The organism is Wandonia haliotis (assembly GCF_039523435.1).
In the GTDB taxonomy this organism is placed as follows: domain Bacteria; phylum Bacteroidota; class Bacteroidia; order Flavobacteriales_D; family Crocinitomicaceae; genus Wandonia; species Wandonia haliotis.
The window spans coordinates 674,185-731,475 of the sequence record NZ_BAAAFH010000003.1; the positions used below are offsets into that span (position 1 = coordinate 674,185).

Below are 57,291 nucleotides of genomic sequence, written 5' to 3' on the forward strand. Positions count from 1 at the left end.
GATTGCAGGTGCACAGGATCCTGAACAGGAATTACAGAACAAAGAAAAAGAATATGCAGCGGCATTTGCGAACCCGTATCGTGCCGCAGAGAAAGGTTTTGTGGATGATGTTATTTTTCCTGAAGAGACACGGGAACGAATAATAAAGGCGCTATTATCGCTAAAGTCGAAGAAAGAAGTGCTTCCACAAAAGAAACACGGAAATATTCCGCTGTAAACGGATAAAATAACCTGGTAAATACAACGTTTTTATACTTCTATAGGACTTGTGTGTATTATAAAAGGATGAGAATACCATTTTTTGTCATAGCTTTTTTGATTCTTATTGTGGGTTCCGCTTACGGTCAGACCCGGCGTAGTTTTGCTTCTCGCTCCGAATTAGGAATTATGCTGGGAGGAAGTTACTACACAGGAGAATTGAACCGGATGGGACATTTTCAGCAAATAGAACCTGCCGGAGGGCTTATATTCAGGTACAATGCCCACTCACGACTAGCTCTCAGACTTACGGCTTTTTATGGAAATGTAAGAGGGGATGATAGCCGTTCTCCCTATGATTTTCAACGAAACAGGAATTTGAGTTTTCGGTCACCAATTATAGAAGTAGCTGCCGGTTTTGAGTTTAACTATTTTCAATACGAAGTTGGAAATAAGAAGTATTGGATTACTTCCTATATGTTTGGAGGGATTGGTGGTTTTTATATGAATCCCAAAGCAAACCTGAATGGGGAATGGGTAGAACTGCGCCCGCTTGGTACAGAGGGACAGGGAACAGCGCTTTCTTCTAAGAAACCATATCCGTTGACACAGCTGGCTGTTCCAATGGGGCTGGGACTGAAAATGAGTATCGGAAAAAGAGTATCTATAGGAATTGAATACGGTTTACGTTGGACATTTACCGATTATATTGATGACGTGAGCGGAAGCTATGTTGACCCGGTGGCACTTGCAGAAATTAACGGACCTATGGCTGCTGCTCTTTCCGACAGAAGTATAACACCTTTGGGGTATGAAGGAGTGAATACAGGCTACAGAAGAGGTGATCCCAATAATAAAGATTGGTATAGTTTCTTCGGACTGATGCTCACTGTTACTTTGGGAGACCCTTCAACCTGCTGGACAGGGCGCTGATAATTTTCTTCATTTTTAATCTGTACGTATAATATTACGGACAATACTCTATTTTTGTGACATGATTAATCAAGACCATATTAAGGAGCTGGGACAGCGAATAGATAAAATGAAAGCTTACCTTTCGATCGATCAAAAGCGACTTGAAGTAAGCGAAGACGAGATTCGTACACAAGATCCTTCGTTTTGGGATGATCCGAAAGAAGCGGAAATTCTGTTGAAAAAAATCAGAGGAAAGAAATACTGGGTAGAAACATTTGATGAAGTCAGTTCACAATTGGATGACCTGAGTGTTTTACTGGAGTTTTTCAAAGAAGGAGAAGCGACAGAAGAAGAAGTAAGTTCGTACTATGATCGACTTCTTGAAAAAGTAGAAGAGCTGGAGCTGAAAAATATGTTATCCAGTGAAGAGGATAGCCTGAATGCTGTTTTGCAAATTACAGCCGGAGCCGGAGGAACAGAGAGTTGTGACTGGGCGTCTATGTTGATGCGTATGTACATGATGTGGGGAGAGAAAAATGGGTATAAGGTCAAAGAGATTAACTACCAGGAAGGGGAAGTTGCCGGGATAAAGACGGTAACTCTTGAGTTTGAGGGTGAATTTGCGTTTGGTTACCTGAAGGGAGAAAACGGAGTTCATCGTCTTGTTAGAATATCTCCTTTTGATTCCAACGCAAAACGGCATACTTCATTTGCTTCCGTATATGTGTATCCGTTGGTCGATGATTCGATTGAAATTCAAATCAATCCTGCTGACATTACGTTTGAAACCTTCCGTTCCGGAGGAAAAGGTGGGCAGAACGTAAATAAGGTTGAAACGGCTGTTCGTTTACGACATGCTCCTTCCGGGATTATTATAGAGAACTCTGAGTCCAGATCTCAGTTGGGGAATAAAGAAAAAGCGATGCAACTTCTGAAATCACAGTTGTATGAATTGGAGTTGAGAGCACGCATGGAAAAGCGGAATGAAATTGAAGCCGGGAAGAAAAAGATTGAGTGGGGTTCGCAGATCCGGAATTACGTAATGCACCCGTATAAACTGGTTAAAGATGTGCGGACTGCTCATGAGACAGGAAATGTCGAAGCTGTAATGGACGGAGATATTAACGATTTTCTAAAAGCCTATCTAATGATGTTCGGAGAAAAGATATAGGAAAGAATCAACTACCTTTTTGTATTGTAAACAAGACGGGGCGTGAAGGCGCAGCGTCATTATCAAAAGCAGCAACCTGAAGGTTGAGCATGTATATTCCATCATTTACTGTTTCGGGAACATAAATTAACTCGGTGATCGTTGCGTCGAAACGGGGAGTATTTGGGTAGCACCAGAAACGATGATGAAAATCAAGAACACCTGCATCAACTTCTCTGTCCACACTGGGAAGGTCTACAAGAAGATGCTTGACTCCCCTGGATACAAGGTAATCAGCAATCTCTGCATCGAAATAAGGCGGATTCGTTCCTGAGTAGATAGCAGATTTCTTACTTTCAGGATTAGGAAGAGTACGGATAATAATTGCTTCTGCGTGTATTTCTGCCGATTTTTGGATTTGATCAAGTGTGATGACATTATCTTCAACCCCTTCATCCGGGTGGTGTCTTTTTCTCGGAGTTACAGTGATCACTTGTGCTGTAAACCAGAATTCTTTCAGATGAGTGTTAATACTTTCGACTTCCCTGCTTATATGCCCGAGACATTCTGTATGTGTACCATGTCCGTGAGGGTTAAAAGCAATATTCCGGAAGTTGACGGATCCTCCTTCTGCTACGGAACCGGTAAAACCATTTGCCCGTACAGGTTCAAATTCAGGAAGATCAACATACCAGGCTCTGGGGTTGTGAGTCTTGTTTGTAAGTTCTATAGATAAATCTATCCCTTCAGAAGTTTCAATATATTCATTGTGACTGATCCGGAGCCGCATAATTGGTTTTTTCCTAAAAATAATCAATTTTTTGAAGTGGAAACAGCTTTGTACGAGATAAGAAAAAGAGCTTTGATTTCTATTTTTTCCATTCGGTAGACTCCATCAGATGAATAAGGTCTTCGCGAACATATTGGAGTACCGGATAAATTGAATCGTAATTTGGTTTGGCATTGAAATAAACAGCACCGCGGATGAAGTGATCAGTACTGTCTGTGAAATAAAACTGGAACGGAGAAGCCGCATTCCCCTGTATTTCAAAAAACGTTCCGAAGATTCTTTGATCGGAATTAATAATAGTTGTGTCTTCTATGGCAGCAGCCTTCACGATATGATCCTGTACTTTTTGGATAGAATAATTAATATAAGCCGATAAGGCGGTATCAACGGGAAGGTAACTGAGATGGATAACACCATTGAATCGTGTAAGATCTATATCCTTGTGACAGGAACCTTCCGAAGCCGGTTTACTGTCCATATAGGTTGCCAGTTCCATCGAATAAGGACAGTCATCTGCAACACGCGTATAGGCTCTTTCCGGAAACTCCATACGAAGAGGAGCAGTTGGCTTGGGGATATAAAATTCCTCTTCTGAACAGGCGGTTACTAAACCTGCAATCATCATGTATATTACAAATCTTTTCATCTGTTTTCCTCCTGCGTTTTTTCCGGTTGGCGAATGACTTTCACCATTTTTACTCTTCTTTTATCTGAAGCCTCAACAACAAAGGTCAACCCGTTGAAATGCAAACGTTCATTTTTTCGCAATATTTTTCCGGCCTGCTCAATCATAAACCCGGCAATAGAATCAGAGTCTCCTTTAACATCTTCAAATTCTCTTCCGTCAATATTCAGTACTTTGTACATATCCAAAAGAGGGGTCTTGCCTTCAAATATATAGGTCGTATCGTTGATTTTGCTGTAGACAAGATCGTCATCATCAAATTCATCAGTTATCTCTCCGACAATTTCTTCTAAAACATCTTCCAGTGTAACAATACCATTGGTCCCGCCGTATTCGTCAACAACAACAGCCATGTGCATCTTTCTGTTCTGAAAATCTTTAAGTAAATCGTCGATCTTTTTATTTTCAGGCACAAAGAAAGGAGTTCGAATCAGACTTTGCCAGACAAAGGAAACCTCCTCGCTTAGGTGTGCCAACAGGTCCTTAACATAAAGGATTCCGATAACATTGTCAAACGACTCCCGGTAAACAGGAATGCGTGAAAATCCACTTTCAAGGATCGTTTCGAGAACTTCGTTATAATCGGAGTCTTCATCAATAGCTATAGTATCCACTCGGGAACACATAATTTGTTTCACATCTGTGTTTCCGAATTTCACAATTCCTTCCAGGATTTTATGCTCTTCTTCATCACTATCTTCTTCCTTGGTCAATGCTAGTGCCTGTTCCAGGTCATCTGTAGATAGTTTTAACTCTCTTTTTTTAGCCTTTTTGTTTATGATTTCAGTTCCGTATACCAATCCATACATTAACCAGGAGAAAGGAGGTACTTTTGAGGTTACCCGTAGGGGATACCCCATAAACCGTGCAAGAGCTAAACCATTTTTTGTGGCAAAAACCTTGGGGATTACTTCTCCTATAAGAAGAATAACAAATGTAATCCCTACAACCTGAGCGAAGAAGGCAAGAGTAGGGTGAGCAACCCAAAAAGCCTGTCTGAACAAGTCTTCTGTCATAAAACCTGAAAGAACAACTATTCCTACGTTGACAAAATTATTTGTGATCAGGATTGTCGCCAGAAGTTCTTTGGGTTTGGAAAGTAAATCCAGAACAAGATCGTTACGTTTGGATTTTTCTGATTTTAGTTCTTCAATGTCCTTAGGTTCTAAGGAGAAAAAAGCTACTTCCGAACCCGAAATAAGTGCGGAGAGGAAAAGAAGTACTACTAAAATTAATGAATTGACTACAAAAAGTAAGTCAAATTGAATGGCCCCAATTAAGGGGAAAAGACTGGACGGTTCAATATCAGACATACAAGCTATTATTGATTAAAATGGCAAATCATCATCATCTTCCATAAAATCATTACTCATCGGAGTGTGAGGTCTGTTTTCTTCACGAGTCGGAGGGTAAGACGGTTTCGCATCATTAGTACCACCACCTTGTTGATTTTGTGTCATTTCTTCCCGTGGTGAGAGCATGGTCATGTTATCAGCAATAATTTCCGTTGTATAACGCATATTACCGTCTTTATCATTCCAGGAACGGGTACGTAATTTCCCTTCAATATACACTTTCTGACCTTTTTTAAGGTACTTTTCTGCCACTTCGGCTAATCCTCTCCAAAGGACAATATTGTGCCATTCGGTTTGATTTCTACGTTCACCGGTAGTTCTGTCAGTATAAGTTTCCGAAGTAGCAAGCGAAAAACCTGCTACGGGAACACCTGATTCCAGATAACGAACTTCCGGGTCACGTCCCAGATTTCCGATTAATATAACTTTATTTACGCTTCCTGCCATTTTGCTGAATCTTGTAACAAACGTACGTATTTTTTTTGATTTTCGCTTACAATTTAATGGTGGTCTGTTAAGGAAATCAGCTAGCTGTCTTGTTCCTGTTCTTCGAAGAAACGGTCAATTAATCTGGGAAGCGGCAAATCGTTTAGTTCTTCCTTTTCTATCCAACGACAACGAGAGACGTCAACTTCTTTGGGGATTTCGGGAGTCTTATAAAACAGAGCATGTATTTTTTGGTGGCTAAGTTGGTGCGAATAGCTGGCCATTGGTTCGCTGAAACTGCTTTTTTCAATGTTGAGTTCAGGAGAGGGTGTTTCAATAAGTGGAAGCTGATACATATTTTCCCAGATATCCTTTCCCTTGCGCTGTTGTATTACCAGTTTATTCTTTTCTTCTATTAATAAGAAGTGAAAATACCGGTTTCTGACTTTCGTTTTCTTTTCTTTAACCGGAAAGTTCTCCTGATTTCCGCTTGCTCTTGCTGAACAAATCTCTTCTATCGGACAGGAACTGCAATCAGGACTTTTGGGAGAGCATACAAGTGCTCCAAGTTCCATAATTGCCTGATTGTGTCTTCCGGGGTGTGTTTTATCAAGAAGATTGTCGGCGAGTTCAGAAAATTCTTTCTTGCCTTTCGTTGAATCAATAGGAGTGTCGACAGAGAACACTCTACTTAATACACGGAAAACATTCCCGTCAACAACTGCATGTGGAAGATTATAGGCAAAAGAGGCAATAGCAGCTGCAGTATAAGGACCTACGCCCGGAAGAGATAAGAGCTCTTTATACGAGTCAGGAAAAACTCCGTTGTATTGTTGGTCAACGTGTTTGGCTGTTTTGTGAAGATTTCTGGCTCTGCTGTAATATCCTAGACCTTGCCATGTATTAAGGATTTCTTGTTCTGATGCATTTGCGAGATCATGAACCGTAGGGAAAAGCCGGGTAAATTTATGATAGTAATCCAACCCTTGAACAACCCGGGTTTGTTGCAGAATAACCTCCGATAGCCAGATAAAATAAGGGGAATCAGTGTTTCTCCAGGGTAAATCACGGTGATTTTCAATGTACCAATTCTGAATTAATAGTGAAAAAGCGCTAGTTTGAACCATGTTTTTATATGTCTGTCTAAAAAACAAAGTTACAACGAATATGTGACTTAAATTTGCAGTGATAAACATTTCGTTTTTAGACAATTAAAATAGTTAAATTATGACAAAGGCAGATATCGTTGCTGAGATTTCGGAAGGAACAGGATTGGAGAAGATGGAAACACAAAAGGTTGTTGAGGCGTTTATGGATTCGATTAAATCCTCACTTTCTAAAGGAGAGAACGTATATTTACGTGGTTTCGGGAGCTTCATCGTGAAGGAGAGAGCTGAGAAGACAGGAAGAAACATTTCGAAGAACACGACTATTATTATTCCTGCGCATAATATCCCAGCATTCAAGCCTGCAAAAACTTTTGTTGAAGAAGTAAAGAACAACGTAAAAGTTAAGTAATTGCGACTTTTTTTCACATTAATTTGTGAATTAAAACGTATTCATTATCTTTGCACTCCTGTTTTTTAAGCAGGAGTGTTTTATTTTATCGTAAAACAGGTTTGTTTTAAGAAGTTTAATATTTAAAATTATATAGTATGCCAAGCGGAAAAAAAAGAAAAAGACACAAGATGGCTACGCACAAGCGTAAGAAAAGACTAAGAAAAAACCGTCACAAGAAGAAGAAGTAATCTTCACATTCTGTGACAGATTTTTTACTGAAATGCTTAGTAGAATGTTCTGCTAAGTTTTTCTTTTTTCGTTACGTGGTGTTTCCGGGTAGGAAACGCGTGATGACGTGTCCAGTTCGTTCTGGTGCGTTTGTGTTTAACCAAATAGAGCTTCCGTGAGTTTAGAATTAGTTGTTGATGCCCGTCCTCAAGGGATTTGGCTGGCGTTACTTCGTGAGGGGAAGCTGATTGAATTACACGAGGAAAAAGGTAACAACGACTTTATGGTCGGTGATTTATACCTTGGGAAGGTGCGAAAAGTTGTGCCCTCTCTTAATGCGTCGTTTGTTGATGTTGGGTATGAAAAGGACGCTTTTCTTCATTATCTGGATTTAGGTCCTCAGTACAATTCCCTCAATAAGTTCGTCCGACAGACACTGGACGGTAAACAAAGTGTCCCCGACTTATTGTATTTTAAGTCGGAGATTGATATTCCTAAAGATGGTAAAATTGATGACGTTGTAGCTACTGCTCAACCTATTCTGGTACAGGTCGCAAAAGAACCCATTTCAAGCAAAGGTCCTCGTCTGTGTTCAGAGATTACTCTGGCAGGACGTTACATTGTTCTTGTTCCGTTTTCGAATAAAATTTCAATTTCCCAAAAAATTAAAGATCCTGAAGAGCGTGATCGTTTGAAGGGAATTCTGGAGAGTATTAAACCGAAGAATTTCGGGGTGATTATTCGTACGGTAGCTGAGAACAAAAAAGTGGAACAGCTGGACAGGGATTTGAAAAACCTGATGGAGAAGTGGAAGAAGATGTTTGCTAATTTGAAAACAGCAACTCCTCCTTCCAGAGTTTTAGGTGAGCTGAATAAAGCATCTTCTTTGTTGCGTGACATGTTGAATAGTGATTTTACCGCTATTCATGTGAATGATGTCGGTCTGTTGGAAGAAATGAAGGAATATGTTACTTCAATCGCTCCGGGCAGAGAGAAGATATTAAAGCATTACGACGGAAAGATTTCTGCTTTTGAACGCTTTGGGATCAATAAACAGATCAAAGCACTTTTCGGGAAGAAAGTTCCATTAGCCTCAGGGGGATACCTGATAATAGAACATACTGAGGCTATGCACGTTATTGACGTGAACAGTGGAAACCGAAAAGGAGCTGAAGGGCAGGAAGATAATGCGCTTGCTACAAATGTCGAAGCGGCAGAAGAGATTGCCCGTGTTCTGCGTTTGCGTGATATGGGTGGAATTATCGCTATCGATTTTATTGATATGCACGACAAGGAGAATAATAAAGCCTTGTATGAGCATTTGAAAGAGTTTATGAAGCCGGACAGGGCAAAGCATAATATTTTGCCTCCTTCCAAGTTCGGTGTTGTTGAGATAACACGCCAGCGTGTTCGTCCGGAGACGGATATTAACACGAACGAAAGTTGTCCGACGTGTAATGGAACAGGAGAGATCCAGGCGTCTATCCTGTTTGCGGAAGAAATTGAAAATAATCTGCACTACCTACTTGAAGACCGGAAAATGAAAGATGTTACGTTATGGGTACATCCGTATCTTGAATCGCATTTCAAGAGAGGTTTGTTATCTCGTCAGGTAAAATGGTTCTTTAAGTATAAGAAGTGGATTCCTGTAAGAGGAATTGCTGCTCACCATCTTATGCAATACACATTTGTTGATAAAGATAAAAAAGAGATTGCGCTCTGACAATGAAGTCAGAGCGTAAATACTCTTTATTGGAGGCTAAATCCAAAATTGAAGCATGGTGTGCCTATCAGGACCGTTGCTTTTCTGAAGTAGAAAGAAAACTCCGCAGTTACGGACTTGATGGTGAGGATGTGGACCGTCTGGTAGCTGAGTTAATCCGTTTTGATTTTTTGAATGAAGAGAGGTTTGCCAGATCGTATTGTTCGGGTAAATTTAGAATGAAGGGATGGGGAAGGATTAAAATTCGTCAGTATCTCAAACAGAAACAGGTAAATGACCGCTGTATCAAATATGGTATGGAAGAAATAGACCCTGACGAATATTACAAGCGGGCTTTACATTTAGCAGAAAGAAAATGGGATGATCTCAGGTCTGAGAAGAATAGTTGGAATAAAAAAGCAAAAGTACTCAGGTATCTGACACAGAGAGGGTACGAAAGTGATATTGCGAACGAAATTCTGAATGAATTAGTTAGTTCTACAGAAAGTTAACTTCCGGTAGATATTACATAACAAGCGTTGAGAACAGGTCAAAAAGATTAGGGAACTCCCATGACGTTTCCGACATGGTTGCTGTTGCTTTTTCACTTTTCTTTACCTCTTCGGTATTGACTTCGCTTGTTTTAGTTTCAGAAGTTTTTTCCAATTGATTGATTTCAATCGCTCCTACTGTAAACTGACCATCGTTTAATCCTTCAATGATTTTTTTGATATCAGCGTCAGTAAGGTCTGCATCATCAAATTCAATACGGGCAATGTTAGTCTCGTTGTCAGCGTCAAAGTCTACGAACTTAGTCGAAGCTACAGCACCAGAAGACTTTAGTCCTTTACGTATTTCGCTTCCGCAACCCATTTCACAAGACATTCCCTGAACTTCTACTAAAGCAACAGAATTGGGTTCTACAGCAAAAACTTCATCCGAAGTTACTTCTTTCGATGTGTTTTCAGCTACGTTTTCGTTTTCGCTTTGCTCACAAGCAGTTATAGTTCCGAATAACAGAGCGCTGAAGCCTAAAATTTTCCAGTTCATGTCAATGTGTTTTAAACAAAAATACGAAAAACAAATTAGGAATGTAGTAATCTGTTCAGAAAAGTGTATGCATACCAATTCAAATTGAAGTAGTTTCAGGAGGAAATAGATTACTTTTGCAGGATGAATCAGGATAGGTGGAAAGACTGGGGTTTGTTTTTTATACTGGCCTGTATTTGGGGGAGTTCTTTCTTTCTCATGAAACACAGTATGTTCACCTGGGAGGGAGTCCCTGTTTTTTCAAGTACACAGGTTGCCTCGATCAGGATGTTAGTGGCGAGTACTGTTTTACTTCCAGTAGCATTGCGGAATTTAAAAGTAATTAATTCGTATCGTGTTTTTATCACATTGTTGGTGGTGGGGTTTTGCGGTAATTTCTTTCCTGCCTTTCTATTTACCTATGCACAGAAACATTTGGACGCCGGGTATGTGGGGATGTTGAATTCTGCAACCCCTGTTTTTACTGTGTTAATTAGTTTTTTCATTTTTGGTCAGCGGTTAACTATTCGTCAGATAACGGGTTTGATCATTGGAAATGCTGGAGTTGTTTTGTTGGTGTTGGCGGGTGAAGGAGTGACTTTTGAAGGAAGTTTGATCAATGTTTTGGCAGTTGTTTTGGCTACAATTTGCTACGCAACCAGTTTGAATTTCATTAAATACAGACTGGCAGGTATTCCGGCACTGAAAATTACTTCATTGGCTTTTTCACTAACATTTATTCCGGCGTTGACGCTTTTTATCTTTCTGGACACACCGCTTGTTTTTTCAGAAAATGAGTATGCAGCGGAAGGGTTTTTCTATGCCACGATTCTGGCCCTGATGGGAACTGTCCTGGGAGTCTATTTATACAATGTTTTAATAGCAAGAACAACGACTTTGTTTGCATCAAGTGTTACCTATGCAATTCCTGGAGTTGCTATGTTAATTGGTATAGCAGACAATGAACGGTTTACTTTCTTTCAGATTTTCGCACTTAGTGTCATACTCACAGGTATATTTGTAGCTAACTGGAAGAAAAAATAAACAATTAGTTGTTAACTAAGAAATTTTCTCTATCTTTGTCCTCCAAAAATTTGGGTAAGAATTAATTTAAAACAAGCTATATGTACGCAATTGTAGAGATAGCAGGGCAACAGTTTAAAGTTCAGAAAGATCAGCGAGTATTCGTTCACCGTCTGGATGCTACTGAAGGAGACAAACTTACGTTTGATCGTGTTCTTTTGGTGGATAATGATGGTAAGGTAAACGTTGGCGCCCCGGCTATAGAAGGAGCAGCAGTTACTGCTTCAGTAAATCGTCACGTGAAAGGTGACAAAGTGATTGTATTTAAAAAGAAAAGACGTAAAGGGTACCGTGTGAAGAATGGTCACCGTCAGTCTTTTACTGAGATTACAATTAACGATATTAAAGCGTAACGAATTATCAGGTTCGCCTGAGTAAAATTATATAGAAATGGCACACAAGAAAGGAGTCGGTAGTTCGAAAAACGGACGTGAATCGGAAAGTAAACGTCTTGGAGTTAAGATTTTTGGTGGACAGCCTGCTATCGCAGGAAACATCATCGTGCGTCAGCGTGGAACTCAGCACCATCCCGGAGAAAACGTAGGGATTGGTAAAGATCATACGCTTTACGCTCTTACTGATGGAGTCGTTGAATTCAGAAAAAAAGCAAATAATCGTTCGTTTGTTTCAGTTGTTCCTTTTGAAACTGAAGCATAATTAACCGACGTTAAACAGAATTAGAAAAGGTGGTTGATTATTCAGCCACCTTTTTTGTTGGGTAAAATTTAAGGTATTTTTGTTGAAAACCGCCCATATTCATTGCATAAAATGTATTTTTACAATAGAAAATAAACAAGTATCATGCTCGAAATACAACGTATTCGTAACGAAAAAGACGCTATTGCAGCGGGACTAAAGAAGAGAAATCTGGATGCACTTCCTGTTTTAGATGAAATTCTGGAAGTAGATGCACAGTGGAGATCGTTAAAAGGAGAATTGGATCAGCTGGGAGCTGAGTCAAATAAGTTGGCAAAAGAGATCGGAGGCCTTTTTAAGGAAGGAAAAGTAGAAGAGGCAAATGCTGCGAAATCAAAAACAGCAGAGATTAAATCACGCGAGCAGGAGGTAAAGCAAAAAGTAGCGGATTTGGAGCAACAAATTACGGAGTTGTTATATACCTTACCCAACGTGCCTAAGGAGATTGTTCCGGCTGGGTCCAGCGAAAATGATAATGAAGTTGTAGAGGAAGTTGGATCAAAGGCTGATATAGCAGAAAATGCGCTTCCACATTGGGAGTTAACAGAGAAGTATGGCTTGATAGATTTTGAGCTGGGAGTAAAAGTTACCGGATCCGGATTCCCAATTTATAAAGGTAAAGGGGCGAAACTGCAGAGAGCGTTGATCAATTTCTTCCTTGCAGAGGCCGAGAGAGGTGGATACGAAGAATTCATCCCGCCATTGGTGGTAAATGAGGCTAGCGGATACGGGACAGGGCAGTTGCCGGATAAAGAAGGACAGATGTACCATGTTGGAGTGGACGATTTGTATTTGATTCCTACGGCAGAAGTGCCATTGACGAATATGTACAGAGATGTTATTCTTCCGACAGAAGATTTTTCAGTTAAGATAACCGGATATACACCTTGTTTTCGACGTGAAGCCGGATCTTATGGTAAAGATGTAAGGGGGCTTAACCGATTGCATCAGTTTGATAAAGTAGAATTGGTACGAATTGAACATCCGGATCGTTCAGATGCAGCATTGACAGATATGGTTAATCATGTAAAAGGATTGCTTGAAAAACTGGGATTACATTATCGTATTCTAAGGTTATGCGGTGGAGATTTAGGTTTTACTTCAGCAATTACTTATGATTTTGAAGTGTATTCTGCGGCACAGGGACGTTGGTTGGAGGTTTCTTCTGTATCCAATTTTGAAACATTCCAGGCCAATCGATTGAAATTACGTTATAAGTCAGCTGACAAGAAAACACAGTTGTGCCATACCCTGAACGGTAGTGCTCTGGCTTTGCCACGTATCATGGCAGCACTTCTCGAAAATAATCAAACGGAGAACGGAATAATAATTCCGGAAGTACTGCACTCGTTTACCGGATTTGACAGAATAGATTAACCCAACTCCGGGCAAGTATATACGCTCTGAGTAAATAAAACGTTTATAGAATATGTGGAGATTTGTAATAGTTGTTGCCGCAGGTGTGCTTTTGACAGCATGTCTTGATGCGGAGCGAAAAGGATATATTTCGGAAATTGACGGGATGACTGAAAAGTTAGACAGTCTTGAAAATTTGTACTATGCGATGCCACTGGATAGTTTTACGGTAGTAAGAGAAATTGCACAAAACAATGAACACAGTGTCAAACAGTTTTATGATAATGATACAATTGATGCAGAGTTTGCACGTGCAATGAATCGCTATAAGGCAATCCGTAAGGGATCCGGATTTATCACGCAGAAGAGAAACTTTCTGGATACTGTTTTTGCTTTTCAGAAAACTCAGTTAGGTAAATTGAGAACAGACATTCTCAATGGATCGGGGAAGCGGGATAAGTATGAAGCATTCATTAATTCTGAAAGGGAGAATGTCGCGCTTATTACCACCTCTTTCGTGGATTTTGAATCCCGTTTTGAACATCTTTTGGAGGAGTTTTATGAAACGAACCCGAAAGTGGAGGAAATGATAGAAAACTTGAAGGAAGATTAATCAATGCTAGGAAGAATTCTTTTTGTGTTGTTAGTAGTGGTTGCCATCTCCCCGGCAATGAGCCAGGGAAATGACCATGAACTGGCTAATATGTACTATACGCAGGGAGAATTTGATAAGGCATTAGGGTATTATGAAAACCTTGTAAAACGCTCAAACAATCCATTCTATATTGAAAGATATGTGGAGTGTCTTGTGAAAACGGGAGACATAAATGAGGCAGAGAAGCAGCTGAAAAAAATCGTTCGGAGAGAGCCGATGAATTATCAGATGGGAGTTCTGCTGGGGAGTGTCCTTGAGGAAGCTGATCGAAAAGAAGAAGCAGACAAAGTGTACAGGGAGATGATAGATAATCTACCTTCCAGTAGTTCCGCTGTGATTGATCTTAGTAATCGGTTTAAGTCCAGATCTAAATTTGATTGGTCATTGGAAACCCTGTTAAAAGGGAGAAAACTACTGAAAGATAGATATCCGCTTAATATACAACTAGCTGAAGCGTACGGTGCACTGGGTAAAACAGAGGAGATGATCAATGAGTATATTGGTTTGATTGATTATAGCGTAGCTTACAAGTCTTCGGTTCAGAATATCATGGCTCGTTATTTGAGTTTTGAAGAAGGAGAATCAGAAGAATACGAAATGATGCGGCGGAAACTGTTGGAACGTATTCAAAAGAGTCCGGACGAAAAAGTATATTCTGAGTTGTTGATTTGGTTGTATTTACACAGAGGAAATTTTGCCGGCGCATTGATCCAGGCGAAAGCACTTGACAGAAGATATAAGGAAGAAGGAAGGAATGTTCTTGAGTTGGGAGTTATTGCTAAACACTCGGGAGATTATAAAACAGCGCGAAAGGCATTTCAGTATGTAAAAGAGCTGGGGGAAGATAAGGTCTACTTTTACAGGGCAGAGAAAGAATTATTGAATACTTCTTTCATTGAGGTAACGCAGAACAGATCCTTCAATAAGGAGGAGATCAGCCAGACAGTTCTGGAATATGAAACTGTTTTGGATAGAGTAGGGAAGAGTGCAAATTCGTTTAATTTGATACTGGAATTAGCAGAAATAAAAGCATTTTATGCTGGAGAACCGACTTCTGCAAGGTCATTATTAACAACTGGACTAACTATTCCCGGTGTTGCTAAAATGGAAATTGCCCGGGCAAAATTGCTGTTGGGAGACATTGAAGTGTTATTGGATAATATCTGGGAGGCATCTCTTTTTTATATGCAGGTAGATAAGGATTTCAAATACGATGCAATTGGTGCAGAAGCGAAATTGAAAAATGCCCGTATTTTTTATTATGACGGAGAGTTTGTGTTTGCCCAGTCACAACTTGATGTGTTAAAAGGATCGACGAGCAAACTAATAGCAAACGATGCAATGAAGCTTTCCCTTCTGATTACAGATAACCTGGGATTGGATAGTAATTATACAGCAATGCGGCAGTTTGCCCAGGCCGATTTGCTGTTAGAACAACATCAGTATGAGAGAGCCTTCGCCATTTATGATTCAGTGTTGACATATTATCCCTTTCACGGACTGGCAGATGAAGTGTTGATGCGAAAAGCAAGTGCCATGCAGTACCAGGGGCGTTGGAAAGAGGCAATACCCTATCTGGAAAAAGTTTATAATTTACATGGTCAGGACATTCTAGCAGATGATGCGATTATGCAATTGGCTGTAATCTATGATTATCATGTAAAGGATAAAGAAAAAGCAAAAGAGTGGTATAGAAAGATCCTTTTTGATTATAAGGGAAGTTTACATGTTATTGAAGCAAGAAAGCGTTTCAGGGAATTAACCAGTGAAAGTAGTAGTGTTGACAACACGAATGAAACACCGTAAAATTTGAAAGAAAAATATGATATTGTATAATGTTACTGTTAGTATAGATGAGGCTGTTCATGATGATTGGTTGAAATGGATGAAGGAAGTGCACATTCCGGATGTGATGGCTACTGGATTATTTTTAGAAAGCCGTATTGCAAGAATTCATGCAGAGGAAGAAGGGGGATTGTCTTACGCGATTTCATACCTGTGTGAGAGTAAAGCTGTTTTAGAGCAGTACAATACGTTATTTGCTCCTAAATTACAACGTGAGCACGCGCTTCGTTACAATGGGCAGTTTGCAGCATTTCGTACTATTCTGGAAGTAGTAGGAGAATTTAAAAAGTAAAAGAGAGAGACGACACGAAAGAATACAAAAATAGCCCCGGTTTACCGGGGCTATTTTATTTATATACGATAGCTGTTTTCTTATAAACCTAGCAAGACCTCATAAGGGTCTTTCGAACCGAACAACATGCGTTCAGGGTTTTCAAGCATTTCCTTAACTTTAACAAGGAAGCTCACAGATTCTTTTCCATCAATAATTCGGTGATCGTACGACAACGCAAGATACATCATAGGACGAATCTCCACTTTTCCGTCAATAGCAACCGGACGCTCAACAATATTGTGCATTCCCAGAATTGCCGACTGAGGAGGGTTAATAATTGGAGTTGACATCATTGAACCGAATACACCTCCGTTAGTAATCGTAAATGTACCTCCTGTCATTTCGTCCGGAGTAATTTTTCCGTCACGGGCACGAATAGCAAGACGTTTTATTTCTCTTTCGATTTCTGCCAATGACATTTGCTCCGCATTACGAATAACAGGTACCATAAGTCCTTTTGGAGAACTTACAGCAATTCCTACGTCAGCGTAATCATGGAAAATCATTTCTTTCCCATCGATCTGTGCATTAACCGCAGGGTATAGATTTAACGCTTCTGTTACCGCTTTGGTAAAGAAGGACATAAACCCAAGGTTAACATCGTGTGTTTCCGCAAATTTCTTTTTGTATGCATTTCGTAAATCCATGATGGGCTTCATGTCTACCTCGTTAAAAGTAGTAAGCATTGCCGTTTCATTTTTTACAGAAACCAGACGTTCTGCAATTTTACGACGTAGCATGGACATCTTTTCTGCTTTTGTCTCACGAGTTCCTCCCCATCCTGCTGCTGCATCTGTTGAGAATCCGCCGGCCATAGCTGCAATAACATCCTGCTTTGTAATCCTTCCGTCTTTTCCAGTACCTTTTACCTGTGCTGATTGGATATTGTTCTCCGCCATGATTTTTGACGCAGCAGGAGACGCAGTTCCTGTAGCATAATTTGAAGACGATTTATCTTCAACCGGCATAGGATTAGGAGCCGGAGCAGCTTCTTTCTGAGCCTCCGGAGCCTTTTGCGCTTCTTCTTTTGGTGCAGATTCAGCAGGAGCTGAACTTCCCTCAGGACGAGGTGCAGCAGTATCTATGAGGCAAACCACCTGCCCTACAGCTACAGTATCACCTTCTTCAGCTTTAAGTGTTATAACACCCGATTCCTCAGCAGGTAGTTCCAGTGTAGCCTTATCAGAGTCAACTTCTGCAATTGCCTGATCTTTTTCTACATAGTCACCATCCGAAACCAGCCATGTTGCTATTTCAACTTCCGAGATTGATTCTCCCGGACTTGGTACTTTCATTTCTAAAACGGACATCTTATCTTGTTTTCGTTTTTATTTCGCTTTTTCTTTAACTTTTGCGTACTTGAACAACTCGTCGAAAAGAGTTTTCAGGCGTTTAACGTGAAGGTCTTTACTTCCTTCAGCAGTAGCTGCTGAGGATTTACGCATTATACCCTCCAGGTGAACAGAACGCAGGTTCATAGCCATATACTGCCATGCTCCCATGTTGGAAGGTTCTTCCTGTGCCCAAACGTAATGTTTAACGTTTGTATATTTATCAAATATCGCTTTCAATTGACTTTCAGGAAGTGGATATAATTGTTCGATACGAATGAACGCCATATTCTCAACTCCCATTTCCTGAGCCTTTTCGGTCATTTCATAATAGAATTTACCTGTACACAATACAAGTGTATCTACCTTTTTCGTGTCTGCAATCGGATCGTCCAGTACTTCTTTGAAAGCTCCTTTCGATAGATCTTCCAATGTAGAAACCGCAGAAGGGTAACGTAATAACATTTTAGGAGAGAAGACAACCAAAGGTTTTCTGAATTCCCGCTTCAACTGACGGCGTAGCAAGTGGAAATGATTCGCAGGCGTCGAAGTATTGACAATCTGCATATTCAAATCTGCACAGGATTGAAGGAATCGTTCCATACGACCACTTGAGTGTTCAGCTCCCTGACCTTCATATCCGTGTGGAAGCAACATAACCAATCCACTTTGTACGGACCACTTATCTTCACCGGAAGAGATGAACTGATCGATCATAATCTGTGCCCCGTTGAAGAAGTCTCCGAACTGAGCTTCCCAGATTGGAAGACCATTTGGCGTCGCCAGTGAATAACCGTATTCAAATCCCAGAACAGCATACTCGGAAAGCAGCGAATTATACGCATAAAACTTAGCCTGATCTGAATGGAGAAGATTCAGTGTTTCAATTTCTTCTTCTGTGTCTTCGGTTTTAACTACCGCATGACGATGAGAAAATGTCCCGCGTTCGACATCCTGACCGGATATACGAACCAAATGTCCTTCATCAAGTAAAGAAGCATACGCTAACATTTCAGCAGCTCCCCAATCCAATCTGTCCTCGCGGATAGATTTCAAACGATCATCATAGATCTTTTGGATTTTGCGGAAGTAATTTTTTCCTTCGGGAAGTGAAGACAACTTTTCCCCAAGCTCTCTCAGTTTCTTTATATCAACACCTGTTTCAGGAGAATAGATGAAATCTTCTATCCGACCATGACGGTATCCTTCCCAGGTATTCGCAAGGAAATTCCAGGTGATTGCTCTCTCATTTTTTCGGGCAACTTCAAATTCGTCATCCAGGAATCTCAGATAAGCTTCCTCAATACTTTTCGCTTCCTCTCCCGAAATAGTACCCTCTGCAAGTAATTGTTTCAGGTAAATATCTTTAGGATTCGGATGCTTAGCGATCAGCTTGTACAAATTAGGTTGTGTGAATTTAGGCTCATCACCTTCGTTGTGACCATATTTTCTGTAACAAAGAAGATCAATAAAAACATCTCTGTTGAAAGTCTGACGATACATTAAGGCAATCTCCATCGTTTGTACAACCGCTTCCACATCGTCTCCGTTTACATGGAATACAGGACACAAAGTGGTTTTGGCAACATCGGTACAATAAGTTGATGATCTGCCATCCAGATAATTCGTTGTAAAACCAACCTGGTTATTGACAACAATGTGTACAGTACCACCCGCTTTGTATCCGTCAAGCTGAGCCATTTGAATCACTTCATAAACTACTCCCTGACCTGCGATAGCTGCATCACCGTGAATCAGAACCGGACAGATTTTGTTATAATCCTTCAGGTACTGATCTACTTTGGCGCGGGCAATTCCTTCTACTACAGGGTCTACTGCTTCCAGGTGAGACGGATTGGGAGCAAGTGTCAAGTGTACATTCGATCCGTTTTCCGCCACGACAGGAGAAGAATATCCCTGATGGTATTTAACGTCTCCGTCAAAGTCATCGTCCATGTCGAATTGCTTTCCGTCAAATTCGGAGAAGATATCGCGTGGACGTTTGTCAAAGATATTTGCAAGTGTATTTAGACGACCACGGTGCGCCATCCCCATAACAAACTCTTCTATTCCTAACTCAGCTCCTTTGGAGATAAGTGTATCAAGAGCCGGAATTAAAGCTTCCCCACCTTCAATGGAAAAACGTTTCTGACCGACATATTTCTTTTGAAGGAAATTCTCAAAGTTAGAAGCCTGGTTCAGCTTTTTGAAAATACGTATTTTACGATTTTTATCAAACTGAGGTCGGTTTGTCACCTCAATATGGTGCTTCATCCAGTTTAGTCTTTCCGGCTCACGAATATAGTTGTATTCGATTCCGATAGACTGGCAATACGTTTCATCAAGATGTTTGATGATCTCACGAAGCGTTGCAGGACCAATCCCTACTTCCTCACCCGCCTGGAACACAGTGTCCATATCGGACTCTGATAAACCAAAGTTTTCGATGGAAAGTGTAGGCTCGTATTTACGACGTTCCCGAACCGGGTTGGTTTTGGTAAACAAGTGACCACGAGATCGGTAACCGTGAATAAGACTGATTACTTTAAATTCTTTCTGATAGTTTTCCGGAATTTCACCATCCTCGAAATTGGTGCGGGCAAAATCAAACCCTTCGAAAAACTTTTTCCAACCCTCATCTACAGCGGAGGGGTCTTTTTGGTATTCTTTGTAGAGATGGTCTATGGCATTTACATCTCCATTTCCCACGTATGAAAATTTATCCATGTCTTTTTGAACAATAATGGAACTACAAAACTAAGGAATTTAAACACTTCCTAAACATAAAAAAACAAAATAATCGCTGAAGGTTTGTTTTGGATAGTTCGAAAAACATTTTCTGTTGATTTTCAAACAAAAAAATCTATTCTACTCTGTTTTTTGTTTTATCCGGAGCGTAATGATTTCGGATGAAAACTTTTTGAGCTTCCCGGTAAAGGATTAGTTCATGAATCTGTCGGTTAGATTCGTTTGATTGTTCCTTTTTGAGCTCTTTCATAACACTTTCAGGTAGGTCAACCAAATAGTAGAACTGATCAATATGATTTCCTTTTTTCAGGATAGCTTCTTCTATAGAGGCAATCCACCCGATAAATTGCTCAATAACAGGAATTGAATGGTTCGGCTCGAACTCTGGTACTTCGCACAGGTTTTGCGCATCTTTCCGAATCTGATGTCTCGTTTGTTCAATAAAATCACGAGTAACACTTTTTTCGTGAAAAGCCGCAGCAATATTCCGGATAGTTAACTCTTGCATGATCATGTAAAACTACAAAAAGAGTACTTTTGTGACAAATAATTATGGGTATGGAGGTATTTAAGTTTGGCGGGGCATCGGTAAAAGATGCAGATGCGGTAAAAAATGTAGCACAGATACTTGCAATGTATGGAGAGAATAACCTGATTGTCGTTGTTTCGGCGATGGGAAAAACAACCAATGCTTTGGAGCGGATTGCTATGGCCTGCTGGAACGGAGATACACAGCTTTTTCGCAACGAGGTAAATGAATTAGAACAATTTCACCTGACGATAATGAATGATTTGTTTGATGCGTCAAATGAGATGATTTATAACCAGGTGAAAAATGAGTTTCGACTGTTATCGTTAAAAATAGAACAGCCGAGATCAGATAATTTTGACTTTGAATATGATCAGATTGTTTCCTTGGGAGAGATTATCTCAACACGGATTATCGCTGCATACCTTAATCAACAACAGTTGCTGGCGGTTTGGGAAGATGCAAGAAGGTTGATCAGAACGGATAATACCTATAGAGAAGGAAGTGTGGACTGGCAGAAAACAGATGCATTGATCAAAGAAAGAATGCTGCCCCATTTTGAGAAGAATCGGATTGTCGTAACACAAGGGTTTTTGGGACATACGGCTGAAGGGTTTACCACTACTTTGGGAAGAGAAGGGTCGGATTATACAGCCGGGATCCTGGCATTCATATCAGATGCGGATGACGTTACTATCTGGAAAGATGTTCCGGGAATGTTAAATGCAGATCCGAAATGGTTTGATAATACAATTAAACTGGATAAGATTTCCTTTAAAGAAGCAATTGAATTGTCGTATTACGGAGCTTCGGTGATACATCCTAAAACGGTTAAACCTCTTCAGAATAAAGGAATCCCGTTGTATGTGAAATCATTTTTGAATCCTTCCGAAGAAGGTACGGTTATACAGGAATCTCCGGATTTTGATCACCTCGTTCCTTCCTTCATTTTCAAAATGGATCAACTTCTTATTTCTGTGATGCCAAAAGATTTTTCATTCATAGTTGAAAAGAGTCTTTCTTCAATATTCAATACGTTAGACAAGCTGGGAGTAAAGATCAATGTTATGCAAAATTCGGCATTGAGTTTTTCCTTGTTAGTAGACCGAAAAAAAGTGGATCTGGAAAAAGTGATAGCTGTTTTCTCTGATGACTTTAAGGTGAAGTATAACGAGGATCTCGAACTGGTTACGATTCGGCATTATGATCAGGCGACGATTGACCGGGTAACGGTAGGAAAAGAGATTATTCTGGAACAGAAAACAAGGGAAACGGTTCGCATAGTTATGAAGGATCAGTCTTTAAGCTGATGAACAGGTTAAGGACGGGCAGTGTCTTCGTCTATTTCATTGTCTCTGAATGCGGATGGAATCAATGTAGGGATTACTTTTAGAATTAAAGGAAGGAGAATGGCTCCTCCGGGAAGCATGAATATCGCGAGTGCCGGAACACTTTTAATAATGTCCATAAACTGGGATTTCACTTTCTCCTTTTCCTCTCCCGAAAGTTCTACTACAGCGGATTTACGTACAAGTTCTACCAACTCTTTACTTTCTCTGATTTCTTTCGTAAGCCGGTCTTTATTGCGCAGAATAACTTTTGACCAGTGATTTCCCAGACGGGAGACAACTTTGTCATACGAGTTTCCTCCTTTAAGATACGGTATTATGTCATGGTTTTTCAGGACAAAATTCTCAACCACAGAAAAAGATTCATTGAGATCGTCTTCTGAGAAATTCAGATAGGTGGCGAGATCTTGAAGGAAAGTATATTCTTTTTCGCTGAAATCCGTATCTGACCAAACGGTAAAAATAGCAAGGTCCAGCAGGTATCTCTTGAACATTTGAGGCATTGCTGTGGCAGGTTCGATATCTTCAATAGAAGCTCCGCTTTTAAAAAGTGTTATATAATGTAGTCGTTCTTCTTCAGAAAAATCTGCCGATGCAAGAAACAGATCGAATAAAGATCGTTCTTTGGTTGCCACAAAACCGTCTGCGTGAGAAGCCAGAATAATTACCTGAAGAGCGGCCTCCGACATAATGGTTCTTTTCTTCTGAAGGTTCCCCGGATCTGATTCTCCGGTCAGAAATATTCTGAAAAGAAGAACATCGATAAAGCAAAGACTGTTTTGTAAGTAGCTTACCCAGATTTTATGGTCAAAAGAAAGAGGAATCTGTGTTCGTTTGTTAATAGCTTCTTCCAGTGGGTTTAGCTTACTGAAACGAAGGAAATCAAGCCAGCTGCCACGGACTTCACGACTTCCTCCGGCTTCAAAAAAATCAGTTAAGGTGGAAGAAAACAGTTCGGTGTCTATTTCTGTTGTGTTTTTAAATTCGGTATAAACGAACAAAAGAGATTCGAGATAAAGTACTTTTAATTGTTCGTGTTTGGTCCATTTATCCTCTTTTGTTGGCTGAATAAAAATGAAGTGAGAGTAAACGCCAAATATAATTCCGGTTCCTCCTAATAGCATATGAGCCTTATTTTCGCCAGTTGTTCCGCACTCCAGGTTATACTGAAGTCGAATGTCCCCTTTGCGAACCATGCTGAGGTATTTGTTTACCCAACCTTTAGATCCCGGATTCAACATGCCTTGTTTTTTTGGTAAATTTACAACTTCATATTGAAATGTGTATGAAGTTGATTTTTTCCATCTGTTTGGTAATCGGAGTGTGCTTTTCCGGATATTCGCAACAACTAAAAAAGATTGCTGCATTACCGGATATTATTCATGAGAGTTCGGGATTGGTTGCCTGCTCGGATACATCTGTGCTCACAATAAACGATAGCGGCGGTGAGCCTGTAGTGTATGAAGTATCGCTTTCCGGTAAGTTAGTGTCAAAAACAACGTTTGCCAATGTCAGAAATACGGATTGGGAAGAAATTACTATTGATAGTGGTAGGGTGTACATTGGTGATATAGGAAATAACCGAAACACCCGTAATAACCTCACTATTTACCGCTTTCCTCTGTCAAAAGTAGGGCAACGGGATGTTAAGGCGGACGAGATACAGTTTTACTACCCCGAACAAATGAGCTATCCACCGACTGATGATGAGAAGGTGTATGATGCGGAAGCTTTTGTTATCTGGGAGAATGAAATTATCATTTTTACAAAATGCAGGACAGATCCTTTTACCGGTGAGGCCCGGATTTATAAGGTCCCAAATGAACCAGGGAGGCATGCCGCCAGGTGGGTGAATACGCTGACTTTGGGAAATGGTTCCTGGAGGAGTCATAGTATTACCGGGATGTGTAAATTAGATAAGGGAATAGCGTTGCTTACCTATTCGGATTGGTATGAAATACATCTCTTTAATCCGGATGTAAAGTTTTGGCAAAATGGAAATGTGATAAAGCATAATTTGCCTTTTTGGAGGCAGAGAGAAGCGATTACGCAGATGCCCGATGGGAGAATAATTATCTCGGATGAGAAAAAAACATTACTTGGAGGAGGAAATCTATACGAATGGTCTGGAAAGAAAGAAAAATAGAGGCAGTTATCTTTGATATGGACGGAGTTCTAATCGACTCGGAACCACTATGGAAAATAGCGGAAGTTGAAGTGTTTAATTCTTTAGGGCTTAATCTTGATAAGCCTGATTTTGAAGAGACCGTGGGTTTGCGGATAGATGAGGTGGTTGCGTTTTGGAGAAGTCGTTTTCCCTGGGAGGGAAAAAGCAATGAAGAAGTAATTCACGAGATCATAGACCGGGTAGTATATTACATAGAGCGGGAAGGAAAACCGATGAGAGGAGTTCATGAAATCGTGCCGTTTTTGTCGAGTCGGGGGTATAAACTGGGGATTGGAACATCTTCGTATTCAAGAATTTTAAAAACGGTATTGAAGAAACTGGAGTTAGAAACCTATTTTGATGTTACTCATTCAGCAGAATTTGAGGAATTTGGAAAGCCCCACCCAGGAGTTTACCTGACTTGCGCACGGCAATTAGGAGTCCGACCTTCGAACTGTCTGGTTATTGAGGATTCTTTTAACGGATTGCTTGCGGCGAAAGCAGCATCTATGGCTACCATTGTTGTTCCGGACGGTTCTAATACACCTCATCCGCATCTTGTAATTGCTGATGAACAATATGAGTCCCTGTTAGATGTACTGGAATTGTTTAAGGAGAAGTAGAGTAGAGAGAAGAGAATAAATTAAATTGTAAAAGGACGCTTTTTTAAGCGTCCTTTTGTTTTCTCAAAAAAATAATTGTGTTGTGATATATTTAGAGAAAATTGTTTGTTAGTGCTTGATCAGCTTCTGTGTGAAAACGATATCCGATTGATAGGTAAGCTGAACAATATACATACCTGTTTCAATATTTTCGGTTTGGAAGGACAGTGATCCTTCAGAGATATCTGAAGTGAAAACTACTCGTCCTTCTGTAGAAATAAGTCGAATATGGTCTGCTTTTCCAGTTTCAATAGAAACGGTGATTTCATTTTTGAAAGGATTAGGAAACACAGAGGCATCTATACTTTTTTGAGTGGTAATTCCAAGAGGATTACCATCTCCTAAATCAGGTCGGAAATTCTCTAAAACAGATCGCATAATCCCAATTTGTCCGAGAGTAAATGAATTTTGACAAGATTCTGCTGAATAATCCATAAAATTCTCAATCATGTCAGGAGCGTCTCCGCCAAGTTCAGTGATATTGTCAACACAGGTATTTTTACTTGTGTTACAATCGAAGTCTGATTGCGCAGCAGCATTTGGTGTGTCATCGACCCCATCTTGTTCAGCACAGTCTCCATCTCCCCAAATATGTCGTAGTCCCAGGTAATGTCCTACCTCGTGTGTAACTGTTCGACCTAATACCTCCATATTGCCTCCGTTTCCACTTGGGTCAGGAAGTGGATTTGGGTTATTGCTTCCGAATGCCTGGTATTGAATAACGACACCATCTTTCATCCCTTCTGTTGATCCTGCAGGCCAGTGCGACAACCCGTCAGGAGGTGTGGCATATCCTAGCAATGCAGTGGTTTCCTGTCCCATAAAAGAGATAGACATATTACATACCCAGATGTTTAGGTATTCATCCTGATTCCAGGGAGAAATACCTCCATCTGTAGAAGACTTAACGCTCTCAGTGACTGACATATCTCCGAGAAAAAAGTTAAAACTTCCAAAACTAGTAGTTGATGTTTGTGTACGGGTAATACCATTAGTAGGGTTTCCGTCAGGATCATACTGAGCTAATTGAAAGTGAATATCTGCTGAGCCGACAACCGGGTTAAAGACCGGGCGTACATTGCCAGCGTCGTCATTCTGCCGGTTAAAGTCTTTATTGAGATTAGCAATCTGATTAAAGACCACTGTGTCGTGCAGATTTTGTTCAGGAGTGTTATAAACAATATGTACGACTACTGGAATTGTATAAGAATTTTTTTGTTGTCCGTTTACAATGGCGCGTTCTTTTGCATAATCAAAGGCTGAATTTACAATAGATCTGTATCCGGGAGTTAATTCTTCCTGATACGATATAGCATGATCTGATGCACAATGAATATAATGAGGAGTTTGTGCAAAGGATACTCCGGTAACTAATCCAACTGTTAAGAGGGATGTAATTTTTTTTAACATGGGGTCAATTTTTGTAGTAATAGCAACGAATTTACAAACATATCAGGCTATTGTGGTTTTGAGAGAAGAAAAAGTACGCGAAATTATATGAGCGGTTAAAAAAAGGTTGTTAACGGTGATTGTGTTAAGAAAAAGAACAGATGAGGTAAAATTGTGTGAAATTGCATGTGGGAAAAATTAAACTTGTTACCTTAGTCGCAACGATAAAAACGAACAAATTTGCTTTCATGAAAACAATTCTAGTTATAGGTGCAGGCTTGTCATCTTCATCTTTAATACGCTATTTTTTACAAAATGCTGAACAGGAAAACTGGGAGATAAGAGTTGTAGACCAGGACAAAGAACTGGTGAAAAGAAAATTAGGAGGTCATCCACGTGGAGTAGCTTTGGCTTTTAATGCGCTGGATCCTGTGGAAAGAAGACCGGAAATAGAGAAGGCTGATCTGGTTATAAGTATGTTGCCGGCCCGTTTTCACATTGATGTGGCACGGGATTGTATTGAGCTACGTACAAATCTGATTACTCCGTCTTATGTTTCTCCGGAAATGAAAGCGTTGCATGAAGAAGCAGAAAAAGCAGGTATTATCATCCTGAATGAAATAGGAGTAGATCCGGGAATAGATCATATGAGTGCCAAAAAGGTGATTGATGAGATTGAAGCAAAAGGAGGGAAACTAACCATTTTTGAGTCTTTTACCGGGGGCCTGGTTGCTCCTGAGTCAGATGATAATCCATGGAATTACAAATTTACCTGGAACCCAAGAAATGTTGTTCTGGCAGGTCAGGGAGGAGCAGCTAAATTTATACAGGAAGGAAAATATAAATACATACCTTATACAAAACTTTTCCGTCGTACGGAGATCATAGAGTTGGAAGAATTAGGGAAGTTTGAAGGGTATGCAAATCGGGACTCTTTAAGTTACAGATCTGTTTACAAATTGGATGATATCCCGACAATTTTTAGGGGAACATTGCGAAGAAAAGGATTTTGCAGAGCCTGGGATGTATTCGTTCAACTGGGAGCTACCGATGATTCTTATGTAATTGAGGGAAGTGAGAAGATGACGTATCGTGAATTTATTAACTCTTTTCTTCCGTATAATGAAAATGATTCGGTTGAGTTGAAGTTGCGTCACTATTTGAAAATTGATCTTGATGATACGCTTTGGGACAAGTTGGTTTGGTTGGATATTTTCTCAAGAGATAAAATTGTAGGGATTAAGAATGCAACACCAGCACAGGCACTTCAGAAAATTCTGGAAGAAAAATGGGCGTTGAAGGAAGAGGATAAAGATATGATTGTCATGTATCATAAATTTGTTTATCTCCTTGACGGAGAACACAGAGAAGTTGTATCTTATATGGCAAATATAGGTGAGGATCGAACGTATACAGCGATGAGTAATACGGTCGGTTTACCAGCTGCTATTTGTGGTCGAATGATTTTAAATGGCACGATTGCATTGAAAGGTGTGCAAATCCCGATTTATCCTGAAATATATAATCCGGTTTTGCAGGAGTTGGAGGAGTATGGTGTGGCTTTTACCGAGAAAGAGATTGTCCCTCCGCGACTTTACAGCCAGGATATGCAGCCATGGTCGTAAAATAATAGGGTATGAAAAGTGATTTGTTTTTAGGAGGTCAGTGGATTTCTTCAACGGAAAAGATGAATGTTCTGAACCCGTTTGACGAAACAGTGATAGCAACTATCTCTTTAGCAGGTGAAGAACATATTGAGCGGGCTATTGCTCTTGCAGGAAAAGCAAAAAAAGCATACGCTTCTCTTTCGACAGGAGATATAAGCGCCATTCTAATGCAGATCACACGGGAATTAGAAGCAAGAATAGAGGAGTTTGCGAACCTGATTGTTCTGGAATCCGGCAAACCATATAGATATGCTCGTGGAGAAGTGCAGCGAGGTATAGAAACTTTTCGCGTGGCAGCCGAGGAATGTAAGCGTATTCCGGGGGAGATTCTGGCATTGGACTGGACAGAGCCGGGAAGAGGAAAGAAAGGAAGAGTTGAGTATAAGAGTGCCGGAATTATAGCGGGGATAAGTCCGTTTAATTTTCCCCTGAATCTAGTTGCTCACAAGATTGCACCGGCAATTGCCACAGGTTCTCCGATCTTATTGAAACCTTCTTCATCTACTCCCTTAACGGCATTGTTGCTGGCGGATGTAATTGCTCGTACGAACCTTCCGGAAGGGGCGTTATCAGTCTTACCCTGTTCACGGGTAACAGGGCAAAAACTGGTAGAAGATCCCCGGATAAATGTACTTTCATTTACAGGATCCCCGGATGTGGGATGGAAAATGAAGGCACAAGCCGGAAAAAAGAAGGTGGTTCTGGAATTGGGAGGAAATGCTGCTGCAATTGTACATAAGGATGCAGATATAGCTGCCACAGTTCAGAAATTGATTGTGGGTGGTTATGCCTATAGCGGACAAGTGTGTATTCATACACAACGTATTTTTATACATAAAGATAAGTATGCAGAATTTCGTGAGTTGTATTGTCAGGAAGTAGAGAAGTTACGGGCAGGAGACCCTTCTGACAAAGATACGCGCTACGGTGTTATGATTGATGAAAAGAATGCAATACGTGTGGAGGATTGGTTAAAAGAGGCAGAGGAATACGGAGCAAAAATTATTTGTGGAGGAGAGCGAAAAGGGGCTTTGATTCTACCTGCTGTAGTAGAAAATGCTGCTAAGGGAATGAAAATCTGGGATGAGGAAGTTTTTGGTCCGGTGGTATGTCTGGATTATTATTCAACCCTTGATGAGGTGATCGATAAGGTAAACGATAGTCGTTTTGGGTTACAGGCTTCCGTTTTTTCAACGGATCATGAGGTATTGGAAACTTGTTATGCACGTCTTGAAGTTGGCGGAATGATTGTAAATGAATCAACCACTTTCCGGGTGGATCAGATGCCGTACGGAGGGGTGAAAGATTCAGGTTTCGGGAGAGAGGGAGTTAAATACGCAATGATGGACTATCTGGAGCCTAAATTGATGGTTTTTTGATCGTAATTAGCGAATCAGAGTAAAATGCCCGCGTACGATCTCGTTAAGATTTGTATGTGCTTTTTTGAAGAAAATCTGGTATATATAAACACCGTCTCCGGCAGGTTTTCCGTTGTGTGTTCCATCCCACCCTTGTTTGGGATTATCAGTAGTGAAAATACGATTGCCCCATCGGGTATAGATATCAAATCGATATTCCAGTACATCCCGTACCTCTGGTAAAAAAACTTCATTTAATCCATTGCCATCCGGAGTAAAAGCGTTAGGTACGTATAAGGTAGTATGAGGAATTACATAGATCCTGCGAATCATAGTGTCTTTGCAGCCAAAAGAATTGGTTACCACCTGCAACGGATAGTGATTACCTCCGTCTAAATAAGCCCAATCCGTATTCCGTTCGGATGTCGAATCCAGAGGAGTGAAGTAGTACCAGTGTTCCACTCCGTCAATTGATTCATCTGTTAGCGTCACCCAGGGTTCAAATGCAGATACAGTATCGGCAGATAGAGAGAAATTCGCTTCAGGACTTGGTTTGACATCAATTGCATTTTCAATCGTCATGGAAAGATCTGCCTGACAGCCATCGTCAACAACTATGCTGAGAGTAACGTCATATATACCGGGATCAGGATAAACATGTGTAGGGTTTTCTTCATTGGACATTGTTCCGTCTCCAAAATCCCATGCGTAAATTATTTCTGTATCTGCCTGTGAACTATTATAGAAACGGGCAAGGTAGGGAGCACACATTAAGCCTGTATCAAGATAAAAGTCGATAGTTGGTATTTTGAATACAAGTACGGAATCCGTATAGACCGACTGGCAAACTCCATTATCACCGGATAAAGTGACTGTATGATAACCGCTGGTATTGAAGACAATATTCTGAGGGTTTACGTCCTGTGATTGTGTTGTGTTCGCTTCATTTCCGAAATTCCATGTTATAGTGGTTGTTGCCGGATTAAATTGCCCGTCAGTCTGAAATGAAAAATTGTTGTTTTCGATACATTGAGGCGGGGGAGCAGTATATTGTACATAAAACTCTTCATACACTCTGAATATTTGTTTGCTGGTGTCAGTACATGGCCATCCACGATTAACAATTAAGGTAACTTCATAGTCTCCGGCAGAAGGAAAGGTATAAGTTGGTTCGAATAAATTACTGGTGTCCTGATTTGTTCCAGATACTCCGAAATCCCAAAAATAAGTATCCCCGTTAAAAGAGTCATTTTCGAATTCAATAGTTAAACCTTCGCAGTAGGAGATAAATCTCACCATTTCTTCCTGAGGAGTAATTTCTGACGTTAGCTGGATTTGACAATTAATAACCCTGAAAAGAAAATCCCGGGTTGTTGTTCCTATCAACGTTCCGTTCCTGTATTCTTTGACGCAGACACCAACCGCAAAGAGTCCCGTAAGATTAGGGTCGGCACTTAATACTCCTGTCGTTGGATCTATCGTAACAGAAGATCCCGGACCTAATGGAACCGCAGCCGAAAATCCGGACTCCCATGGTACCAATGAATAAGGGGGCGCATCCGCCGGATTGGGTAGAGGGGCAAAAGTAGTCCCACCGTTGTATGGTGCACATAATTCATAAACGAGCTGGTCGCCATCCGGATCTGTAGCACTATGATCAAATACTAAGGGATCATTGTTGCAAAGCATCAAAGGAGGAAATTCACTAAATCGTGGAGAACTGTTACAATCTGCAATGCCGGCAGGAGGAATTGTGGCGAGTAATGTCAGACCTACATCATCCGCATTTAGCAGGTTTTGAACGGCAGGTCCTCTACAACAACGTTGGTAGGCTAGTTTATATCCGCTTGCTGAAGGAGCCAATGTGATAACTTTGGTGTAGATAGCTTCCTGAACACAAATGTTATTTGGAGGGGTAACACAGGGGTTGTTAAACGTAACAGGTATCGTAGTATTTCCGGGATAAGGAACATCCTCTACACGCACGAATTGATCGTTACCTGTGAAAATAGTTACCGGTAACGGGGAATCAAAATCAGCTCCTGAAGAAAAACAGTCCCGGTAAATCTTTAACGTGATTCTATACTGATTGTTTCCCAGACAGTCATAATACATCTCTCCTCCTACAATATGCGATGCATAACCTGAAAAAGAGGTCAGGAAAATAATCGTTAACAGAAAATACGTAATCCGCATACTACTAAGTTAATAGAATTGGGTGAATTGTGGAATATTTTTGAAGGTATTCCGGAAGTAAGACGCTTGAAATGATAAAAAGTTCGTTCGTACTTACCCCACGCGAAAGTAATTGGTATTTTTGCGGAGACTGGTTTTAGTAAAAGGATTTATCATGAAAATACCTGTTTCTCGTTCGTTCGTCCGCCTTAGTTGGATTACATTAGTTTTTATTTATCTGGTTGTTATAGCCGGAAGTTTTGTCCGGATAACCGGAAGTGGGATGGGGTGTCCGGATTGGCCGAAGTGTTTCGGACAATGGGTTCCTCCGACAGATGCAGAAGTATTACCGGAAAATTACCAGAATATCTATTCGGAGAAACGGAAAAATAAAGTTGAGAAATTCATGAAAATGTTGTCAGCAGTTGGTCTTGAAGGAGAGGCGAAAAAGCTGGGAGATAACATGGAATCTATTTTGATAGAGGAAGAATTTAATGCACGAAAGACCTGGACAGAATACGCCAACCGTTTGTTTGGGTTTGTAGCCGGAAATCTGATTCTGCTTTCTTTTCTCTGGATTTTGTTGAAGTACAGAAAACGAAGACTCGTTTTTGTATCAACGGTTAATCTGATTATATTAGTGTTTCAGGCATGGTTTGGATCTATTGTTGTGGCAACCAACCTCGTCCCCTGGACGATTACGGTTCACATGTTGCTGGCACTGGTGATTATAGGACTGCAATTGTATATTATCAGGATGGTCTCTCCTGTTCAACAAAAAGATCTGGCTGTTTCAAAAACGATTTACTGGTTGATGTTCGTCATTTTTACGGTGACCTTTGCCCAGATGTTTTTAGGGACTCAGGTAAGAGAAGAAATTGACTTCTTGCGAAAAGCAGGAGTGGAAAGAGAAGACTGGAGTACTTATTTCTCTATTCCGTTTTTTATTCACCGTAGTTTCTCGTGGTTAGTATTGGTATTGATTGCGGGCGTATATTGGTTCAAGAGAAAGGACAGAGAATTACGAATCATTCACTGGTCGTTTTATATCCTTGTCGTAGAGTTGGTGTCCGGGATTTTACTCGCATATTTCAATATGCCGGGGCTGATTCAGACTGCACATTTGTTATTTGCCAGTGTGTTATTTGGTGTGTTGTTGATGGCAATGTTCAGGATGAAAAGTAAAAATCACACAAGTGAAATTTAAAAAATGATAATAACTGATAAATTTTATCGAAATTTGTGTGAGCGCAGAGAAAATAAAGGCGTGGAATGAAGAAATAAATGAAGACAAAGTATAGAGATTTAATAGAGCAAACCTTTGACTTTCCTCAGAATGAGTTTAAGTTGAAGGAAGGAAACCTTACCTTTCACGGGATTGACCTGATGAACCTGATCAAAGAATATGGTACACCACTTAAATTTCATTATTTACCTCAAATAAGTAATAATATTCAACGTGCCAAAAGCTGGTTCAGGGAAGCAATGAGCAACCTGGGGTATTCAGGAAATTACTATTATAGTTACTGTACAAAGAGTTCTCATTTTTCATTCGTTCTGGATGAAGCATTGAAAAACGATGTACATATTGAAACGTCTTCTGCTTTTGATATAGATATCGTTCAAAATTTAAAGAATAAAGGGAAGTTGGGCCCCAACAATTATGTGTTGTGTAATGGATTCAAATTACCCAAATACATCCAGAATATTGCTAACCTTATTGATCAGGAAGATATAAAAGTGATTCCTATCGTTGATAACTTCAGAGAAGTAAGTGAATTACTGGAAGCTACAGACAAGAACTTATCAATAGGGATCCGGATTGCTTCGGAAGAAGAACCGAAATTTGAGTTTTATACCTCTCGTTTGGGAATTCGATACCGTGATATTCTTCCTTTTTTCAATACGCTTATTAAAGACAATCCTCGTGTAGATGTAAAGATGTTACACTTTTTCATCAATACAGGGATTACGGATACGGCGTATTACTGGAACGAATTAACAAAATGTCTTCGCGTATATTGTGAGTTGAAAAAGGTGTGTCCTACACTTGATTCGCTCAACATAGGAGGCGGGTTCCCGATAAAGAAATCGTTGGCTTTTGATTATGATTATTTCTATATGGTACAGGAAATCCTGCAGCAGGTAAAGCATGTTTGCGAGGAGGAGAATATTCCTGAGCCACATATTTTTACGGAATTTGGTTCTTTCACGGTAGGAGAGAGTGCGGGAGCAATTTTCAAAGTACTGTACCAAAAACATCAGAATGATCGTGAGAAATGGAATCTGATCGATAGTTCTTTTATGACAAATCTTCCGGATACATGGGCGATTAATCAGCGTTTTATTATGCTTCCCGTGAACAAGTGGGAAGAAAAATACGAACGAGTTTTGTTAGGAGGGCTTACCTGTGATAGTGATGATTATTACAATTCCGAACAACATTCAAATGCTATCTATTTACCTCAGTTCGACCCGAACTCACCGCTTTATCTCGGCTTCTTTAATACCGGAGCTTATCAGGAAACAATAGGAGGTTTCGGAGGACTTAAACACTGTCTGATTCCTGAACCGAAGCACATTCTCATTTCAAGAAATGAGAACGGTCAGTTGGTTACCGAAGTGTTTTCTGAAGAACAAAATGCGTCTGACTTTATGAACTTATTGGGGTATTATAAGTAATCTTAATGCAGTAAAACCGGAAAAGTGTAAAAAAAAGGAAGGTTATTCCTGTTCATTCGGTTTAAAATCGTATTTTTGCACCCCGATTTTCGAGACTTTCGTAGTGAGGTCCCGAAATAAATTGTGAGCCAAAATGACCACGAAAAAAATAGTCTTTGTTGCCAATACTCCATTTACGGAGGTGATGCAGGCCTGGAGTTCAGATACTGGTCTTGAGTTTGAATTACATGACTCGAAGACTGACATGCTTGAACTTGCCGAAGGTTTGGCAATTTTTCACGAAAACCACAACTTTTCTAAGGAAACAGAAGAGCTTCGTGATTTGTTTGATAAAAGTAATAAACCTGTTCATAAGGTAGATATTAACGGAACGTTGGTAGCAACAACGTCTAATTTGTTGTTGTGGATGGAACGTGAAAGATTGACCAGTTTACTCGTTCTTGGAAATCCGGAACTTGCTGTTAATGAAAATTTAAAGCGTTTTCTGGACAAGTTAGTAGCTACAGATAATTAACCACTCTTTTTCAGGGTTTTCCCTCCTTTTTTACAGGAGTAAGCAGCTTACTTTTGTTACTATAAATAGCTTATAATAACAAAAAGATAAGTATGAAAAGAAAAGTACTCCTTTTAACAGCGATAGGGATGGTTGTTCAGGGATGGTTGTGGGGACAACTTCCTGTTGCAACAGATAAAATTTCCCTTATTCCAACTCATCTCAGAAGTGAATACGCAGCACATTCAGGAATTACACCCCGGTATAACCTGAATAAGAGTAATGATAGTTACGATACGCCTTACTCTCTTAAGAAATATGCTGTAAGCGGAGGGGTAGAAACGTTGGCAAACAATTATATCTTAACGTATTTTCCAGGAGGTCAGTTGAGAACGCTTACTATGCAGGATGGAGCCTACCAAAACCTTAGTCGTAAAATATATAATTATGATGGCTATGGTAACGTAAGCTCAATCATTCACCAAAACTGGAATGTTGTAAATAATTTTTGGGTATACGGTTACCGGACAATTAATACATACACTCCGGAGGGATATTACAGTAGCTCACTTCAGGAAATCTATAATGCAGGAGAGTGGGAATATGATGGAGAAGTACGTATGGAGTACGAGAGAGATGCTGAAAACCGTTTTACCAGTTTGAGAGGTTTTGAGAGTGAGGACGGAGAGCATTGGGAGGAGGTATATGTTTTTAATTATGCCTATGGAGAAACGTCTGATCCGATAGTAATAGATATTTCCGTTTGGAATGTTAACCTGTTATCTTACGAAGGTTTTCAGCGTATGGAGATCTCTGAATGGGGACCATCTGAATTTCGTCCGGATTATTACTTTGTAGGTTTGGATGGCGTCCAGAAGATAACAGATGGGATCATCGGCAAAAGAAGTGAGCTTGACCAGTACTATCCTGCTGATTTCATTCTTTATGCAGATTATCAGATGGAATTGGGGGCGTATACACAGCAACTTTCAGTTACCAGTGATTACGATGGAGAGGGGAATCGGACAGAAATAATCTTCGACGTATGGAATGGAAGTGATTATGAACCGATAGAACGTTATGTTCAACATTTTGATGATTGTTATGGCTTTGAAGGTAGTTTACAATACGAATATATTGACCCTTCCGGTTGGCAATTGGACGATGGACAGTTTTTTGAAGGTGAAAAGACGCCGTATAATGAATCATGCTTTGTTTCTGCCTATGATGTGTATGAGGATTATGCTGTTGCTGAACCTGCAGGGATCAGAAGAGGGCGTTGGGTAATTGAACAAGCTCCGAATCTTTCAATAAGTGAGGAAGAAGATAAGAATGCATTACAGATTTATCCGAATCCGGCAGAAAACACAGTTACACTAAACCGGAAGAATGAAGAATCTGCTATTGTAAAGGTCGTAGGGATAGATGGTCGGGTTTATATTGAATCTGAAATAAATACATCAAATGTGAGTCTTGATGTGAGTCATTTGCCAGCAGGCATATATACTTTATTGCTTGAAACGGCAAATGATATCCTGATGCATAAACTGGTGAAAAAGTAAAGGATTAGTGCACAAAAAAGGGAGCTATCTTGTTTATAGCTCCCTTTTTGTATTTTCTTTTTTCAACTTAAAAATCCAAAACTTCCACTTCAAAAAGAAGAGTAGCATACGGTGGGATAATAGATTGTCCTCTGGAGCCGTATCCAAGAAAGTAAGGAATGATAAGAGTTGCTCTTCCGCCTTTTCCAATTAATGGAATACCTTCGTCCCAACCTTTGATTACTTTTCCTTTTCCTACAGGAAAGGAGAACGGTTGATCGCGGTCTTTTGAGGAGTCAAACTTTTTACCATTGAGAAATGTACCTGTGTAATGTACCTTTACCATTTGCCCTTTTTGTGGCTTCTCTTCACTGCCCGGTTCATGAATAACAAGCATCAATCCTGATTCGGTTTGAGTTGCCTTAGGGAAATCTTTTATAGTCTGCTCTTTGAAGTACGTTTTGTACTCCTCAACACTCATGTTTTTTACTTTTTCCATTTCTGCAAGTTCTTTTGCTACCTGTTCAGCTTTTTCATGGTAAAGTTGCTGAAAAACTTTTGAAGCCTTGAATTTTTTAGCAGATTTTCCTTTTCGGATAATAGATATACGAACAATACTATCATTTTGTTCAATACTGTCGACTATGTCTTGTCCTTGTAGCACATGACCAAATACACTATGCTTTCCATCCAGCCAGGGGGTTTCTTTGTGTGTAATAAAAAACTGGCTCCCATTTGTATTAGGTCCGCTATTCGCCATAGAGAGGACTCCTGCTTTGTCGTGTTTCAGATCATCCTGGAATTCATCAAAAAATTTATATCCGGGACCTCCCATTCCATTTCCCTTAGGGTCTCCTCCCTGAATCATAAAGTTAGCGATTACCCGGTGGAACTTTAGCCCGTCATAAAATGGAGCTTTGTAATAAACCGAGTCGAATGGTTGGAATTTACCTTCGGATAACCCGATGAAGTTGGCCACAGTAAGCGGTGTTTTTTCGTGTTCAAGCACCACGAGAATATTTCCTTTAGAGGTCTGGATGTTGGCATACATACCAGGATCCAGATTCTTTTTATTGATTTTTTGGGCAAATCCACTTGTAATCGCACCAAAAATAAATAAACCAGCAATTATCTTTTTCATACCTGTTGTTCAATTTTTGCCTAAAGTTATTCATTTTGTCTTACAAAGAAAGTGCCGAAGACGTATTGACAGGTTTATGTCTTGAGAAAGAGATATGAACTGATGAAAATCATTGTTTCCTGAGGTGTAATTTCTTATATTTAAGACACTAAAAATGAAATATAGAATAGAGGTTTCAGAGTGGAATGCATCAAAAAGCTGTTTGTCACATAGCATGTGAAGATAATATTTCACTACGACTACTAATTTCCTTATGAAAACAAGGGAAGGTGAATGCAAGCCGACTTCAGTTTGGAGTCGGCTTGTTGTTAAAAAAGACTTTCAGGATATGTGCAATAGTTTAATTTATTTGAGATTCCCGTTTGTTTTATCTCAAAAAACTATATTTGCGCTCAAATTTTGTAACGATCTAAACATTCAAACTTATACAGCTTACAAGGTATCTATTAAATACTACTATTATGAAGGGAAAGAATTTTCTTGCCGTTATAGGCATATTTCTATCGTTGTCGGTTCAAACCGCCTTTGCTCAAATGGACAGTATATCTGTCACAATTTATGAAGAAGGAGAAGTTACCTCCCCTTTGGATTCTACGCAGACGATCCCCTTATTGAAACTGAGTTTATATGTAGCGGATTACGATTTTTTCGGAGAACTATTTGTGGAAGTATTGGAGAAAACCAGCCAGCAACCCATTTACCGGGTAAAGTATGATTTCGCGCGCCTGGAAACGGAAGCGGTTAGTTTTACAGATAATCAATTTATCCTGAACTTCATCCCTTTCATGAACGAAGTTGATTATACCATACATGTACGGGTGAAGGATTACTTATTGAATCCGGAGTTGTTCAGTACGTTTGAATTTATCCATTAACTGCTAATACTAAGAAGTATACTATGTTTGTTGATCAAAACTGTTTACCTGTAAGGGGAAGATATGCTTATGTCGTAGCTCTCGTAACCCTATTGTTTTTAATCCGACCGGTTTCGGCACAGGTTTCTGTTCCTTTAACACCATCGGATGATGCGTATGTTTATTCGCTTATTTCTAATAATTATGGTGGAGCAGGCACGTTTTCAATTAGTAAATCTAGCGGACCTTATTTTACTACTTATACTAAAAGTCTACTCAAATTCGACTTGTCTTCTATCCCTGACAATGCAATTATCACATCAGCGGAATTAAAACTGGCAGTAAGTGCAGGAACCCCTATTGATTTTTTGTTTCAGCAATTGACAGAAGATTGGAGCGAATCAACAGTTACCTGGAATACGATGCCAACAGAAACCACACAATATGAATTTTCGGAGATACCTACAACATCAACTATTTCCGGTCCGGGTACGATTAATCATCATTTTAATGCCTTAGGGTTAGTTAATATGGTTCAAAAATGGGTGAATTATTCACATTTGAATAATGGGTTTGTGATCTCACGTTCACCATCATTAGTGAATGATAATAATAACTCCTATAGATCGAAAGAAGACGGGTTTATCTATTGGGGGAATTATCCAAATGGAAGATATGTGACAATAGATGTCAGACCACAGCTTACCGTACAATACGTACTACCGATTGAAATCAATTTAGTGTCTGTAACACATGCTTCGGGAACAAGTTCAGGTGACGGTTCAATTTCGGCTACTGCCAGTGGGGGTAATGGTACGTATACGTATCAATGGTACAATAGTTCAGGGAGTGCTATCGGAACAAATTCTCCGACGATAAGTGGATTGAATTACGGTTGGTACGGTGTAAAGGTTACAGATGGGCTGGGCGTGGAGAGCTATATGTCCTTTATTGTGGGTGTGGAGTGTGAGAAGGTAAGTATTACGTATAATCCTGGAGCAGATTATGTAGATGATGCGTATATTTCGAATCTACAGCAAACATTTAACGCGTCTCCATCCCCTATCTATTACGATTATATTGATAATAATTATGGGAATTTAAGCAACCTGATTATTTCCCGTGGACATCCGTCGGTTACAATATTTGGAGAAATACACAACAGTTTCAATTTAAAGACATTACTAAAGTTCAATTTGTTGCTTGATCCCGTTTTTAAGATTAATAAATCGGATTTAAAACTACAAGTAACATCTATTCCGACAGTGGCAGATAACATACCTTTCTTAAGGTTAACAACTGAGCAATGGCAGGAGCATGTAGTGACTTATAACAACCAACCTGCGCATAGTAGTTCTGTAGAAAAATCAACAGGCATTACGTCACTCGGATCGAAGATAATTGATACCAAAGCATTTTGGGAATACTGGCAGGGTAATCCGAATTACGGATACTTTATAGATTTGCAGTATCCCAATTCGTCAAGTTCAAGAAGTGTCCAACTCCGGTCGTCTGAATATACCACGGCTGCTCAACGACCACAAATGGAATTTGAGGTGAGTTTAGAGTGCGGTTCTCCGGTTAAGACTTTCCGTCAACTCAACAATAGTTATTACGAAACAATGCGTGATCGGCTTTTTGTTGAATACGAAGAACTTAATGAAAAAGGAACCATTCAATTTAGAATAATAGACGCAAGTCAGACAAATATCAGTAACGGAATGGCACTTGTGGCCATAGTCCGTACGCATGGTAAATCAGTATTGGAATTTGACTTCAGCAACAGTGGTCAGTGTTTACCGACAGGGTTCTACATACTTGAATTGACTGATCATAACGGACGACTGAAAACACTACGATTTAAACACGAAAATACAGGATGCTAACTAAACGATTGATATATGTGGTAGCGGTTATGCTACTTGTGATAAGTTGTTCTGAGTCAATTCAGGAGGACCAAGGGAAAATAGTATTTGTCCAAAACAAGCGACTTATAGCCGAATTTGATATGCGTCTGGAATTACTTCGGGAAGTAGAAAACAAGACAGCTGCCGAACAGGAACTGGCTGATAGTTTAAATATGATGATTGAGAAACTGGAAATTCAGCTCACAAATGATAATCGTTTAAGTTCAGAAGAGAAAAATCTGGTTTATGAAAAAGAATTCCGTCGATATCTGAAAGATAAAGAGGCGATTGATAATCGGGTTGCCAATTTGGAGAAAGAGGCACTTGAGTTGGTCATAAAGCGCCTCAACGGATATATAGAAGAGTACGCAAAAGAGAAAGGGTATCTGATGGTACTTGGCGCCAATGGCGAGGGAACGATTCTTTATGGAGAAAAATCCAGTGATGTGACCGATGAATTAATCACATATTGTAATGAAAAGTATTCGGGGAAATAGTTGGTTTTTAGTGTTGATGCTTTTTGTGTTCGTTATTTCCTGCACGAAGGTTAGGACGGATGATGAGTATTTGGAATACATCAGAGATACCGAAAACGGGTTGTATCATGTGCAAGAGTTATCAGGATATATCTACAGTGTACAGATGCTTACGGAAGAATGGTATAGGATTCGGGACAAAAAAAGGAACAGGACTGTAGAGGCGGATCGATATATATTACCAGACGAATTACATTTTTTGTTTTCAATTGAAACACAAGAGGGAATCAATCCCATAAAAAAACGATTCAGGGAAGAAGGCGAATATTTTGACATAGTCAGGCAATTGAATCAGCAGGCAGCCAACTTATTTACACTTGAACAGACCAATAATGAATACGAGTGTGTTTTTGCACAGGCAGAATCCAGTTATGATTTAATACCCTCACTTCATATCACCGTTGTTTTCTCAAAAGTGAAACCGCGTACTTCCTTTTTACTGGAATTTAACGACATCATATGGGGCGCAGGTCCTCTTCGGTTCCGGTTTGAAGACCAGAAACTAAATGAAATACCAATTTTGAAATAATTAACTATGATCCAGCAAATCAGAAAAAGTCGTACGGCGAAAGGAGTATCCGTTTTACTGATCCTGACATTCCTTACTGAAATGATCCAACCTTCTGTGAGCTTAGCTCTTACGGAAGGTCCTTCACAGCCGGAAGTACAATCCTTTACCCCGATAGGGACTTCGGATATGGTGGATTTGTCTTCGGGCGATTTTAATTATAACATTCCTCTTTTAGATGTGGGGGGCTATCCTATTAACCTTGCCTATAATTCAGGTGTAACGATGGATGATGAGGCTTCCTGGGTTGGATTGGGTTGGAACATTAACCCAGGGGCAATCACGCGCAGTATGCGGGGTATTCCCGATGACTTTAACGGAGATATAGTTGATAAGGAGTTCAATATGAAAGCGAATATTACAGCGGGGGTCTCATTAGGGGTTGGATGGGAGTTGGCTGGCTGGAATGGAATTGGTTTAAATGTTGGGATGTCCATCAATTACAATTCATATACTGGTTTTTTCGCTTCTCAGTCTATTGGGGCCCAGGTTGGTTTTGGTGCAGGAATGGGATTAGGGTTAGGTCTGACTTCCTCTAGCAATGAGGGGGTTACTATTAACCCCAGCGTTTCCTATTCGAAGAAATCCAAGATGAATGAAGATATGGATAAAAAGATTTCTGGAAGTGTAGGGTTATCGTGGAACTCAAGACAGGGGTTGAAAGATATTTCTACAAGTGGATCTTTTTCGGGAACATCGGCTAATGAAGTAGTAACAGAAAAAGGTGTAGCAAGGGTTGACGAGGAAATAATGTCAGGGAGTATCGGGTCTAGTATTTCGTTTTCAAATTCGACCTATACCCCTTCTATTACTACAGCGATGGCGAATGTTTCCATTTCTTTTTCAGCCAAGATTGGAGGAGATGCGTATCTGAATGACCCTACGGGGCATATTTCTGGTTATTTTTCCAGCCAGTCCCAACTCAGAAATTATACATCCTCCGGCTCATACGGATATATGTATCTTAATCGTGGTCAGTTTGATCCATCTGCAACATTGGATTTTAACCGGGATAATGACGTTTCTTACGTAAAAGGAGCGTCGATATTGCCGCTTGTTAATGTGACGTATGACCTGTTCAATGTGAGTGGGCAGGGAATTGCTGCTCAGTTCAGACCTTATCAATCGAGTATCGGACACGTTTTTGATAATAAGGTAAATTCCGGTGGAGGGGGAGCTCAGTTGGGGTTGGAAGTCGGCGCAGGTGGACTGGTAAAAGCCGGATTTTCTGTTACGACCAATTTTTCAACTTCAAATTCAGGAAACTGGGACGATGCTTCTAACAGGGCACAGAAAAAACTCAGATACTCAATCGAAGATCGAATGACGGATCATGAGGCTGTGTATTTCCGGAATATAGGAGAGTTTGGAGTAGATGAAGAGCAAACACGTTTTACTAGTCTAGGAGGTTTTGATCCGGTACGAATTCGGTTGATTACTTTGGGGATTGATGTAGTTGCTGCTGCGAAATATGAAACAAATGCCTATCAGCAGTTTAATATTAGTGGAAATTATAAAAGACAACAGCGGGTTAAGAGAAATCAGGCAATTATGAACCTGAGCAGAGCAGAGGTCCCGGTTGCAGGGCTTCATAGTTATGTATCTCCGCATGGGAAAAATCATCATATTGGAGAGTTTACAATATACAAGCCCGATGGTGAGCGCTATGTGTACGGGATTCCGGCCTATAATACAATACAAAAAGAAGCTACCTTCAATGTCGGTGAGGTTTCAAGTCCTCCTGCTGATGGTTTAGTAAGTTACTCAGCAGGACAGGATAATACAATAGACAACCAAAAAGGAACTGACAAATATCACCAAAAACAGACTACACCTGCATATGCTCACTCTTATTTACTAACGGCAGTTTTAGGCAGTGATTATCAGGATTTGGATAATGTACGGGGTCCCTCATCCGGAGATTTGGGTAATTATGTTTTGTTTGATTACGATGCAAACCCGTCTTTATCAGGGGTTCAGCCAGCAATTTCTGATTATAAATGGAGAGTACCCTATCAGGAAAATAAGGCAAATTATAATGAAGGATTGCGGACCTTAAATGGAGATAATAAAGGGTCTTATGTGTATGGGGAAAAAGAGATCTGGTATCTTCAGAAAATTGAAACCAAGACCCAGGTAGCCATTTTCCATTTGTCGGATCGTCATGATGGTTATGAAGTGAAGGATGAGAATGGAGGAATTAATGCTTCTACCGGACAGTCAATGATGAAGCTGGACAAAATTGTATTATACGCGCGGACTGATTACGATTTAAATGGCGCCAGTGCGGTACCGATTAAAACGGTACATTTTGAATATACGTACGAGCTATGTGGAAATGCACCTAATAACGATGATGCAACTGTAATGGTTGACGGAGTTGATATTAATCAGAATCATGGGAAATTGACCTTGAAAAAACTGTATTTCACGTATGAAAATTCGGAGCGTGGTAAATTAAGTGCCTACCATTTTAACTATGCAGATAATGATCCTGCTAAAAATAAAGAGTATAATCTCAAAGAATACAATATGTGGGGCGGTTACAAGCCTTTTCAAACGGCAAATGGTGTTACAAATGCTGAGTACCCCTACATCTCTCCTTACGAAGATGAACAGGATCTTGATACGTATGCTTCGCAATGGTTGTTATCCAGTGTGGAACTACCTTCGGGAGGAATACTCAATATGGTTTACGAGAGTGATGATTATGCTTATGTACAGAATCTAAAAGCCTGTCATTTGTTAGATGTAGTTAATGTAACTTCATCAAATGAACTGGATGGGGTACCCTCTCTGGGGACAAGTATCGAGTTGTTTGATAATACTACCCCGAAACAATATTTATGGGTCAGGTTGCTACCTGAGGATGAGAATATAGCCAATCCGCTTTCTGGCGAACGGTTTTACCAGAAGTATATTTCAGGTCTTTCTAAAAAGGACAAGCTTTATTTCCGTTTCCTGATGGATTTTAAGAAAAACCGATCTGAATATGTATCAGGATATATGGAACCGGATCTTTCTTCAGGAGGATATGGGGTAGATACTTATAATGGAAAGCGTTACGGTTATATTAAAATCAATAATGTGCGGGAAGAGAATAAAAATAATGGCCCGCATAATGCACACCCTATTGCAAAGGCAGCCTGGCAGTTTGCCAGAACGCATTTACCGCAGATTTTACAAGCGACCAATAGTTTGGATGATAATCTTGATGAAGTTGGTATCATCGAAGCGATAGCTTCCTTGGGAGACTTATCCGGTTTTCTGGAATTGTTTCAGGGTCCTAATGGATATGTGCGTAGGAAAGGGATGGGGAATCAATTTATTGCGGGAAAAAGTTGGGTGCGTTTGACCAATCCTAACGGCAGGAAAAAAGGAGGAGGAGTTCGTGTAAAACAGATCACAGTCAGTGATGAGTGGTCCTCGATGACTGCTAGTGGGGAAACCCGGAGTTTTGGGCAGGAGTATATCTATGAAACGGAAAATGGTATTTCAAGTGGTGTGGCCACGTTTGAACCATTGGTAAGTAAGGAAAATCCTTTTGTTAACCCCGTTTATTATGATATCAAGAAGACACTCATTCCTAACGAACAATATATGATTGAGGAGCCTTACGGAGCTTCCCTTTTCCCTTCACCTAAAGTGACATATGGTCGGGTTGTTACCCGTGACATTTATCCTGTTTTTGAAGACGGGGTTGAGTCTTACTCTACACCGGAATCAAGAAAAACAGGAGAAGCGGTGACGGAATATTATACTTCTAAGGATTTCCCTACCCGGGTTAGGCGAACAGCGATTAATTCTATCCCTGTAGAGTCACCAAAAGTACTTCAGTTATTCAATTTGTCCGTTATCGATCATCAACATGTGAGTCAGGGGTTTGTCGTAGAAACCAATGACATGGACGGTAAGCTTAAAGCACAGCGCGTTTATTCACAGGCTAAGGATGCCGGTGGCAATCCGATCCTTATATCAGGTATAGATCACAAGTACGATATGGGAATTGACATACTATCCGGAGGTGTGACCAGAGAAGCTTTGAATAATAAAGTGCCGGTGATCCGGAAGGATGGTTCTGTAGAAGAGCAGATGGTGGGTGTTGAATATGAGGTGTTCAATGATTTTAGAAAATGGGAATCTACGAATATCTCAACGGGATTGGATGTAAATATCGGAACGATTCTTGCTGGCGCACTCCCGATTGTAATCCCGACTTTTTATCCTTCTTTCGTATCGGAAAAAACATCTATCCAGATGGCAGTTACTACCAAACTGGTTAATCGTATGGGGGTATTACGTGAGGTAGTCGCTTATGAGGATGGCGCGCGAGTATCAACACGAAATGTAGCGTGGGATGCAGAAACAGGAGAAGTGCTACTTACACAGACGGTAAATGAGTTTAAAGATAAAGTCTATAATTTTAATTTTCCTGCACACTGGTCATACGATCGTATGGGGCAGGCCTATAAGAATCTTGGCGTCTATATTACTAGTTTTAGCAGTTCAGGAAATGGAATCTTTACTTCTCCCAGTGCAACGTATTTTGTAGAAGGAGACGAAGTGCTGCTTCGAAAAGGAACCGGTCAATACCAGAAAGGTTGGGTACTTAAAGCCTCTTCTTTACAAATAACAGTAGTGAATAAGGTGGGGGCTTTACTTCCAATGGCTGGTACGGATATATCGATCAAAGTAGTCCGATCAGGAAGAAGGAATCAGCAGTCTTTGGCGATAGGTAGTCTGACCACAAAAGAAAACCCGATTGATCAGGGAACCGGTCAGCTGACAGATAATTTACTATCAAGTGCAGATAATTCAATCATTGCAGCAGCAGCGATGGAGTATTCTGATCAATGGTCCGTGTTAAGGGGGTATTTAGAAGATCCGAATAGTAAATGTAAAGATGGGGTTGGAGACAGAATAAACCCATTTGTAAACAACATTAGAGGAATCTTTAGACCCTTCCGCTCATGGGTTAAGCTTGGAGAGCGCAATCAGGTAAGCACACCTTCTGAGGTTCCTGTTCAGCGCAGCCAGGGAGATTATGTAGATTTTGCATACTTCTGGAAAAAGCCGGGAAGCCCCGGTTCTGACTGGCAGGCGATGCCGGATTCAGATAATGACGGAACGAATGATTGGACCTGGGTCACTACCATTAGTCCTGTAACCGGATATAATCAGAACGGAGTAGAGCAGGAAAACACAGATGCTTTATATAGGTATTCATCAGCAATATATGGGTATGCTGATAAATTGCCAATTGCGGTGGCGGCTAATGCGACCAAGGCGCAAATAGGATTTGATGGGTTTGAAGATTATGACTTTTATAATTATGATGGTTGTGTAGGCCGACACTTTTCTTTTGATAGTTACTCGGCTTTATTGACAGAAGAGGCTTCCCACACAGGAGCCAGATCGCTGGAATTAAGTGTGGGAGGAGGCGTCACGATGAAACGGGTATTGGCCAGTACGCCTTGCGATCCTGCAAATCTGGGCTTCCCCGCTAGCCATGGAGCATCTTATCTTCTGTCTGATTGTGAAATGTATAATCTATTTGGTCCTGAGACATATGATCGGACTACTTATGAAAAGAGTATTGCGAGCGGACAAACTCCGGTTCTTGTGGAAAAAGACCAGAAGTATGTATTGAGTTACTGGGTGAAAGACAGTAACGGAAATCCTTCTGATGAGTCCCTGAACAATGTGGCCGGAAGTGTTTCTATAGATGGTACTCCATTAATTCCAGTCGATTTCCGTGTGTCGAGGGTAATTGATGGTTGGCAGAAGATTGATCATGTGTATGAAATTCCGGGTATAAACCCGTTGGATGCATTGGAGCATACGATTACTGTTATATTCGAAAATGATGCATCGACTATAATGTATCTGGACGACGTTCGTTTCCAGCCGTATAATTCGAGTATGAAGACGTATGTCTATGATCCGTTAAACCTGAGATTGGTAGCTGAGTTGGACGATCAGAATTTTGCCACATTCTATGAATACGACAGAGAAGGGAAATTGCTTCGGGTTAAGAAAGAAACGGAACGGGGCATTATGACAATTAAAGAAAACAGGGATCATATTATACAGAATAATGCAGACTAGCAAACGGATATATGTGCTTGTTTTCCTTGTTGTACTTAGTGCAGGAAGGATTAGTGGGCAGGAAGGATTTATGCAGGATTTAGAGCGTGTTAATTCCCTTTTCGGTAAAGGGCAGTTCTGCAAAATGACCTATCGTTTATTCAGAGCGGGAGTAGAATCTCCTGTGGAAGTACTTGAAGGGAGTTATCTTTCCAAAGGGAAGAATTATATCCTGGAAATTGCGGGAACGAAAGTAATCAGTATCGAAAAGGAGCGACTATTGATTAATGAACCCGAAAAATTCATGGCATTGGCCAAACCGGCTCTTTTCGGAGAGTATGGACAGGTTGATTTTTCACAGATTGAACCTTTTATCGATACCGTTAAGATGGTACCCGGACTCCCTGAACATATAAAGGGATACGCTCTTTTTCTGAAACCCTACTTATCGAATCCTTATAAACGGATTGAAATGTATATCGATACGCAGACGGGGTATCCGGTGAAAATTCGTCTGTTGTATGCCAATGAAATTGATTTTTCAACAGATAACAGTGGTGCTTTGGGGTATCCCATCATCGAAGTTCGCTATAAAGAAATTCGTCCCAGAAGTATTCCGGATAAGGAATTTGACACGAAACGTTATTATTCATGCGTAAAAGGTACGTGCTCCGGAAAAGGTGCATATACCGGATATGCGTTTTATAATCAGAAAGACCTATGAAAAAGATACTCACACTATTTTTCCTATTCCTTGCGACGGGAGTATATAGCCAGCAGGAAATTTATACCGGACGCCTTGAAGGTGCTGCGGTAGCTGTTGGATTAACAGCGCTTGAGGTTAAAGATGGTAAATATGATGATCTCAATTCAGCTTTGTTTACTACACACGCAACCCAAAATGCGGTGGTACTGAGCATTGAAGAAGGACTCACTTCCGCTTTTCTATCGGCTCATGCTACGGAAGTAGATATTACGCTTACAGGGTATGATGATCTGGGAGCTCCTTATGCAATGGGGGCACACACACTTTCGGTAGCCTATGATCCGGGATCGGTATCCGGGGCAACCCAGCATCGGCATGCGCATTTGGAAACGAATGGTTATCCATGGGTGAGGGTAGATATTACGGAGGTTCGGGTTGGAGGAGTTCCGGTGTCTACAGCCCCCGAAAATGTAACATTGGAAATGGAAATAGCGGTGGAACGTTATTACCCGTTTGATACAGATCTTGTTCCGGGAGTGTTACCGCATAATTTGTCGATTACCTTTATTGATGAAGGGGGAACCCTGCATACACCCGATGCTTTTCTTATTTACTGGGACTATATTGAAGGGGCAGTGGAGTATGATCTGGAATGGACATTTGTGGAGGCTTTTGAGAGTGATGGAAGTCTTTCGGGTGCATCCATTGTTCCTTTTTCAGAGAATGATTTCAGAAAGAATGCTACACGCATCCGTACCCGTAATCAGTATTATCGCATTGAGAATATTTTTGAAAAGGGATATCTTGTTTATCGGATACGTGGTATTGGTAAAGGAGGAAGTAGTTTTACGGCAAACTTATTGGGGAGATGGAGTACTTTTGTAGCACAAACTGAAGACTATCTTGACGGATTTCCACATTATCTGACACTTACAGGTGGACATGAAGGAAATAAGAACTGGCAGTACTCAGCGGTGTATGCTGAAGAGGGAAAACGCAAGGATGTCATTAGTTATTTTGATGGTAGTTTGCGTAACCGACAGACAGTTAGTCTTCTGAATACGCAAAAAGAAGCGATTGTAGGAGAAACGATCTATGACGGAATAGGAAGACCTGTTGTTCAGGTACTACCGGTTCCCACGTTAGCGAATGGACTGGAGTATTATGAAAACTTTAATCGCCCCCAGTCAGAACCGACAAGAGCTTATAATTACAAAGATTTTGATGCAGAACCTGTTTCCGGTTTAGGAAGTTGTCAGCGTCCTACTGTTGGCGAATTAAGCGCTTTATCGGGAGCGGGGCGGTATTATTCTCCTTCGGCAGATTTGAGAAGTAAAGCACATGACTATGTTCCTGATGCAAATGGATATGCGTTTACTCAGGTAGAGCATACACCTGATAATACGGGAAGAATAAAACGACAAAGCGGCGTAGGGGGAGATTTTACATTGGAGGGGAATCACCACACGCAATATTTTTATGGAAAACCCACCCAGGAGGAATTAGACCGTCTTTTCGGCGCGGACGTAGGATATAACCAGCATTACAAAAAGAATATGGTTATAGATCCTAACGGACAGGTGAGTGTATCTTATGTGGATGCACACGGGCGTACGATAGCCACAGCAATGGCGGGTTCGGTGCCGGGAAGTATGGATAGCTTACGCAATGAACAGGGGGAAGCACTTTCTGTTTCATCAGTACTTGAAGTGGATGAGTTGGCAAAGGTAGATAGTAATGGAGACGGCTATATAACTGACGAGCCCGATAGCGAAGAGGATGACAATCAGCTTAAAAGCAGCGGGAATTATATACATAACGATATCCTCACCACTGAAAATTCTGTTGTAGTGACAGAGAATAACCCCAATTTCACGTTCAATTACGATTTGAACGCAGCAGGGTATACCGATTCTTGTATGAACGAAGCATTGTTCCCGTACATCTATGACCTGAGTATATCTATGGTTTCCGAATGTGGGGGAAGTTTACTTGATTTTCCCTCACGGACAGTCGGGCCAAATGATATGAATTTACCCTTAGGAAATCATGGAACGGCTCCTACCAGTGTAGCCTTTGATGCTACTGACGGGTTGATGATTGATTATGGAACAGGTCTTAATGTCCCTGCGGGAACTTATCATATCTCAAAAAAGTTGCAGGTGAACAGGGATGCCGTTGAGTACTTTGCCGATCGCTATATTGAGCAGGGGCAGGTAAACGGATGTATTTTGGAACTGGATGACTTTATCGCAGCTTATGAAGCAGAGATCCAGGCTGAAGGATGTGCTTTTGATTGCGAAAGTTGCAGGACTTCGTTGGGAACTTTGGGTACGTATGCACAACAGATGTTTGCAGCGGATAACATAGAGGTCACGCTTGATGGAAATGGTGATGTGATTGTTCCTTCCGGAGAAGAAGACCGTTATGCAGAGTTTGTACAGGAATATGCCATGTTGGAAAAGGAGTGTGATGATTTGTGTGGACTGAACCAAAGTAATCTGTGTGCTTCTTTGTACAACCAAATGCTGAATGATGTAAAACCTCGGGGGCAATATGGTGCGGTAACAGGAGATAAATCCTTGTCTGTCTTCACAACATCTAATAACTTATTGAGTGCTGTGAACTGGAAAAACCCTTCTTCACCTTATTTGGATGAAAATGGAAATGAAGCATGGGTTTACGTTCACCAAAATGAAGATCTTTCATATTCACCTCAGGTAGATAACCCGGGAGTATTGCTGATAAACGAAGAAGGAATCTTTACTAGACCGGAAAACATAACGCATCTTTCTGATTTTATTGACCAGTGGCAGGATTCATGGGCTGCGTCTTTGGTTGAGGCACATCCTGAGTATTGTTATTACGACTGGTGTACCTCTTCTTCGAGCGGAGGGTATGGTCAAACTAATACTGTTGGCCTGGAAGTAGTAACGAGTCAGGATGTTGATAATATTTTTATGAGTATTCCTTCTTATAGTGAGGCAACTAGCGGAAACTACCTGAACGGACTGGATGTGTTTGATTTTTCAGCACTGATTGCCGTTGATCCCTTCTTCTCAGGAAATACAGATCTAAGTAACCTGTTCAATAACTATCATACATTTGAGAACACGGTAACATTGGATATTCTTGAGTTTGCTATATTCGTTAATACCGAAGGATATATTGTGGGAGCACAACCTTCGGCAACACCGGGTTATTACAACTGGAGTTTTGTTAGTTCCAATTATCCGCATCAGTTTGATGTGATCTGGAGTTTTTACAAAGGGCTTGTACTTGCTTCCAAACAAAAATTACTCAAACCTCTTGCGCATGAGTATGCATTGGACAACGGGTGTTTTAACGGGTGTTTTGGGACGGCAATTGATATGAATACGTTTAATCCGTTTATCAATGCGTTCTGGGCCTTTACAGGGACATTTCCTACTCTAATGTTCAACATGGCGCTTATGCCGCAACCCTGTGATATTTTGCGCTTTCAACAGTACAAAAATAAGCGTCCGGTATGGTTCCCTGGGAATATGGAGGGGGATCAGCAGGGAGATGTTTCATCCCATATCGGCAATTCTATACAGAATACGAACAATATCCTCTATGAGCAAACCGGAGTATGTCCATTGGCATTTGACTTGAAAAACCTGCTCAATGCCGTAATCAATGACGCTACGGTTTCGTCTACACAGTTAAAAACGGCATCGATGGATTTGGTGGGAAAACCCTATTTCCCGGTCCAATTACAAAGCGTATTAGGGGTAACACCACCTTTGGCTCCTACCGGTGTGTTCTTTTATGATGCTACTATCAGTTCTTCGTCAACACTTTCAATCGGATTGGGAGATATTTCTGATCCTTGTTTAACAGAACTGACACTTCCCAATTACTCATTTGCTACGAATAATCTGGATTGGAACAATTACCTATCTACATGGAAAATTTATAGTTTTGGGTCTCCTTATTTTTCACAGGAAATTTCAGGCGTTTATCACTTTACAGTTACAGCTTATGTGGATCGGGATCTGGGAGACCCTTACAATGCGTATGATGAAGTCGTACTTTCAGGAACAACTTGTCTGATGGTAGGGAATTGTGATCAGGCTACTCCCGGAACATTAGGTGGTGTAACTGATAACTGTCGCCTGAGTGAACTGGGAGCCGGATTACAAGACCTTTTGATTCAATTGCATGGAACGGTTCCCGGAGGATTGGAGCCTACTTCTCCTCCTTACACATTGTCTTCAGATAACTTTCTGAATAATGCGCTTCTGAATCATTATAGTTCCGGAGTCTGGACACTTTCAATGGAGTCATCGTATCCGAACTCCAGAATCTACTCACTGAAGAATGGATTACATAATTTAAAAATTGTTACGCACAACTGGTTGATCCCTCCTGCTTCTGTAACGGCTGTTCAGGGAATAAGTCCCATGATGAACAATAATTTTTACCTTAATGTAACAGACCATACGCCTGCCAATGAATGGGATCCGTCAATGTCTTATGCGATGGATGGGAGTCTATTCTATAACTACAACGGAGTTGAGATGGAGAAGCCCCGGATTACCTGGTGCGGTCCCTGTGAAGGTGCTGAGTTTGATATGAATGCAGCTCTGCTGGAAAACATGGAAGCTGCATTTACAGGAACCTCTTCTATACCGGATGCATTCTATTCCTATTTCGGAACCGAAAATATTTCGATGACGGCACTTCAAACGCTCACTGGAGATTTACGTGCTTACTACCTGCTGGACGCACTAACAGGAGATACACTGTGTGAAGTTCAGATTCGGTTGACGGGTTCATCAGGCGGATCAAGTACGCCGGTACAGATAAGAAATATTCTCCCCTATCGGGAATTCGGAGAAAATGGCTTCCAGGTAGACGTGCAATTGGAAAACGGCAACTGGATGCGTGCTATAGGAAAGACTTCATGCATTAAAGTGGCAGCTTGCCCCTGTCAGCCTGAACCGATTCCTCCAATGAGTTGCGAATCAGCATACGGGGACTATACGGCAAAAATGACGGAATTTGGAGGGGATTACCTCACGTATCAACTTTCTTTTGCTGATTTTTGTGCCGGGGACTACCTGAATCATATCGAAAATTACCTCAATTTACTGGATGCTTATCATGATTACTATGGTGTGGCAACTCCTTATATCACACTGGAAGATTATATCAATTGCCGTCTCGATGATTATGTTCTGGGAACACAGGAAGACTGGGAAGCGTATAACGATCATTTGGTTTCTATAGGGTTACCTACTATTCCGTATTCAGAATACCAGCAAGTAGGGAGCTGTGATCTTTGTAAAGATTTATACGAAGATGTTCGTTTGAATCCGGGACTCCGGTCGTTAGCACCTACTTTGGCTGAAGTTTGTAACTACAGGGAACGCTGCCCCGGATTACCGGCAGATGTAGCACCACCGATTGTCGTGGATACGACGGATAATTATGATTGTATTGATTATTTACGTGATCTGGCAGCTGAAAATGCCAACTATGCATACGAGCAATACATACAGGATCTGCGCGAACGGTTTATTGCCGGGTATATCAGCGGTGCGGTAACCCAGGTTGTTGAGAACTTCACATCTGAACGTCCGGATAATGAATATCATTATACCTTGTATTATTACGACCAGGCAGGTAATTTGGTGCGTACAGTACCACCGAAAGGGGTGAAACGGATGGACACAGCTCCCGGATGGGCAGCAACCCGGGTAGCTATAGGTCAGGCGCGTCTACAGTTTGATCCTCTGGTGGGATACAGTGCCGGGGTATTGCCCCAACACGAATTGCCGACAACGTATGCCTATAATGCATTGAATCAGCTAGTGTGGCAACACACTCCGGATGGAGGTGAAAGTAATTTCTGGTACGATGCGCTGGGTCGTATTGTAGCCTCCCAGAATGCACGCCAGCAAGCGAATCATTTGTTTTCGTATACGAAATTTGATGCGCAGGGAAGGGTGATTGAAGCCGGGCAATTGCAAGGCAGTAGTGGAGATGTAGTTGCCGGAGAATTACAGGTGGATGTGAACGATGCGACCTATCCTGATAACTGGACGATGAACCGCACAGAAGTAACCCGTACCATTTACGATGGTACACTCATTGCCTCTCCTACATGGGGACTGAATTTCCGTAACCGTATCGGATCGGTGATACAACAGGAAGCACTGAATACAAATCTTGTATTCCGAAGTGCGTATCATTACGAATACGATATGCATGGGAATGTGCGTCAGATGCAACAGGATTTCCGAACAGATCCTTCTGTGAGTGGAAGTGGAATTACAGCAACGATGACGTATGACTACGATCTAATTAGCGGTAATGTTAAACAGGTAAAATACCAGACACCTTCAGAATTAGACTTGTTCTATCATCGCTATTATTATGATGCCGACAATCGCATTACGGAAGTGGAAACTTCACGGGACGGCTATTTCTGGAACACGGATGCGGAATACATCTATTTTGCTCACGGACCGTTGGCGCGGGTGGAAATCGCGAATGATAAAGTACAGGGGATCGACTACGCATACACCATTCAGGGTTGGATCAAAGGCGTAAATGCACCGACACTTAGTGCCGGCACGGATATGGGAAGTGACGGAAAAGCGGAAACCGGTAACCCGAACCGGAACACTGCCCGCGATGCCTTTGGGTATGCACTGACGTATTATGACGGGGATTATGCCCAGATTCGAACGACAGCTGCTTCTCCGAATTTACTGGGAGACCTTACAACGGCACTTCCTGTGGGGGCAAGCGGACTCTTTAACGGCAATATAGCCCAGATGGCGACAGCCCTGCGGGATGAAAATGAAAACGAGTTGCCCTTACTGGCTGCTATGTATTCGTACGATCAGCTCAATCGTATTAAATCCATGTCCGGCAACCTGAGCGGTACAGGGGCTGGCTATTCGTACGCCGCTGCTACGGGGGGCAACTATGCTTCTACGTACCAGTACGATGCGAACGGAAACCTGAAAACGCTAACCCGCAGGAACAGTGCAGGCACATTGATGGACAACTTTACGTATCACTACAATGCCAACACGAACCAACTCAACTATGTAGCCGACCCTGCGGGAAGTCTGGGAGATGATCTGGACAACCAGAGTGTAGATAACTATACGTATGATGCCATCGGGTAGTTGGTTTCCGATGAGCAGGAGGAGATTGAAGAAATCGTATGGACGGTTACGGGCAAAGTAGCAGAAATTCGCAGGAAGGCCACCTCGACCAAACCGGATTTGTTCTTCACGTACGATGCGCTGGGTCGACGGATTCGTAAAGAAGTTCGTCCCCGCAACGGATCGGGATGGGTGTCGATCAGGGATTGGGTATCGACATTGTACACGTATGACGGACAGGGGAATGTGATGGCGGTGTACGAACTGAAAATGAGGGAGAGTGGTTCTACGCGTACAGAAAATTACTATATTAGTGAGATCAACCTATACGGAAGCGCACGACTGGGAATGATTAAAGACTACCGACATATTGGAGGACGAACGTATTCTACCTCGGGAACTGGAGGAGGAACGCCTCCGGCTATGACGTACTACTCGTGGGACGGTGTCCCCAAAGAGACGCGGGGAGAAAAGTTCTTTGAATTGAGTAATCACCTGGGGAATGTCCTTTCGGTGGTTTCTGACCGGAAGTTACCAGTGGATGACGGTTTAGGAACTGTTGCCTATTATCAGCCGGATGTGGTGAGTTATTCGGATTATTATCCGTTTGGGATGCTTATGTCTGACCGACATGGAAGTACTGGGGAGTATCGATACGGCTTCCAAGGTCAGGAGAAGGATGACGAGGTCAAGGGAGAAGGAAACTCTGTGAATTACAAATACCGGATGCACGACCCGAGGGTGGGGAGGTTCTTTGCGGTTGACCCTTTAACAAAAGATTACCCTTGGAATAGCCCATACGCATTTAGTGAGAATAGAGTGATTAGTCACGTTGAACTTGAAGGATTAGAAAAGGAGTTCTACATGGATGCAATGGACAATGCCAAAGAGAGGGCAAAAACACTTACTCACGGGACGAAAAATACAACAGCTTCGGAGGTCATACATTTAAGTCTTGATGTTATTGGTCTAATTCCTATAATAGGAGAAGCGGCAGATTTTGTAAACGGTGGGATTTACCTAATGGAAGGTAATTATACGGATGCTGGATTGACGTATGCTTCGATGCTACCAATTGCGGGCTGGTTTGCTACAGGTACAAAATGGGCTAAAAATGCTGTAACCCACTCAATGAAATATTCTGATGAAGTTGGGGGATTAGTGAACCAGACCTTGAAGAAAGTTGATGATTCTGGAACTATAGGAAAGGAAATCGTCACTGTTACTAAATCTGGAAAAAGAACTGATGCATACAAGATTACAAAAGGCGTATTAGGTGACCTTGGTGATGGGATGAAAGTTAAAAAGGGAAAATTTGGAACACAGAAGGACAGGGTAGTCGGTTTACAATCTGCTGATGGTTCCAAAGGTTGGAGAATTGATTATGACGAGGAAAAAGGAGCTCATTACAATTGGTGGGACGGCAAAGAGAAAGGGGCTGTTCCATTTGAAGGTACTCAAGAACAAGTAGACACAATAATTGACCAATTGAATAAAACATATGACGAAGCTAAAAAATCAAATAACTAATTATTTTTTAAAACCTCACAGAGCAAACATTGAAATTTTATCAAATGATTACCCTGGGTATTTTAGTAATGTTTTGAAGAAATTTGATATTAAATTGAATACTGATGAGAACATCCATCAATTAATTGCTTGGGATGACATTGAGCATGTTCATACATTTTTCTGTGATTATGAAGGGAGTGATAAAGAAGTTTCAGCTTGGTTAAGAAAATCTGATTTAAATGATAGTCAATTCCTCATTATTGAGTTAGGGTATGAGCTGCCAATTATTAAAGTTGAATGTCAAGTTTTTATGGAAAATTGGGAGGATTTTGTTGCTGCAAGTGGATACACAGGTATTACGGTCATTGACGAGAATGGTAGATTTTATATGGAATTTGTAGATGAAGGAAAAAATCTTTTCAGCAATTTTAAAATACAAGATTAGGGGGGTAGTGGGTAGGGTAGTGGGTAGTGTCTCAAACTATCACCTGACGACAAAAAGTATATGTAACTTATTGAAAAATAATAAATAGAAAGGTAGTGTAACAAACTTGCACCTAGGTTTATTTTATAGGTGTAATTAATTGAAAATCAATAGTAATTGATTTGTGGTTTTTTGTTCTTGGAACTATCTATGGGGTATTCTTAGGGTAAATAGTGCAAAAGAGGTATCTTAAACGCACTGTTTTCGTATCACGTGTATCAAACTTGCACCTGATGAAATGTCGCTACTGTTCGTGTCCTTGTATAAAAAAAGGAAAACTAAAAGAAACTCAACGTTATCAATGTACTGT

Annotated in this window: 44 protein-coding genes (1 of these 44 only partly in view); 31 read left to right on the forward strand and 13 right to left on the reverse strand. The window is 40.8% G+C overall.

Going from position 1 to position 57,291, the window contains the following annotated elements; genetic code table 11:
- From ABDZ97_RS03540 to prfB, 3 genes are all read left to right on the forward strand, one after another.
- Positions 1-217, forward strand: the final stretch of a protein-coding gene (locus tag ABDZ97_RS03540; protein ID WP_343785178.1) for an acyl-CoA carboxylase subunit beta. It extends 1,325 nt beyond the left edge of the window; the window shows 217 of its 1,542 coding nt (coding positions 1,326-1,542); the start codon falls outside the window, past its left edge; the stop codon is at positions 215-217.
- Between the two features lie 68 nt (positions 218-285).
- Positions 286-1,131 carry a type IX secretion system protein PorG gene (gene porG / locus ABDZ97_RS03545; RefSeq protein WP_343785179.1) on the forward strand — a complete coding sequence of 282 codons (846 nt, stop codon included), beginning with the start codon at positions 286-288 and terminating at the stop codon, positions 1,129-1,131.
- A gap of 61 nt (positions 1,132-1,192) precedes the next feature.
- Positions 1,193-2,284, forward strand: coding sequence for a peptide chain release factor 2 (prfB, locus tag ABDZ97_RS03550; RefSeq protein WP_343785181.1), 1,092 nt, complete (start codon positions 1,193-1,195; stop codon positions 2,282-2,284).
- A gap of 7 nt (positions 2,285-2,291) precedes the next feature.
- Here prfB and ABDZ97_RS03555 read toward each other — a convergent pair whose 3' ends face one another.
- The 5 genes from ABDZ97_RS03555 to mutY form a co-directional block, all read right to left on the reverse strand.
- Positions 2,292-3,053 carry a cyclase family protein gene (locus ABDZ97_RS03555; protein ID WP_343785183.1) on the reverse strand — a complete coding sequence of 254 codons (762 nt, stop codon included), beginning with the start codon at positions 3,051-3,053 and terminating at the stop codon, positions 2,292-2,294.
- Positions 3,054-3,132: 79 nt separating this feature from the next.
- Positions 3,133-3,699 carry a gliding motility lipoprotein GldD gene (gene gldD, locus ABDZ97_RS03560; RefSeq protein WP_343785185.1) on the reverse strand — a complete coding sequence of 189 codons (567 nt, stop codon included), beginning with the start codon at positions 3,697-3,699 and terminating at the stop codon, positions 3,133-3,135.
- Complete coding sequence (gldE, locus tag ABDZ97_RS03565; protein WP_343785186.1) at positions 3,696-5,051, reverse strand: gliding motility-associated protein GldE; 1,356 nt, start codon at positions 5,049-5,051, stop codon at positions 3,696-3,698. The genes gldD and gldE overlap by 4 nt, the downstream gene beginning before the upstream one ends.
- 15 nt (positions 5,052-5,066) lie before the next feature.
- A complete protein-coding gene (locus tag ABDZ97_RS03570; RefSeq protein ID WP_343785187.1) occupies positions 5,067-5,540 on the reverse strand; it encodes a single-stranded DNA-binding protein in 474 nt (157 codons plus the stop codon).
- Between the two features lie 80 nt (positions 5,541-5,620).
- A complete protein-coding gene (gene mutY / locus ABDZ97_RS03575) occupies positions 5,621-6,646 on the reverse strand; it encodes an A/G-specific adenine glycosylase (RefSeq protein ID WP_343785188.1) in 1,026 nt (341 codons plus the stop codon).
- Between the two features lie 100 nt (positions 6,647-6,746).
- On the opposite strand from mutY, the gene ABDZ97_RS03580 reads away from it, so the two are divergent.
- The 3 genes from ABDZ97_RS03580 to ABDZ97_RS03590 all read left to right on the forward strand — a co-directional run bounded on the left by ABDZ97_RS03580 (position 6,747) and on the right by ABDZ97_RS03590 (position 9,461).
- The gene (locus tag ABDZ97_RS03580; protein WP_343785189.1) at positions 6,747-7,037 is read left to right on the forward strand and encodes an HU family DNA-binding protein; all 291 of its coding nucleotides are present in this window, start codon (positions 6,747-6,749) and stop codon (positions 7,035-7,037) included.
- A 385-nt stretch (positions 7,038-7,422) separates the two neighbouring features.
- On the forward strand, positions 7,423-8,970 hold the full coding sequence (locus ABDZ97_RS03585; RefSeq protein WP_343785190.1) for an Rne/Rng family ribonuclease: 1,548 nt from the start codon (positions 7,423-7,425) through the stop codon (positions 8,968-8,970).
- 2 nt (positions 8,971-8,972) lie between these two features.
- Entirely contained in the window at positions 8,973-9,461 is a 489-nt protein-coding gene (locus tag ABDZ97_RS03590; protein WP_343785191.1) for a regulatory protein RecX, read from the forward strand.
- Positions 9,462-9,474: 13 nt separating this feature from the next.
- Here the strand turns inward: ABDZ97_RS03590 and ABDZ97_RS03595 are convergent, their stop codons facing one another.
- Complete coding sequence (locus tag ABDZ97_RS03595; RefSeq protein WP_343785192.1) at positions 9,475-9,999, reverse strand: heavy-metal-associated domain-containing protein; 525 nt, start codon at positions 9,997-9,999, stop codon at positions 9,475-9,477.
- A 123-nt stretch (positions 10,000-10,122) separates the two neighbouring features.
- Here ABDZ97_RS03595 and ABDZ97_RS03600 point away from each other — a divergent pair, with 123 nt between their 5' ends.
- From ABDZ97_RS03600 to ABDZ97_RS03630, 7 genes are all read left to right on the forward strand, one after another.
- Positions 10,123-11,022, forward strand: a complete 900-nt coding sequence (locus ABDZ97_RS03600) for a DMT family transporter (protein ID WP_343785193.1) — start codon at positions 10,123-10,125, stop codon at positions 11,020-11,022.
- 80 nt (positions 11,023-11,102) lie between these two features.
- Positions 11,103-11,414 carry a 50S ribosomal protein L21 gene (gene rplU, locus ABDZ97_RS03605; RefSeq protein ID WP_343785194.1) on the forward strand — a complete coding sequence of 104 codons (312 nt, stop codon included), beginning with the start codon at positions 11,103-11,105 and terminating at the stop codon, positions 11,412-11,414.
- Positions 11,415-11,451: 37 nt separating this feature from the next.
- Positions 11,452-11,718, forward strand: coding sequence for a 50S ribosomal protein L27 (rpmA, locus tag ABDZ97_RS03610; protein WP_343785195.1), 267 nt, complete (start codon positions 11,452-11,454; stop codon positions 11,716-11,718).
- A gap of 144 nt (positions 11,719-11,862) precedes the next feature.
- A complete protein-coding gene (serS, locus tag ABDZ97_RS03615; protein ID WP_343785196.1) occupies positions 11,863-13,134 on the forward strand; it encodes a serine--tRNA ligase in 1,272 nt (423 codons plus the stop codon).
- A gap of 52 nt (positions 13,135-13,186) precedes the next feature.
- Positions 13,187-13,726, forward strand: a complete 540-nt coding sequence (locus ABDZ97_RS03620) for a hypothetical protein (RefSeq protein WP_343785197.1) — start codon at positions 13,187-13,189, stop codon at positions 13,724-13,726.
- Between the two features lie 3 nt (positions 13,727-13,729).
- Positions 13,730-15,574, forward strand: coding sequence for a tetratricopeptide repeat protein (locus ABDZ97_RS03625; protein ID WP_343785198.1), 1,845 nt, complete (start codon positions 13,730-13,732; stop codon positions 15,572-15,574).
- 16 nt (positions 15,575-15,590) lie between these two features.
- Positions 15,591-15,905 (forward strand): DUF4286 family protein, encoded by a 315-nt coding sequence (locus ABDZ97_RS03630; protein WP_343785199.1) that lies wholly within the window; start codon positions 15,591-15,593, stop codon positions 15,903-15,905.
- Positions 15,906-15,985: 80 nt separating this feature from the next.
- On the opposite strand, the gene odhB is transcribed toward ABDZ97_RS03630, so the two are convergent.
- The 3 genes from odhB to ABDZ97_RS03645 all read right to left on the reverse strand — a co-directional run bounded on the left by odhB (position 15,986) and on the right by ABDZ97_RS03645 (position 20,534).
- Complete coding sequence (gene odhB / locus ABDZ97_RS03635; RefSeq protein ID WP_343785200.1) at positions 15,986-17,257, reverse strand: 2-oxoglutarate dehydrogenase complex dihydrolipoyllysine-residue succinyltransferase; 1,272 nt, start codon at positions 17,255-17,257, stop codon at positions 15,986-15,988.
- A gap of 18 nt (positions 17,258-17,275) precedes the next feature.
- Positions 17,276-20,005, reverse strand: a complete 2,730-nt coding sequence (locus tag ABDZ97_RS03640; RefSeq protein WP_343785201.1) for a 2-oxoglutarate dehydrogenase E1 component — start codon at positions 20,003-20,005, stop codon at positions 17,276-17,278.
- A 136-nt stretch (positions 20,006-20,141) separates the two neighbouring features.
- Positions 20,142-20,534 carry a hypothetical protein gene (locus tag ABDZ97_RS03645; RefSeq protein ID WP_343785202.1) on the reverse strand — a complete coding sequence of 131 codons (393 nt, stop codon included), beginning with the start codon at positions 20,532-20,534 and terminating at the stop codon, positions 20,142-20,144.
- Between the two features lie 50 nt (positions 20,535-20,584).
- Here ABDZ97_RS03645 and ABDZ97_RS03650 point away from each other — a divergent pair, with 50 nt between their 5' ends.
- Positions 20,585-21,865: an aspartate kinase gene (locus ABDZ97_RS03650; protein WP_343785203.1), complete on the forward strand. Its 1,281-nt coding sequence runs from the start codon at positions 20,585-20,587 to the stop codon at positions 21,863-21,865.
- Between the two features lie 8 nt (positions 21,866-21,873).
- Here ABDZ97_RS03650 and ABDZ97_RS03655 read toward each other — a convergent pair whose 3' ends face one another.
- A complete protein-coding gene (locus tag ABDZ97_RS03655; RefSeq protein ID WP_343785204.1) occupies positions 21,874-23,145 on the reverse strand; it encodes an LETM1-related biofilm-associated protein in 1,272 nt (423 codons plus the stop codon).
- A 44-nt stretch (positions 23,146-23,189) separates the two neighbouring features.
- On the opposite strand from ABDZ97_RS03655, the gene ABDZ97_RS03660 reads away from it, so the two are divergent.
- Together ABDZ97_RS03660 and hxpB are read left to right on the forward strand one after the other, a co-directional pair.
- Entirely contained in the window at positions 23,190-24,050 is an 861-nt protein-coding gene (locus tag ABDZ97_RS03660) for a hypothetical protein (protein WP_343785205.1), read from the forward strand.
- On the forward strand, positions 24,026-24,694 hold the full coding sequence (gene hxpB, locus ABDZ97_RS03665) for a hexitol phosphatase HxpB (protein ID WP_343785207.1): 669 nt from the start codon (positions 24,026-24,028) through the stop codon (positions 24,692-24,694). Before ABDZ97_RS03660 ends, hxpB begins: the two co-directional genes overlap by 25 nt.
- Before the next feature lie 108 nt (positions 24,695-24,802).
- On the opposite strand, the gene ABDZ97_RS03670 is transcribed toward hxpB, so the two are convergent.
- Positions 24,803-26,143: a M43 family zinc metalloprotease gene (locus ABDZ97_RS03670; protein WP_343785208.1), complete on the reverse strand. Its 1,341-nt coding sequence runs from the start codon at positions 26,141-26,143 to the stop codon at positions 24,803-24,805.
- Positions 26,144-26,370: 227 nt separating this feature from the next.
- Between ABDZ97_RS03670 and ABDZ97_RS03675 the strand changes: the two genes are divergently transcribed.
- Complete coding sequence (locus ABDZ97_RS03675) at positions 26,371-27,747, forward strand: saccharopine dehydrogenase family protein (RefSeq protein ID WP_343785209.1); 1,377 nt, start codon at positions 26,371-26,373, stop codon at positions 27,745-27,747.
- A gap of 11 nt (positions 27,748-27,758) precedes the next feature.
- Entirely contained in the window at positions 27,759-29,168 is a 1,410-nt protein-coding gene (locus ABDZ97_RS03680) for an aldehyde dehydrogenase family protein (RefSeq protein WP_343785210.1), read from the forward strand.
- A 6-nt stretch (positions 29,169-29,174) separates the two neighbouring features.
- On the opposite strand, the gene ABDZ97_RS03685 is transcribed toward ABDZ97_RS03680, so the two are convergent.
- Entirely contained in the window at positions 29,175-31,343 is a 2,169-nt protein-coding gene (locus ABDZ97_RS03685; protein WP_343785211.1) for a PKD domain-containing protein, read from the reverse strand.
- A 154-nt stretch (positions 31,344-31,497) separates the two neighbouring features.
- Here ABDZ97_RS03685 and ABDZ97_RS03690 point away from each other — a divergent pair, with 154 nt between their 5' ends.
- The 4 genes from ABDZ97_RS03690 (at position 31,498) to ABDZ97_RS03705 (ending at position 36,059) form a co-directional block, all read left to right on the forward strand.
- Positions 31,498-32,529: a COX15/CtaA family protein gene (locus tag ABDZ97_RS03690; protein WP_343785212.1), complete on the forward strand. Its 1,032-nt coding sequence runs from the start codon at positions 31,498-31,500 to the stop codon at positions 32,527-32,529.
- A gap of 77 nt (positions 32,530-32,606) precedes the next feature.
- On the forward strand, positions 32,607-34,004 hold the full coding sequence (locus ABDZ97_RS03695) for a type III PLP-dependent enzyme domain-containing protein (RefSeq protein ID WP_343785213.1): 1,398 nt from the start codon (positions 32,607-32,609) through the stop codon (positions 34,002-34,004).
- 133 nt (positions 34,005-34,137) lie between these two features.
- The gene (locus tag ABDZ97_RS03700; RefSeq protein ID WP_343785214.1) at positions 34,138-34,518 is read left to right on the forward strand and encodes a hypothetical protein; all 381 of its coding nucleotides are present in this window, start codon (positions 34,138-34,140) and stop codon (positions 34,516-34,518) included.
- Between the two features lie 92 nt (positions 34,519-34,610).
- Positions 34,611-36,059, forward strand: coding sequence for a T9SS type A sorting domain-containing protein (locus tag ABDZ97_RS03705; RefSeq protein WP_343785215.1), 1,449 nt, complete (start codon positions 34,611-34,613; stop codon positions 36,057-36,059).
- A 67-nt stretch (positions 36,060-36,126) separates the two neighbouring features.
- On the opposite strand, the gene ABDZ97_RS03710 is transcribed toward ABDZ97_RS03705, so the two are convergent.
- Positions 36,127-37,179, reverse strand: coding sequence for a peptidylprolyl isomerase (locus ABDZ97_RS03710; RefSeq protein WP_343785216.1), 1,053 nt, complete (start codon positions 37,177-37,179; stop codon positions 36,127-36,129).
- 461 nt (positions 37,180-37,640) lie between these two features.
- On the opposite strand from ABDZ97_RS03710, the gene ABDZ97_RS03715 reads away from it, so the two are divergent.
- From ABDZ97_RS03715 to ABDZ97_RS03755, 9 genes are read left to right on the forward strand one after another with little or no spacing between them, the layout of a single operon-like run.
- Positions 37,641-38,054 (forward strand): hypothetical protein, encoded by a 414-nt coding sequence (locus tag ABDZ97_RS03715; RefSeq protein ID WP_343785217.1) that lies wholly within the window; start codon positions 37,641-37,643, stop codon positions 38,052-38,054.
- Between the two features lie 23 nt (positions 38,055-38,077).
- Positions 38,078-39,919: a DNRLRE domain-containing protein gene (locus ABDZ97_RS03720; RefSeq protein ID WP_343785218.1), complete on the forward strand. Its 1,842-nt coding sequence runs from the start codon at positions 38,078-38,080 to the stop codon at positions 39,917-39,919.
- The gene (locus ABDZ97_RS03725) at positions 39,913-40,437 is read left to right on the forward strand and encodes an OmpH/Skp family outer membrane protein (RefSeq protein WP_343785219.1); all 525 of its coding nucleotides are present in this window, start codon (positions 39,913-39,915) and stop codon (positions 40,435-40,437) included. The genes ABDZ97_RS03720 and ABDZ97_RS03725 overlap by 7 nt, the downstream gene beginning before the upstream one ends.
- Positions 40,415-41,005, forward strand: coding sequence for a hypothetical protein (locus ABDZ97_RS03730; RefSeq protein WP_343785220.1), 591 nt, complete (start codon positions 40,415-40,417; stop codon positions 41,003-41,005). Before ABDZ97_RS03725 ends, ABDZ97_RS03730 begins: the two co-directional genes overlap by 23 nt.
- Positions 41,006-41,011: 6 nt before the next feature.
- Positions 41,012-47,152, forward strand: coding sequence for a hypothetical protein (locus tag ABDZ97_RS03735; RefSeq protein ID WP_343785221.1), 6,141 nt, complete (start codon positions 41,012-41,014; stop codon positions 47,150-47,152).
- Positions 47,142-47,855, forward strand: a complete 714-nt coding sequence (locus tag ABDZ97_RS03740) for a LolA3 family protein (RefSeq protein WP_343785222.1) — start codon at positions 47,142-47,144, stop codon at positions 47,853-47,855. The genes ABDZ97_RS03735 and ABDZ97_RS03740 overlap by 11 nt, the downstream gene beginning before the upstream one ends.
- Entirely contained in the window at positions 47,852-55,006 is a 7,155-nt protein-coding gene (locus ABDZ97_RS03745; RefSeq protein ID WP_343785223.1) for a DUF6443 domain-containing protein, read from the forward strand. Before ABDZ97_RS03740 ends, ABDZ97_RS03745 begins: the two co-directional genes overlap by 4 nt.
- Positions 55,007-56,515, forward strand: a complete 1,509-nt coding sequence (locus ABDZ97_RS03750; protein ID WP_343785224.1) for an RHS repeat-associated core domain-containing protein — start codon at positions 55,007-55,009, stop codon at positions 56,513-56,515.
- Positions 56,487-56,942 carry a hypothetical protein gene (locus ABDZ97_RS03755; protein WP_343785225.1) on the forward strand — a complete coding sequence of 152 codons (456 nt, stop codon included), beginning with the start codon at positions 56,487-56,489 and terminating at the stop codon, positions 56,940-56,942. The genes ABDZ97_RS03750 and ABDZ97_RS03755 overlap by 29 nt, the downstream gene beginning before the upstream one ends.
- Positions 56,943-57,291 lie beyond the last annotated feature (349 nt).

Coding starts and splice junctions, on each gene's coding strand:
- porG (WP_343785179.1), top strand. CDS start 286: ATGAGAATACCATTTTTTGTCATAGCTTTTTTGATTCTTATTGTGGGT.
- prfB (WP_343785181.1), top strand. CDS start 1,193: ATGATTAATCAAGACCATATTAAGGAGCTGGGACAGCGAATAGATAAA.
- ABDZ97_RS03555 (WP_343785183.1), bottom strand. CDS start 3,053: ATGCGGCTCCGGATCAGTCACAATGAATATATTGAAACTTCTGAAGGG.
- gldD (WP_343785185.1), bottom strand. CDS start 3,699: ATGAAAAGATTTGTAATATACATGATGATTGCAGGTTTAGTAACCGCC.
- gldE (WP_343785186.1), bottom strand. CDS start 5,051: ATGTCTGATATTGAACCGTCCAGTCTTTTCCCCTTAATTGGGGCCATT.
- ABDZ97_RS03570 (WP_343785187.1), bottom strand. CDS start 5,540: ATGGCAGGAAGCGTAAATAAAGTTATATTAATCGGAAATCTGGGACGT.
- mutY (WP_343785188.1), bottom strand. CDS start 6,646: ATGGTTCAAACTAGCGCTTTTTCACTATTAATTCAGAATTGGTACATT.
- ABDZ97_RS03580 (WP_343785189.1), top strand. CDS start 6,747: ATGACAAAGGCAGATATCGTTGCTGAGATTTCGGAAGGAACAGGATTG.
- ABDZ97_RS03590 (WP_343785191.1), top strand. CDS start 8,973: ATGAAGTCAGAGCGTAAATACTCTTTATTGGAGGCTAAATCCAAAATT.
- ABDZ97_RS03595 (WP_343785192.1), bottom strand. CDS start 9,999: ATGAACTGGAAAATTTTAGGCTTCAGCGCTCTGTTATTCGGAACTATA.
- ABDZ97_RS03600 (WP_343785193.1), top strand. CDS start 10,123: ATGAATCAGGATAGGTGGAAAGACTGGGGTTTGTTTTTTATACTGGCC.
- rplU (WP_343785194.1), top strand. CDS start 11,103: ATGTACGCAATTGTAGAGATAGCAGGGCAACAGTTTAAAGTTCAGAAA.
- rpmA (WP_343785195.1), top strand. CDS start 11,452: ATGGCACACAAGAAAGGAGTCGGTAGTTCGAAAAACGGACGTGAATCG.
- serS (WP_343785196.1), top strand. CDS start 11,863: ATGCTCGAAATACAACGTATTCGTAACGAAAAAGACGCTATTGCAGCG.
- ABDZ97_RS03620 (WP_343785197.1), top strand. CDS start 13,187: ATGTGGAGATTTGTAATAGTTGTTGCCGCAGGTGTGCTTTTGACAGCA.
- ABDZ97_RS03625 (WP_343785198.1), top strand. CDS start 13,730: ATGCTAGGAAGAATTCTTTTTGTGTTGTTAGTAGTGGTTGCCATCTCC.
- ABDZ97_RS03630 (WP_343785199.1), top strand. CDS start 15,591: ATGATATTGTATAATGTTACTGTTAGTATAGATGAGGCTGTTCATGAT.
- odhB (WP_343785200.1), bottom strand. CDS start 17,257: ATGTCCGTTTTAGAAATGAAAGTACCAAGTCCGGGAGAATCAATCTCG.
- ABDZ97_RS03640 (WP_343785201.1), bottom strand. CDS start 20,005: ATGGATAAATTTTCATACGTGGGAAATGGAGATGTAAATGCCATAGAC.
- ABDZ97_RS03645 (WP_343785202.1), bottom strand. CDS start 20,534: ATGCAAGAGTTAACTATCCGGAATATTGCTGCGGCTTTTCACGAAAAA.
- ABDZ97_RS03650 (WP_343785203.1), top strand. CDS start 20,585: ATGGAGGTATTTAAGTTTGGCGGGGCATCGGTAAAAGATGCAGATGCG.
- ABDZ97_RS03655 (WP_343785204.1), bottom strand. CDS start 23,145: ATGTTGAATCCGGGATCTAAAGGTTGGGTAAACAAATACCTCAGCATG.
- ABDZ97_RS03660 (WP_343785205.1), top strand. CDS start 23,190: ATGAAGTTGATTTTTTCCATCTGTTTGGTAATCGGAGTGTGCTTTTCC.
- hxpB (WP_343785207.1), top strand. CDS start 24,026: ATGGTCTGGAAAGAAAGAAAAATAGAGGCAGTTATCTTTGATATGGAC.
- ABDZ97_RS03670 (WP_343785208.1), bottom strand. CDS start 26,143: ATGTTAAAAAAAATTACATCCCTCTTAACAGTTGGATTAGTTACCGGA.
- ABDZ97_RS03675 (WP_343785209.1), top strand. CDS start 26,371: ATGAAAACAATTCTAGTTATAGGTGCAGGCTTGTCATCTTCATCTTTA.
- ABDZ97_RS03680 (WP_343785210.1), top strand. CDS start 27,759: ATGAAAAGTGATTTGTTTTTAGGAGGTCAGTGGATTTCTTCAACGGAA.
- ABDZ97_RS03685 (WP_343785211.1), bottom strand. CDS start 31,343: ATGCGGATTACGTATTTTCTGTTAACGATTATTTTCCTGACCTCTTTT.
- ABDZ97_RS03690 (WP_343785212.1), top strand. CDS start 31,498: ATGAAAATACCTGTTTCTCGTTCGTTCGTCCGCCTTAGTTGGATTACA.
- ABDZ97_RS03695 (WP_343785213.1), top strand. CDS start 32,607: ATGAAGACAAAGTATAGAGATTTAATAGAGCAAACCTTTGACTTTCCT.
- ABDZ97_RS03700 (WP_343785214.1), top strand. CDS start 34,138: ATGACCACGAAAAAAATAGTCTTTGTTGCCAATACTCCATTTACGGAG.
- ABDZ97_RS03705 (WP_343785215.1), top strand. CDS start 34,611: ATGAAAAGAAAAGTACTCCTTTTAACAGCGATAGGGATGGTTGTTCAG.
- ABDZ97_RS03710 (WP_343785216.1), bottom strand. CDS start 37,179: ATGAAAAAGATAATTGCTGGTTTATTTATTTTTGGTGCGATTACAAGT.
- ABDZ97_RS03715 (WP_343785217.1), top strand. CDS start 37,641: ATGAAGGGAAAGAATTTTCTTGCCGTTATAGGCATATTTCTATCGTTG.
- ABDZ97_RS03720 (WP_343785218.1), top strand. CDS start 38,078: ATGTTTGTTGATCAAAACTGTTTACCTGTAAGGGGAAGATATGCTTAT.
- ABDZ97_RS03725 (WP_343785219.1), top strand. CDS start 39,913: ATGCTAACTAAACGATTGATATATGTGGTAGCGGTTATGCTACTTGTG.
- ABDZ97_RS03730 (WP_343785220.1), top strand. CDS start 40,415: ATGAAAAGTATTCGGGGAAATAGTTGGTTTTTAGTGTTGATGCTTTTT.
- ABDZ97_RS03735 (WP_343785221.1), top strand. CDS start 41,012: ATGATCCAGCAAATCAGAAAAAGTCGTACGGCGAAAGGAGTATCCGTT.
- ABDZ97_RS03740 (WP_343785222.1), top strand. CDS start 47,142: ATGCAGACTAGCAAACGGATATATGTGCTTGTTTTCCTTGTTGTACTT.
- ABDZ97_RS03745 (WP_343785223.1), top strand. CDS start 47,852: ATGAAAAAGATACTCACACTATTTTTCCTATTCCTTGCGACGGGAGTA.
- ABDZ97_RS03755 (WP_343785225.1), top strand. CDS start 56,487: ATGACGAAGCTAAAAAATCAAATAACTAATTATTTTTTAAAACCTCAC.